General features: G+C 46.2%; 48 protein-coding genes and 1 tRNA gene (1 of these 49 running past the window's edge). 21 read left to right on the top strand and 28 right to left on the bottom strand.

Annotated features, from left to right (window positions below):
- From ABJ081_00245 to ABJ081_00235, 3 genes are all read right to left on the bottom strand, one after another.
- Positions 1-1,489: the 5' portion of a M48 family metalloprotease gene (locus tag ABJ081_00245; protein ID MEP6355096.1), read on the bottom strand. The gene continues 74 nt to the left of window position 1, outside the view; only the first 1,489 of its 1,563 coding nucleotides appear in the window; the start codon lies at positions 1,487-1,489; its stop codon lies off the left edge, out of view.
- Complete coding sequence (locus tag ABJ081_00240; protein MEP6355095.1) at positions 1,486-2,313, bottom strand: hypothetical protein; 828 nt, start codon at positions 2,311-2,313, stop codon at positions 1,486-1,488. Before ABJ081_00240 ends, ABJ081_00245 begins: the two co-directional genes overlap by 4 nt.
- A gap of 125 nt (positions 2,314-2,438) precedes the next feature.
- Positions 2,439-2,515 (bottom strand) — tRNA-Arg (locus ABJ081_00235).
- Positions 2,516-2,794: 279 nt separating this feature from the next.
- Between ABJ081_00235 and ABJ081_00230 the strand changes: the two genes are divergently transcribed.
- On the top strand, positions 2,795-5,329 hold the full coding sequence (locus ABJ081_00230; protein MEP6355094.1) for a DUF3772 domain-containing protein: 2,535 nt from the start codon (positions 2,795-2,797) through the stop codon (positions 5,327-5,329).
- The gene (locus tag ABJ081_00225; GenBank protein MEP6355093.1) at positions 5,330-5,872 is read left to right on the top strand and encodes a CAP domain-containing protein; all 543 of its coding nucleotides are present in this window, start codon (positions 5,330-5,332) and stop codon (positions 5,870-5,872) included.
- Positions 5,873-5,903: 31 nt separating this feature from the next.
- Here ABJ081_00225 and ABJ081_00220 read toward each other — a convergent pair whose 3' ends face one another.
- Both ABJ081_00220 and ABJ081_00215 read right to left on the bottom strand, forming a co-directional pair.
- A complete protein-coding gene (locus ABJ081_00220; GenBank protein ID MEP6355092.1) occupies positions 5,904-7,037 on the bottom strand; it encodes a GNAT family N-acetyltransferase in 1,134 nt (377 codons plus the stop codon).
- 144 nt (positions 7,038-7,181) lie between these two features.
- Positions 7,182-8,990 (bottom strand): long-chain-acyl-CoA synthetase, encoded by a 1,809-nt coding sequence (locus ABJ081_00215; protein MEP6355091.1) that lies wholly within the window; start codon positions 8,988-8,990, stop codon positions 7,182-7,184.
- A gap of 214 nt (positions 8,991-9,204) precedes the next feature.
- On the opposite strand from ABJ081_00215, the gene ABJ081_00210 reads away from it, so the two are divergent.
- Positions 9,205-9,429, top strand: coding sequence for a sulfurtransferase TusA family protein (locus ABJ081_00210; GenBank protein MEP6355090.1), 225 nt, complete (start codon positions 9,205-9,207; stop codon positions 9,427-9,429).
- A 60-nt stretch (positions 9,430-9,489) separates the two neighbouring features.
- Here the strand turns inward: ABJ081_00210 and ABJ081_00205 are convergent, their stop codons facing one another.
- Positions 9,490-10,290 (bottom strand): hypothetical protein, encoded by an 801-nt coding sequence (locus tag ABJ081_00205; GenBank protein MEP6355089.1) that lies wholly within the window; start codon positions 10,288-10,290, stop codon positions 9,490-9,492.
- Between the two features lie 120 nt (positions 10,291-10,410).
- A complete protein-coding gene (gene ispG / locus ABJ081_00200; GenBank protein MEP6355088.1) occupies positions 10,411-11,643 on the bottom strand; it encodes a flavodoxin-dependent (E)-4-hydroxy-3-methylbut-2-enyl-diphosphate synthase in 1,233 nt (410 codons plus the stop codon).
- Positions 11,644-11,835: 192 nt separating this feature from the next.
- Here ispG and ABJ081_00195 point away from each other — a divergent pair, with 192 nt between their 5' ends.
- Positions 11,836-12,618: a 3-hydroxybutyrate dehydrogenase gene (locus tag ABJ081_00195; protein ID MEP6355087.1), complete on the top strand. Its 783-nt coding sequence runs from the start codon at positions 11,836-11,838 to the stop codon at positions 12,616-12,618.
- A 107-nt stretch (positions 12,619-12,725) separates the two neighbouring features.
- On the opposite strand, the gene ABJ081_00190 is transcribed toward ABJ081_00195, so the two are convergent.
- From ABJ081_00190 to ABJ081_00180, 3 genes are all read right to left on the bottom strand, one after another.
- Positions 12,726-13,901 carry an alpha/beta hydrolase gene (locus ABJ081_00190; protein ID MEP6355086.1) on the bottom strand — a complete coding sequence of 392 codons (1,176 nt, stop codon included), beginning with the start codon at positions 13,899-13,901 and terminating at the stop codon, positions 12,726-12,728.
- A 230-nt stretch (positions 13,902-14,131) separates the two neighbouring features.
- The gene (locus ABJ081_00185) at positions 14,132-14,587 is read right to left on the bottom strand and encodes a YaiI/YqxD family protein (protein ID MEP6355085.1); all 456 of its coding nucleotides are present in this window, start codon (positions 14,585-14,587) and stop codon (positions 14,132-14,134) included.
- A gap of 127 nt (positions 14,588-14,714) precedes the next feature.
- Positions 14,715-15,077, bottom strand: a complete 363-nt coding sequence (locus ABJ081_00180) for a VOC family protein (GenBank protein ID MEP6355084.1) — start codon at positions 15,075-15,077, stop codon at positions 14,715-14,717.
- 181 nt (positions 15,078-15,258) lie between these two features.
- On the opposite strand from ABJ081_00180, the gene ABJ081_00175 reads away from it, so the two are divergent.
- On the top strand, positions 15,259-15,669 hold the full coding sequence (locus ABJ081_00175; GenBank protein ID MEP6355083.1) for an MAPEG family protein: 411 nt from the start codon (positions 15,259-15,261) through the stop codon (positions 15,667-15,669).
- 43 nt (positions 15,670-15,712) lie between these two features.
- Here ABJ081_00175 and pyc read toward each other — a convergent pair whose 3' ends face one another.
- The 7 genes from pyc to ABJ081_00140 all read right to left on the bottom strand — a co-directional run bounded on the left by pyc (position 15,713) and on the right by ABJ081_00140 (position 24,915).
- Positions 15,713-19,159 (bottom strand): pyruvate carboxylase, encoded by a 3,447-nt coding sequence (gene pyc / locus ABJ081_00170; GenBank protein ID MEP6355082.1) that lies wholly within the window; start codon positions 19,157-19,159, stop codon positions 15,713-15,715.
- A gap of 202 nt (positions 19,160-19,361) precedes the next feature.
- Complete coding sequence (gene folK, locus ABJ081_00165) at positions 19,362-19,868, bottom strand: 2-amino-4-hydroxy-6-hydroxymethyldihydropteridine diphosphokinase (GenBank protein ID MEP6355081.1); 507 nt, start codon at positions 19,866-19,868, stop codon at positions 19,362-19,364.
- Positions 19,868-20,242 carry a dihydroneopterin aldolase gene (folB, locus tag ABJ081_00160; GenBank protein ID MEP6355080.1) on the bottom strand — a complete coding sequence of 125 codons (375 nt, stop codon included), beginning with the start codon at positions 20,240-20,242 and terminating at the stop codon, positions 19,868-19,870. The genes folK and folB overlap by 1 nt, the downstream gene beginning before the upstream one ends.
- Before the next feature lie 61 nt (positions 20,243-20,303).
- Positions 20,304-21,110 carry a dihydropteroate synthase gene (gene folP / locus ABJ081_00155; protein ID MEP6355079.1) on the bottom strand — a complete coding sequence of 269 codons (807 nt, stop codon included), beginning with the start codon at positions 21,108-21,110 and terminating at the stop codon, positions 20,304-20,306.
- Between the two features lie 2 nt (positions 21,111-21,112).
- Complete coding sequence (lepA, locus tag ABJ081_00150; protein ID MEP6355078.1) at positions 21,113-22,912, bottom strand: translation elongation factor 4; 1,800 nt, start codon at positions 22,910-22,912, stop codon at positions 21,113-21,115.
- A gap of 100 nt (positions 22,913-23,012) precedes the next feature.
- Complete coding sequence (locus tag ABJ081_00145; protein MEP6355077.1) at positions 23,013-24,032, bottom strand: alpha/beta hydrolase-fold protein; 1,020 nt, start codon at positions 24,030-24,032, stop codon at positions 23,013-23,015.
- A gap of 1 nt (position 24,033) precedes the next feature.
- Positions 24,034-24,915 carry a YiiX/YebB-like N1pC/P60 family cysteine hydrolase gene (locus tag ABJ081_00140; GenBank protein MEP6355076.1) on the bottom strand — a complete coding sequence of 294 codons (882 nt, stop codon included), beginning with the start codon at positions 24,913-24,915 and terminating at the stop codon, positions 24,034-24,036.
- Between the two features lie 385 nt (positions 24,916-25,300).
- Here ABJ081_00140 and ABJ081_00135 point away from each other — a divergent pair, with 385 nt between their 5' ends.
- From ABJ081_00135 to ppa, 6 genes are all read left to right on the top strand, one after another.
- Complete coding sequence (locus ABJ081_00135) at positions 25,301-25,957, top strand: 50S ribosomal protein L21 (protein MEP6355075.1); 657 nt, start codon at positions 25,301-25,303, stop codon at positions 25,955-25,957.
- Between the two features lie 28 nt (positions 25,958-25,985).
- A complete protein-coding gene (gene rpmA / locus ABJ081_00130; protein MEP6355074.1) occupies positions 25,986-26,255 on the top strand; it encodes a 50S ribosomal protein L27 in 270 nt (89 codons plus the stop codon).
- 212 nt (positions 26,256-26,467) lie between these two features.
- Positions 26,468-27,766, top strand: a complete 1,299-nt coding sequence (locus ABJ081_00125; protein MEP6355073.1) for a TAXI family TRAP transporter solute-binding subunit — start codon at positions 26,468-26,470, stop codon at positions 27,764-27,766.
- Between the two features lie 182 nt (positions 27,767-27,948).
- Entirely contained in the window at positions 27,949-29,772 is a 1,824-nt protein-coding gene (typA, locus tag ABJ081_00120; protein MEP6355072.1) for a translational GTPase TypA, read from the top strand.
- Positions 29,773-29,877: 105 nt separating this feature from the next.
- Entirely contained in the window at positions 29,878-30,387 is a 510-nt protein-coding gene (locus ABJ081_00115) for a GNAT family N-acetyltransferase (GenBank protein MEP6355071.1), read from the top strand.
- Positions 30,388-30,490: 103 nt separating this feature from the next.
- Positions 30,491-31,015, top strand: coding sequence for an inorganic diphosphatase (gene ppa, locus ABJ081_00110; GenBank protein MEP6355070.1), 525 nt, complete (start codon positions 30,491-30,493; stop codon positions 31,013-31,015).
- A gap of 31 nt (positions 31,016-31,046) precedes the next feature.
- On the opposite strand, the gene ABJ081_00105 is transcribed toward ppa, so the two are convergent.
- From ABJ081_00105 to ABJ081_00085, 5 genes are all read right to left on the bottom strand, one after another.
- Complete coding sequence (locus ABJ081_00105) at positions 31,047-31,343, bottom strand: YggT family protein (GenBank protein MEP6355069.1); 297 nt, start codon at positions 31,341-31,343, stop codon at positions 31,047-31,049.
- 453 nt (positions 31,344-31,796) lie between these two features.
- Positions 31,797-32,504 (bottom strand): glutamine amidotransferase, encoded by a 708-nt coding sequence (locus ABJ081_00100; protein ID MEP6355068.1) that lies wholly within the window; start codon positions 32,502-32,504, stop codon positions 31,797-31,799.
- 20 nt (positions 32,505-32,524) lie between these two features.
- Positions 32,525-32,989 carry a TerB family tellurite resistance protein gene (locus ABJ081_00095; GenBank protein MEP6355067.1) on the bottom strand — a complete coding sequence of 155 codons (465 nt, stop codon included), beginning with the start codon at positions 32,987-32,989 and terminating at the stop codon, positions 32,525-32,527.
- Between the two features lie 134 nt (positions 32,990-33,123).
- The gene (locus tag ABJ081_00090) at positions 33,124-33,591 is read right to left on the bottom strand and encodes a GNAT family N-acetyltransferase (protein MEP6355066.1); all 468 of its coding nucleotides are present in this window, start codon (positions 33,589-33,591) and stop codon (positions 33,124-33,126) included.
- Positions 33,592-33,598: 7 nt separating this feature from the next.
- A complete protein-coding gene (locus ABJ081_00085) occupies positions 33,599-38,401 on the bottom strand; it encodes an NAD-glutamate dehydrogenase (protein ID MEP6355065.1) in 4,803 nt (1,600 codons plus the stop codon).
- A 136-nt stretch (positions 38,402-38,537) separates the two neighbouring features.
- Here ABJ081_00085 and ABJ081_00080 point away from each other — a divergent pair, with 136 nt between their 5' ends.
- Positions 38,538-39,113, top strand: coding sequence for a peroxidase-related enzyme (locus ABJ081_00080; protein ID MEP6355064.1), 576 nt, complete (start codon positions 38,538-38,540; stop codon positions 39,111-39,113).
- A 251-nt stretch (positions 39,114-39,364) separates the two neighbouring features.
- Complete coding sequence (locus ABJ081_00075; protein ID MEP6355063.1) at positions 39,365-40,681, top strand: hypothetical protein; 1,317 nt, start codon at positions 39,365-39,367, stop codon at positions 40,679-40,681.
- A gap of 36 nt (positions 40,682-40,717) precedes the next feature.
- Here ABJ081_00075 and ABJ081_00070 read toward each other — a convergent pair whose 3' ends face one another.
- Positions 40,718-41,995: a DUF3422 domain-containing protein gene (locus tag ABJ081_00070; GenBank protein MEP6355062.1), complete on the bottom strand. Its 1,278-nt coding sequence runs from the start codon at positions 41,993-41,995 to the stop codon at positions 40,718-40,720.
- An 84-nt stretch (positions 41,996-42,079) separates the two neighbouring features.
- Positions 42,080-42,487, bottom strand: coding sequence for a D-Ala-D-Ala carboxypeptidase family metallohydrolase (locus ABJ081_00065; GenBank protein ID MEP6355061.1), 408 nt, complete (start codon positions 42,485-42,487; stop codon positions 42,080-42,082).
- A gap of 253 nt (positions 42,488-42,740) precedes the next feature.
- Here ABJ081_00065 and acs point away from each other — a divergent pair, with 253 nt between their 5' ends.
- Entirely contained in the window at positions 42,741-44,696 is a 1,956-nt protein-coding gene (gene acs, locus ABJ081_00060; GenBank protein MEP6355060.1) for an acetate--CoA ligase, read from the top strand.
- A 79-nt stretch (positions 44,697-44,775) separates the two neighbouring features.
- On the opposite strand, the gene ABJ081_00055 is transcribed toward acs, so the two are convergent.
- Positions 44,776-46,572: a TadE/TadG family type IV pilus assembly protein gene (locus tag ABJ081_00055; protein ID MEP6355059.1), complete on the bottom strand. Its 1,797-nt coding sequence runs from the start codon at positions 46,570-46,572 to the stop codon at positions 44,776-44,778.
- A 319-nt stretch (positions 46,573-46,891) separates the two neighbouring features.
- On the opposite strand from ABJ081_00055, the gene ABJ081_00050 reads away from it, so the two are divergent.
- Positions 46,892-48,307, top strand: coding sequence for a hypothetical protein (locus tag ABJ081_00050; protein ID MEP6355058.1), 1,416 nt, complete (start codon positions 46,892-46,894; stop codon positions 48,305-48,307).
- 112 nt (positions 48,308-48,419) lie between these two features.
- Here the strand turns inward: ABJ081_00050 and ABJ081_00045 are convergent, their stop codons facing one another.
- Positions 48,420-50,033 (bottom strand): choline dehydrogenase, encoded by a 1,614-nt coding sequence (locus ABJ081_00045; protein MEP6355057.1) that lies wholly within the window; start codon positions 50,031-50,033, stop codon positions 48,420-48,422.
- Between the two features lie 127 nt (positions 50,034-50,160).
- Here ABJ081_00045 and ABJ081_00040 point away from each other — a divergent pair, with 127 nt between their 5' ends.
- The 4 genes from ABJ081_00040 to ABJ081_00025 all read left to right on the top strand — a co-directional run bounded on the left by ABJ081_00040 (position 50,161) and on the right by ABJ081_00025 (position 54,301).
- Positions 50,161-51,393 carry a TRAP transporter substrate-binding protein gene (locus tag ABJ081_00040; protein MEP6355056.1) on the top strand — a complete coding sequence of 411 codons (1,233 nt, stop codon included), beginning with the start codon at positions 50,161-50,163 and terminating at the stop codon, positions 51,391-51,393.
- 74 nt (positions 51,394-51,467) lie between these two features.
- The gene (locus tag ABJ081_00035; protein ID MEP6355055.1) at positions 51,468-52,139 is read left to right on the top strand and encodes a TRAP transporter small permease subunit; all 672 of its coding nucleotides are present in this window, start codon (positions 51,468-51,470) and stop codon (positions 52,137-52,139) included.
- Positions 52,136-53,497, top strand: a complete 1,362-nt coding sequence (locus ABJ081_00030; GenBank protein ID MEP6355054.1) for a TRAP transporter large permease — start codon at positions 52,136-52,138, stop codon at positions 53,495-53,497. The genes ABJ081_00035 and ABJ081_00030 overlap by 4 nt, the downstream gene beginning before the upstream one ends.
- A gap of 24 nt (positions 53,498-53,521) precedes the next feature.
- Positions 53,522-54,301: an IclR family transcriptional regulator gene (locus ABJ081_00025; protein MEP6355053.1), complete on the top strand. Its 780-nt coding sequence runs from the start codon at positions 53,522-53,524 to the stop codon at positions 54,299-54,301.
- 56 nt (positions 54,302-54,357) lie between these two features.
- Here ABJ081_00025 and ABJ081_00020 read toward each other — a convergent pair whose 3' ends face one another.
- The gene (locus tag ABJ081_00020) at positions 54,358-54,726 is read right to left on the bottom strand and encodes a septal ring lytic transglycosylase RlpA family protein (protein ID MEP6355052.1); all 369 of its coding nucleotides are present in this window, start codon (positions 54,724-54,726) and stop codon (positions 54,358-54,360) included.
- A 167-nt stretch (positions 54,727-54,893) separates the two neighbouring features.
- Complete coding sequence (locus tag ABJ081_00015; GenBank protein ID MEP6355051.1) at positions 54,894-56,282, bottom strand: aminotransferase class III-fold pyridoxal phosphate-dependent enzyme; 1,389 nt, start codon at positions 56,280-56,282, stop codon at positions 54,894-54,896.
- 180 nt (positions 56,283-56,462) lie between these two features.
- Here ABJ081_00015 and ABJ081_00010 point away from each other — a divergent pair, with 180 nt between their 5' ends.
- Entirely contained in the window at positions 56,463-56,855 is a 393-nt protein-coding gene (locus ABJ081_00010) for a carboxymuconolactone decarboxylase family protein (protein ID MEP6355050.1), read from the top strand.
- Positions 56,856-57,041: 186 nt separating this feature from the next.
- Positions 57,042-57,671, top strand: a 630-nt coding sequence (locus ABJ081_00005; protein MEP6355049.1) for a hypothetical protein, incomplete at its 3' end; no start/stop codon positions are given.

The following is a 57,671-nucleotide window of genomic DNA, read 5'->3' as shown; positions in this document are numbered from 1 at the left end:
TTAAAGCGGTGAAAGCCTGATCCGGATTTGCCACCAATCCTCGCATGCTTCTTGATAAGGTGAAGCTGGTATCACCACGCTTTGTTTTAACGATGCGGATACGCAGCGGTGACAGATTACTTGCTTCTTGCGCGCTTAAACTGCGAAAGCTTGTGACAGTAGAGCTGACGGCACGGTCAAATTTCAGGCTAGGCTTTTTGGTTGCAAAAATCATCCTGTATGTTGAGTTTTGAGAGCGAATGACGGTAATTTTGAAACTCCATTCACCAACTGCCGCCGTTGCTGAAGCTGCTGGCGCGCCATTGATTGTGAAGCTTTTAATAGATTGAGGGTTAAGTCCGACAAGCCAGCCTGCTTGCATATAATCGGATAATGTCAGATTACCGGGTATTTGAACGCCGTCAAAGCGTATGGAGTCACCGTTCTCTGCTCTCGCCAAAACCGCTTCTCTCCTATTGTCTATAATATAGCCAGCAGGTACGGAAAATGTGAACCTCAATTGTGGATGGAAAAAAGAGCGGTCACGAACGAAACCTTCAGAAGGGTCATCGCCAAAAACAGTATTGTTGAGTGCATTTAAATATGTATTGCGATCTCTTTTGCCAAAACCAGGGGCGCCGAATTGTCGGGCGGAAATGCGCGCTTGTTGAATACGCCGCGGTGTTGACGGGTGAGAAGATAAGAAGTCTGGAGCTGCTGTCTTGTTTGTAATAGTCGCTGTCGTGCGATAATTTTGATATTGCGCCATGGTCTCAAGGAATCTTGCAGCAGCATAAGGGTCATAGCCCGCACGGCCTGCATTGCGCACGCCTATAACATCAGCATCGAGTTCTTGCGATTGTGTAAAGGCTGCAAGGCTTAATTGGCCGCGCTGTTGAATGGATTCCAGTGTTGATGAATCGCTAATAACACCTTCTACAGCTTTTGAAATGAGTTCCGCTTTGCGTGCCTGTTTGAGGCGCGCTTGGCCATGTTTGCTTGTGACATGAGCCATCTCATGGGCCAAGACGGCGCCAACTTCTGATGCATCATTTGCGAGCGTGAGAAGCCCGCGGGTCACATATAAAAACCCACCCGGCAAGGCGAAAGCATTCACCGCTGGGGAGTTTAGAATTGTGATCTGGAAGTCTTGCGAAGGTATCTCAGATTTAGCCACAAGTTTTGATACAATGCGCGCAATTTGATTTTCTACGCTTTGATTGGAGTAGACTCCCCCGAAGGTCTCAATAATCCTTTTATCTTCCTCGCGGGCTGCGTTTATCAAAGCTGTGTTGACCCGCCGTTGAGGTTTTGGTGGGATTTTTTTAGTTTCAATAACATTGCCGTTAACTGTCGCTAGCACCGGTTTGTTACTATCAGCACCGCCGCGTACAAGGCCTAGTTCTGCACAACCAGCAATGATGAGTGCGATCAAACATAGTGCGAGCGTTCGGATGGATGAAAATCCATCACGATCTTTGATTGTCTTGCTATAAAATTGATTTATCACTCGTGCAGCATCTCTATTTGTAATGGGTGATCGATTCGCATACTGGGCCCATTGTATATATCTATAAAACCACGCAATTTCAGCCGCTTCCCCATAAGATTAGAAACTGATTTAAAGTGTTTTTGGAGTGATCCTTTGCTATCTCCAGAAATCACAGCTGTAAAATCACTTTTCCATTCATCTCCGAAATTCAAAAATATATTATTCTTTGAACTATGTGTTTTTAATACGACGCCTTCAATAATCGCAAAATCTCCCTCCAACTGCCATAAAACTTTATTGTGTGATGCATAAAGAGGTGCAAGTGGGTGCGTATTCTTGTGTGATGTATTTTGCTTCTCGTGTTGTTGTAACGCTTGTTTGAGATCATCACTATCACAATAGTCCTTACGGGGCTTTTTTTGTGGCTCAGGCATGAAGAGACCTTTGCCCGATTTTATGATGTACGACTGGGACCATTTTTTTGAACCATCTACATTGTTTACAATGATCTGTGCGGGTATCCGGCGATATCTATCCGGTTTTTGGGATGCTAAAAACGTTATCGTTTTACTGGCAAGATGGCTCTTCAAAAATTGGATTGTTTCTTTGGGTATTTGATTATCAGTAGAGGTGCGCGGGAAAAAAATATCTGCGAATTTTAGGTGCCTTCCATCATCGAGAACAACCTCGGCATCTTGGCTAATTGATATGGCTTTAGCTGTTTGGACGCGTGCGTTGTAACAATGATCAATTAAATCGCTGGCGGTTTCTATAATTTCAAGCTCAGTTTGGGCATATGCGTTGGTGGCGATTTGCGCGGGTATAAGAGCGAAAAGAGCCAATAAATTTATGATGGTTTTTGTGGGCCGCGCGATCATAGGGGAAATTTAGCATATTCGATCAGCCTTGTAAGCTTTGCAATTCTATATGCATAACGGGCCAATGGTAGGCGTGAGAAAGCTTGGCGTGGTGATCCCGACGCGATTCGAACGCGTGGCCTTCGGATTAGGAATCCGACGCTCTATCCAGCTGAGCTACGGGACCAGACTATCTGCATATCAAAGGGCTTGTATTGAGGCTAGAGCAAAGTTTACTCACATGTGCTCAATCTACGTGTTCTAGCTATTGGGCTTCGCGAACGAATAAGGTAGTAAGAGAATTATAGCTTCAATGTTGTTTTAGATGAGTTGATCCATTTTTTTGAATTGTACGCCAATGTCATACATGAACTACTTGAAAACATCACTAACCTTTAGCGTTATGTTGGTCTTTTTGGTCTGCGCTTCCTCGTTTGGGTATGCGCAAAACAATCAAGATAGTGCAGTGAAACCACCTAATGTCGATCAGAGGATCGAGGGATGGGCTGCCGAGCTTGATCAGATCATGAGCGCTATTAAACGGGGCAGTATTACGAAGGAAGAGCTGGTCGCTTTCCGTGAACGGGTGACCAATATTCGTGATGCCTCGATTCAGTTTTCTCAAGAATTAGAACCGGAGGTACAGAATTTATCGGTTCGACTTAAAAAATTGACCGAAGCTGAAAATGGCATATTGGTGAGTGATACCACGCCGCCTCCGGCTGAAGATACTGAAAATGCGGTGGAGCAAGGAAAGAGTGAATTATCGCCAGACAATGAAGAGCGAGCTGAAAATGCTACGCCACTTGATGCGCCGAAGAGCGATGATAGAAAGAAGCCGCAGTCTGATGCAGAGAAGGCATTAATAAAAGATATTGCCGAGCTCGGTGGGCAAGTTACCACGCTTAATGCGCAGCTTGGCCGGGCGCAGGTTATTGTTTTGCGCAGTGATGAACTTATTGAAGAAATAACAGAGCTGAGGCGCACAAAGTTTACTGACCGATTGTTAGAACGATTTAAGTCATTGATTTTGCCTTCGTTGTGGATTTCATCAGCCAAGGAAATTGTGCCTTTTACGAGTGGTGTGATTGCCATATTGACGAGCGGGGGTAATCGGGTCTTGTCCGAAGCGCCAACGGCCTTCTTCTCCGCGCTTTTAGGTGCGATAGCTCTTGCTGTCTTGTTGTTAAAGTTTTTCCGTCCTTTGCGACTTTCATCTCCTACTTCAATGAATGACGATGAAGATCGCTCGCATGCTTTTTACGAAAGACGGGGATTTAACGCACTCCAACAAGTTTTGCGAAATGTCATTTTGTTTTCGCTGGTCCCTGCTCTTGTTCTGGTGGTACTCAATCAGGTCGGTGTGCTTTCACCTAGTTTATCCGAGCTTTTATGGGCTGTGCTTGAAACCCTGATTTATTATGCCGTGGCGCGTGGTTTAAGTCAGGCTATTCTGGCACCGAAGTTTCCTGCTTATCGGCTTGTATCGATCAGCGATGAAATGGCTCAATATATCCATCGTATTACGATCATATGCCTGACAATTGCGCTTGTTGGCTTTCTTGTTGTGGATTTTGCACGCACACTTGTCGCCTCGCTAGACTTTATTGGTTTCGTTTATGGAATCATGTCTGTGTCTTTTGCTGGTGTGGCTCTGGGGGGATATTTTTATCGACCTAAAGAGGTTGATATGCCTGAACAGCATTTTACTGATATTTTGATTATCAGATTTCTTGGCGTCTTTGTTTTTGCTGGATTTTTGATTGCTTTGTTAGCGCCGTTCTTGGGATATACCTACCTCGCGGCTTTCTCGGTTGGGCAAGTTATTATTGCGGGTATTATCGCCGCGATCCTCTATATTTGTTTTGCGCTTATCGATAGCTGCCTTGGAACACAGACGCCGACACCTGATGATGGTGGTGTTCCAATCATTCACACCAGTAATGTGAAAGAGCAGCGCTATACTCAGATGATGATGCTCTTGTCAGGGGTAGGTAAAATTCTTCTTACCCTGCTTGGTCTAAGCTTTTTTGCGGCGTCTTGGGGATTTGATACCACTGGCATCTGGGATGACTTGCTCAACCTTTTCCGTGAAATTAAAATTGGCGAGTTTTCGATTTCACCTGCGATCATTGTGACTTCTGTGATCGTATTGGTAATTGGTATTCTAATAACGCGTTCATTCCAATCATGGCTTTCGACGCGATTTTTACCGACCACGCGACTTGATATAGGATTGCGTAATTCGATTGTAACCGGGATGGGGTATCTTGGTTTCATTGGCTCGGTGATGATTGCATTTTCGCAAGCAGGACTGGACTTAAGCAATCTTGCGATTGTTGCTGGTGCTTTGTCACTTGGTATTGGTTTTGGATTGCAGAGCATTGTTAGTAACTTTGTTTCGGGAATCATTCTTCTCGCTGAAAGGCCGATCAAGGCCGGTGACTGGATCATGGTTGGTGGCGAAGAAGGCACGGTGAGAAAAATCAACGTGCGCTCTACAGAGATTGAAACTTTTGATAGAGCAACGGTCATTGTGCCAAATGCGGACTTCATCTCAGGGTCTGTCAAAAACATGATGTACGGCAATAAGATTGGTCGAATTATTATCAATGTTGGTGTGGGTTATGATAGTGACGCCAATGAAGTGCGTGAACATCTGCTGGAGGTAGCAAAAGCACACCCTCTGCTTCTTACTTATCCCGAAGCACAAGTTGTGTTTATGGACTTTGGTGCCAGTTCGCTTGATTTCCAATTGCGCGGGTTTATTGCTGATTGTGGAAACAGTCTTTCAGTGCGCAGCGATCTTCGTTTTGCCATTTTTACCAAGCTTAAAGAAGCGGGCGTTGAGATTCCTTTCCCACAACGTGATTTGCATATTAAAACGACTCAAGGTGATGTGATGCAATATGTTGCTTCTGATGCTGAGCCGACGACGCAAATACAGCGCAAGGACCAGCGTATGAGCGCTGAAATTGAAAATGATGCGGGGGATGATTAAGTGATTAATATAATAAAGATGATGAGCCGCCCAGCTGCTCTGACGACGTTTTTTGGTCTTACTTTATTCTTGTCTGCCTGTGCGGAAAAACCTGCTCCGGTCGTTGAGAATGCACCTCCTGCTTTTTATCGCAATCTTGAATCAGCAGGGTCTATTCTGGATCTGAAAGATGCGGCACGGACCATCTCAACGTACCGTGTCTCTAAGGGATTAAAACCTGTCGTGATAGACACAAACTTGGTAGCTCTTGCGCAAAGTCATGCAAATGCGCAGGCTAAAGCTAAGAAGATTGGGCATTCGATCGGTGGATCATTTAGAAGTCGCATACGGCGATTGGAAAACAAGCGCGGTCACTCCGTTGAAAATCTGAGTGCGGGATATCGTAGTTTTGCTGCGGCTTTTTCGGGATGGACTAATTCAAAAGGGCATAATGCTAATCTTTTGAACAAAAAAGTCACGCGTATGGGCATCGCAAAAGCGGTCAATTCGAAAAGCAAATACAAGGTATTTTGGACGCTGATTATGACCAGTGAACCGCAGTAATTTGGTTTCACGATCTAGAGTGAATATTCTGCTATCGGTTTAATATAGATTTCAATTTTTGCTTTGTTTGCTGCTTTAGCTGTTCTGCGTGCTTTATGGCGTTTGCTTGAGTTGATTGAGCCGGTGTTGAAAAAATAATATTTTGTACGCATACACGCTCGCCCCATATGGCATTGGCTATTTCATTATTTGCAGCGGCACATGAATCAAGCCTGAAAGGTTCGCCGCATCCCATGACTGGGTCGGCAAATCGTGCAAGAAGTTGGGTGCCTGGGGAGCATTCTTTGTAATTGTTATCAAAAGCTGTTTTCCATGAGAAGGTCTCACCATTTATTTGAAATAGGGTAAGGGCGGCCAAAACGGTTTCACCAGCTTTGAGTGTAGCTACCATGGCTGATTGTCGTTGAGCTAGTTTGAGGGCTGCATCACGTGCAAAGTCTGCATGGAGCTTATTGCTTAGCAGCGCGGTATTATTGCCGCCTTTCCAACCCACTTGTTCAAGGCGCATAAAGGCTTCAAATCTTGACGGGATAATTTCTGGGTCGCGGCAAAGGTCTATCTCAAGTTTACCCAAATGAGCGGTGCGCTCGCCCAGCCGTCTAAAACGACGATCCAGTCCTTGGCGTCGTTGTTTTGATAATGTTGCGCGGCGATAGGTTTCGCCCGGTTCGCTGCTTTGTAGGGCTGCGCGATGATGTGTGTCGATGACATGGGTCGCTATAATATCTTTTGATAGCGTGCCCAATTTAGGGAGTTGCTTCAAAGCATAGGCAAGAAGGGGGCTGCCTGTTTCATTCATTATGCCAAGTAGCAGTGATTGAAATGCCGTTTCATCGGCTGCTGCGATCAGAGGTGTTCCCAACGGGATATAATCGTGCGTCCACAGTACGGCAACCTTTGGTCCGACTTTCATCACGCGTTTTAAGGTGAAGGGAGCGAGTGCCGCCAAAGAGCCATCGGGGTTTGTAAGGGTTGCAATTTTTATAGTGCCCGGGGTTGCAAGGGTCATTGCCGGGATACAAAAATGTGGATCCCAAAATGGATTTGGAACATAGGCACGTTCGCTGAGGGCGCGCCAAGCAGCAACAAACTGCGGTGATAATGCTGCTTTATCGTCGATGATTTGGAACATCGGTGCAGCCTGTTGTATGGCGGTTTCTGGCAAGAATTGTGGACCTTTTATCGTAGTTAGCCCAGTATACCGAAAATACTTTTACAAAAGCTTTTATATTCTCAATGAGGTTAAAACAGCTAGAAGTTAGTTTTTTGACCTATTGTGGGTACTCTATAGTGCTTTGAAATATATGTTTTAAAGCCTAAATTCACCATTTTCTATGCGTTGATATAGCTCTTGATTTATGGCGATAAAAGACCCTTCTTTTGGTTTATTGAAGTAAAGCTTGTCATTTATTTTATCAGGATTGAAGCCTTCTTTGACAAGGTCAACTTTGCGTTGTTTAAACGTGCCGGTGGCTTCCATTTCCTCTTGTATGCGGATAAAAAGAGGACGCGCGTAATCAGCTAATTCTGCGTAAATATGTGCATGGAATTTAACCAAATCAAAATCGTCATCAACCACAAGCGATACCATGCCGGCGCGGCCGTCCATGCCCTTGATCTCAACGCCATAGACATTGGCTTCTTTTACCCCGCTAAACACAGTGATGGCTTCTGATACCTCGGAGGTCGCGACATTTTCTCCCTTCCACCGGAAGGTGTCGCCGATCCGGTCGATGAAATAAAAATAACCCATTTCATCTTTGCGGATGAGGTCGCCAGAGCGGAACCATGCATCGCCTTCTTCGAATGCACCTCGAATGATTTTCTTCTCTGTTGCCACCTTGTCTGCATAACCTTCAAAACGCTGTGCAGGTTTTGAAGGATCGTTGAGAATTTGACTGATAGCTTCGCCAATTTCATTCGGTGCGCATTTGACGAGATAGCCGTCTGCGCCGCGCACAGGCATTTCAGTGTCCTGATCGAATTTGACGATCTCGGTGACAAATTTCTTCTCCGCCCATTTAGGCAAACGACCAATGGCGCCTACTTTCTGGTCAAAGTTGAAAAAGACGGTATTGCCTTCGGTTGAGGCATACCATTCCAAAATAAAGGGAATTTTGAAACGAGTTTGGAATTCTTCCCAAATGTCTGGCCTAAGACCATTGCCATCAACAAGGCGTATCTTATGCTTTGCTTCTTTGGGGTGAGGGGGAGAGTTGAGAAGGTAGCGGCACAATTCGCCAATATATTGGAACATAGTGCAATTGTTGTCAGCAATATCATCCCAGAAATGGGTGGCAGAGAATTTGTCACGAATAAAGACAGACCCACCCATGGTGAGCGCTATCCCAATTGCCATAATGCCGCCGGCAGTATGATAGAGCGGCAAGCAGACATACATGCGATCATTGCGGGATGATTCAGTTGCGGCGGCAAATGCATTCATAATTGCCATCACGCGATAATGGATGATGTTGGCAGCTTTTGGCAGGCCTGTTGTGCCACTTGTGTAAATATAAAGAGCCTTATCTCCTGTGGTAAGAGGAACAATCTCGCCACCACTTAAGGGTGCATCAGATATTCCATTCAGTGCTTTATCAAGCCGAGGGAAGCTGCCGTCAGACCCGTAAAGCCACGGGTTTATATCGCCATCAATATGGGATGTTGTGCCTTCATAAGCATCTGCTAGTTCTGCATCGATGATGCATGCTTTTGGTGTGACGATGTTGATGCAATGGGCAAGCGATGCTCCAGTTAGATTTGTGTTCAAAAGCGCGCAAATGCCACCGGCACGAATGATGCCAAGCCATGCAGCAACATATTCTGGCTTGTTGGGCATCAGAAGCGCAACGCAGTCGCCTTTCTTGACGCCTTGGGCTTGTGCCCAGCGCGTGTATTGGTTTGCTCGTGCATTGAGCTGGTTGTAGCTCATGGTGGTGTCTGTGGATATAAGCGCTGGTCGCTCACCATGTTCTGCTGCCAGATCAACCATCATATGCGAAAATGTATAGTTCTTGTTTTTCGCGACTTTTGTCGTACGCTTTAGGGTACGCAGTGCAGCTCTTAGATAGATGAACTCGGTTTTCAGGCGCGATAAAATACCCATTGTCTCTCCCATTTTTCTGGTTTTGCGCTATTTGTCCCCCGCCAAATCGCGCTCAGAAGTATTCTTTTTACTTGATCTGCGTTTGCACCTCGTTGCTTTTCTGTCAAAGCGACAGGCATGTAATTTAAAGATCAGGTCGTATTTTCTATAGTGTTGCAGAGATTTCACCGTTCTGCTAGCGCTAGTTGATGAAAGTTGAACGGATATAATGCAGGAATGATCGCCCGTGAGTGAGACAATTTTGGATGTGAAGGGGTTGAAATGTCCCTTGCCGGTTTTGAAAATTCAAAAAGCAATGAAATCTCTCGCGTCAGGCGATATTCTGGAAGTCCACACCACCGACCCCATGTCTGTTATTGACGTGCCCGCCTATTGCAATGAGAGCGGCAATGGCCTGTTGTCACAGGTGAGCGAAGACGGCGGGCATATATTTAAAATTGAATGCGCTTGATGCTGTGGTATTGGGCGTCTGCTCTATAGGGGCAGTTGCTGCTAGGGGCATTCAGTAAGACTATTTGGCTACGATAGGCTTTGCCTTGGGAACACCGAGGAATGCGCGCAACTCTAACAGACCAATTCCAGCCTGGTTGGCGATTCTCTTATGAAGTTGGGGATTACATCTATCTTCATGATAGCTCTTGCCGTTATCAGCTTTAACTTTATCAAGAAGGCCATGCCATTCGTTATTAGTTTCGTATCCCAAAACCTGCAGCATTTCGTCCATGGTGCTGTAACGCTCGATCTGTGCCTTTACACGGGGAAGGTCATTCTTCCAACGATTAATACTGTCAGTAGAAATCGCTCTTAACCCATTCATCGCGCGTAGGCTTTTTTGTGCCGGGCGGGCGACTTGTTCGAAGGATGAAAAAGCATGCTTCCTCTGCAGAAACGGGATTGTTGCTTCAAGTTCGGCCTGTATCTTGTCCGGATCTGTGACGAGATCTTCATAGTGAACCGTAATGAAACGAGGGTGGTTTGACATTCGATTTAATGCTTTGAAACGGGGCTCAATGATTCCCAAATTTGACCAGAAAGTATCTGGAGCGAGACGGTGGCGACTCACAATAATGTCTCTTGGATCCCGCACCATACATAAGACCCAAAGCTTCGAGAATCTTTTAAGATAGCGTGACACTCGCAACAAATCTCTGGGATTCTTTGAACAGTAACGGGCAACTTTTGGCTTTGGAGAATAGTAAATGTTCAACTCATGTGCAGCCCAACCGTCAAACTCAAAGCAGCACGTCATCAATTCGGCGAGAAGAGTGGTGCCTGTTCGCGGAGAGATACCAACAATATGAACATGCTCCATGGAGTTTCCTTTTTTGATTTACGCTAGTCGGTCTACAATTCTTGTAGGGCAGTTATTATCTCATTCATGACTGTTTAAGTTCACATACGAGCCTGTCCTAATCCAATCATCACCTGCAATTCAAACGCCGTAGCGGGTTTCAATATAGTCGGCGACCATGACTTTGAAATCTTCGGCGATGTTTTCGCCGCGCAGTGTTTTCGCTTTTTCGCCGTCTATGAAAACGGGGGCGGCGGGGGTTTCGCCAGTGCCAGGGAGCGAGATACCGATGTCGGCGTGTTTGCTTTCGCCTGGACCGTTCACGATGCAGCCCATTACGGCGACGTTCAAAGCCTCAACGCCGGGATATTTTTCACGCCATTCTGGCATACTGTCGCGGATGTCGGCTTGGATTTGCTGTGCCAATTCCTGAAAGGTGGTTGATGTTGTGCGACCACAGCCGGGGCAGGCGGCGACGATTGGCACAAATTGACGAAAGCCCATGGTTTGTAAAAGTTCTTGTGATACTTGAACTTCGCGGGTGCGATCGCCGCCTGGTTCAGGGGTGAGCGAGATGCGAATGGTGTCGCCGATGCCTTGTTGCAGCAAAACACCCATAGCGGCAGAAGAGGCGACGATGCCTTTGCTGCCCATGCCAGCTTCAGTGAGACCCAGATGTAGGCAATGGTCTGAGCGTCCGGCAAGGTCGGTGTAGACCGCAATCAAATCTTGTACTTGGCTGACCTTGGCCGACAAGATCATTTTATTGCGCGGCATGCCAAGCTCTTCTGCGCGATCAGCAGACAAGAGAGCGGATTGGATGATGGTTTCATACATCACTTGTGTGGCCGTCATTGGGCTTCCGTTCGCAGCATTGTCATCCATCAGTTTGGTGAGCAATTCTTGATCGAGAGACCCCCAGTTGACTCCGATACGAACCACTTTGTCGTATTTGTTGGCGATTTCAATCATCTCGGCAAATTGTGTGTCGCGTTTGGCTTTAAAGCCAACATTGCCGGGATTGATGCGATATTTGGCGAGTGCCTCGGCGCAGGCAGGAAATTCTTTTAACAGCTTGTGGCCGATATAATGGAAGTCACCGACAAGCGGCACATCGACACCGGCTTCATCAAGTTCTGCCTTGATATAAGGTACAGCGGCCGCGCTCTCATCGCGATCAACAGTAATGCGCACAAGCTCTGATCCGGCAAGGGCTAGGGCCTTAACCTGTTCGACAGTGCTTTTAATATCTGCCGTGTCTGTGTTGGTCATGCTTTGCACAACCACGGGCGCATTGCCGCCAACTTGCACGGAGCCAACTTGGACAGCAACGGATTGGCGACGGGTAAGGGGCTTTGTCAAATAGTCAGTCATTAAATTTGCCTGTTTTAAACCTGCTCGATTTCTGTCCTTTGATTACAGCGTCTTTGCCGTTCATGCAATCAGCTAAATTGGAGGAGATGGAGTGTATGAGCGAATTGATTATTTGTGAATGAATGTGACCTTGCACCTTGTCAGTATGCGTTTATATTGCGGCGCAATATTTTATAACCAAAAGGAAAAGCTATGTCTGCAGGAAAAAATGCGGTTGTTACGGGTTCTAATTCAGGCATTGGTCTTGGAATTGCTGAAGAATTTGCAAAAGCTGGTATCAATGTTGTGTTGAATTCTTTCACCGACAGGGAAGAAGATCATGCGTTGGCCGCTAAAATTGCGAAAGAAACCGGCTCAAAAGTCGTTTATATTAAAGCAGATATGTCGAAGGGCGATGAATGCGCGTCGCTGATTGAAAAAGCTAATGAAGCTTTGGGATCGGTTGATATTCTGGTGAATAATGCTGGCATCCAATATGTGGCACCGATCGATGAATTCCCACCTGAAAAATGGGATGCGATTATTGCGATCAATTTATCTTCCGCGTTTCATACAACCCGCGCAGCATTACCACTCATGAAGACGCAAGGATGGGGGCGTATCATTAATATTGCTTCTGCTCATGGTTTGTCGGCCTCACCTTATAAGTCAGCCTATATTGCTGCAAAGCATGGCATTATCGGCCTTACAAAAACAGTTGGTTTGGAAACAGCAGAAATTGATATTACCTGCAATGCGATTTGTCCTGGCTATGTGATGACGCCACTCATTGAATCTCAAATTCCAGAGCAGATGGAAGCGCATAATATGGGTCGTGAAGAGGTGATTAGAAATGTCATGTTGACCCGTACACCTTCAAAAGCTTTTGCAACAGTTGAGCAAATGGGTGGAACGGCCCTGTTTTTGGCTTCAGATCATGCTGCTCAAATTACCGGAACATCCATTTCCGTTGATGGCGGTTGGACTGCTATGTAAATTTGAGAAATTTCTAATTTATAACCTCATCTACGACAAAACCCCGGATTTTCATCTGGGGTTTTTGTTTGATTGGTGTGTTTATTGGCCAGACTTATTGGCCAGACTTATTGGAATGGATAGCCTTTTGGTAATTCCCAAAAGTTGATCTCAGTATTTTCCAAGGGCCGTTTTGGGTGGCCGGGGGGAGCATTGTATCTAATGGCGATAGCAATATCTGACAAGACGCCTGGATTTTCGCGGAAATAAGCGTGTTTAACCAGACCTTGGACATCTTGAATGTTAACGAAGTGAACATTTTTAACGCGGGAAAAAATCTGTTTGTCGCCCTCGTCCAAGTCGTCAAATGTTAGCCGACCAAAGCGTTGTCCAGATGCGATGCGTTGCGACAGGCCAAGAGCGCCATCGTTTTGATTGAGATATACGGTGATTTGGCCAATTGCCGGACCAAAACGCTCCGCAATCAGTCTTTGTTGAACAACCCCGAAATCGAGGTCGGGTGCTGCTAAAATCAAATTTTGAATTTTTAGGCTTTGTTTTGGGTTCAACCCGCGCGCTCTGTCCTCAATGACGAGTTCTCGCAGCCCTGTGGTGACAACTTCTGTGCCTCGGCTATGGGCGACAATATGGATGCGTTCCAGACCAGGCGTGCTGGAAAGTACTCTGATTGCTTCTTTAAAATGAAAAATTGAAAATTTTACAGCTTCGGTATCTTTGAAATAGCCGGTCAATCCGCGATTTCCTGCCGGCCAGCTATAGAAAACGGGCACGCCCACACGTCCAGTATAGTGCCATACATCGGCAAGCGAAAAAGCGGCGTGTTCGAAGCTATTGTTAAAACCATGAATGAAAAGAACGATATCTTTTCGATTGGTCTTTTGTAGTTCTGTTGAGAGGGTTCCATGGACCTCAGCGGTTTTAGCGTCATATATATTTTGTGATTGGGGGAGTGTTTTTATCTGGCCGTTTTGAACCGAAAAAGGAAGCGGCGTTCTCGGGAACCTGGTCGTTTCAGTCGTTTTGGTGATTTGCAAAGGGATGGATTTTGCTTGTTTAGAAGAGTTGCTTATTTCTACGAGGTTATTCCATGAGAGGCCATTACCATAAGAGACATCAACATGGCCAAAAGCCATGGATGGAGAGCGTTTAGCGTCGTATGAGCCACTATTATTTGGTTGGCGGTCGGTTACATAGAATAATCTTGGTGTGGTTGTCTTTTGAGAAGGGAGAAGCTCGGCTGATGGGTAGCCCGTGCCTTTTGCGAAAAGATTAGGCGATCGCACCAACTCGCGACTACTGCTACAGCTGGCCAGCACTAAGAGCATTACGGCGAATAAACACTTCGCGCAAAGAAGACTGGGTCTAGTTAAATGCTGGTTGAAAACCATATTGATCTCTTACCGTAATTTTGCGCGATATTATAAGCTTTAAGTATTAAAACAAGTTCTTTTAATTTGTATAAATTGAATCCAAAAACACCATTTATTATGCATGCAGTATACTCAAAGCATGTTTATCCAAGCTTTGCTCTTCGGCAGGCGTTTTCCATGGTTTGTAGAAATTGAGAGCGATCATTTCGCGAAAAACTGCGCGGGCCACCGGTGATTTCGCCTATTTCACGAAGGTGCTGATTAAGGGCGCGTGAGGCGAGGGCTTGGCCGATGCCAGCTTCGGTGAATTCTTTGCCTGTGGAGCCAATGACAATTGCCTTGTTATCAAGGCAGCGGCCAGCCAGCGGGATGTCATTTGTCACCACCACATCGTTTTGACCTGCACGCTCGGCAATCCAGTCATCGGCCACATCTGGTCCATCTGGTACAACAACCCTGTTGACCAGCGTGTCTTCAGGCAGCCTCATATAAGCGTTGGCAACATAATAAATTGCCATGTTGTGGCGCTCGGCTACTTTCAAAACTTCATCTTTAACCGGGCAAGCGTCTGCGTCGACATAGATGATCGGGTCACTCATGGGCCTATCCCTTGGACAATAAGAATGCTGCTTTATCTATGAGTATGTGAATAAAACAGCAAGTATTATCAGAGGGCGGATGCTTGTTAAAGGACGCGGTTTGTTAAATCCGCGTCCTTTGAGTCAATTAGCTGAAATCAAAGAAACACAGCTTGTTACCATCGGGGTCTTTGACATAAGCGCCGTAAAAGACATCTGGAATGCGGGGGCCTGGTTCGCCCTCATCTGTTGCACCAAGGGCGATTGCTTTTTTATAAAGAGCGGCAGCGCCTTCTTTTGATCCGCCTGGGAATGCGATCATTGATCCATTGCCGCAGCTTGGGGCTTCTTCGTTATGGGGGGTGCAAACGGCGACCATTGGTTGGTCTGTTGATTTTCCAATCATAGCCAAACGGCCAACATCAACGAGAACTTCAGCATCGAAAAGATCGCAATAAAATTTCTTCGCAGCGTCTAAATCTTTGACACCAATCGTTGTGTATCCAATCATAGTGTTATCCTTTTAAGTCGGTGAGTGAAACTACTTATCAGTAGATAGATATACTTATCAGTAGATAGATAAAAATGATAGGTCTGTCTATGGAATTTTATCAAAAACTTATTTAGCAAGGTAAGATTGCTAAGAGCGGGAAACTGGTTCTAGAATAGATAAAACAGGTGAGGATTAGGTTATGGCAGAATTTGCAATCGTTGGCTTTTATCTTGGCATCAACGCGCTGCTGGTATTGTGGTTAAGTGCGAAGGTGATTGGCGTCAGGCGAGCAGAACAGATTTCAATCGGTGATGGTGGCAATAAAATGTTATCCTATTTTCAGCGTGGGCACGGTAATGCCGTTGAAAATATACCGATATTCTTCCTCATGCTGGGCGTTGCAGCACTGCTCAATACACCACCGATTGCACTGCATGTTTTGGGTGTCTTGTTCACCTTGGGGCGCATTTTGCATGGCTATTGGTTCACGCACCCATCAGACGATATTAAGACGCGCTTTGTGGGTATGCTTCTTACTTTGATTTCTATGGCGGTTCTCGCGCTGGGGCTGATTGCTCATTCAGCGGTGATTATGGCTGGTGGGTATTAAGTGTTGAATTTCCCCGCATGATTGCGGGGAAATTTCGTTTTCATTATTCGCCTTCATAGATGACCAGCAAATCCTTAGCATCGATTTGGTCTCCTGCTTTTACCAGCACTTCCGCTAAGACACCGTCTCGCTCTGCGTGGATGGCGGTTTCCATTTTCATGGCCTCAATAGATAAGAGCACATCGCCAGAGCTGACTTTTTGACCTTCTTTAACAGCAAGCGTGGAGATAACGCCTGGCATTGGGGCGCCGACGTGTAAGGAATTGCCAAGCTCGGATTTTGCCCGTGTTTTGCTGCCGGCGGCACCGTGAGCGCGATCTGGCACTTTGGAATTTCGTGGTTGACCGTTGAGGTCGAAGAAAACTTTTTTATCTCCGTTTTCATCGGTTTCACCAAAAGCTCGGCATGACAGGACCAGTGTCTTGCCTTTTTCAAGATCAAACGTGATGTCTTCTTGTGTTTCCATCCCATAGAAATAAGTGGGCGTTGGGAGCACGGAGGTTGGACCATATGTCTCTTGGGTGCGGGCATATTCCACAAAGACTTTCGGATACATTAAATAGGATGCGAGTTCCTGATCTGATATTTTTCGGCCAATTTCTTCTTCCGCAGTTGCGCGCTCGGCATCAAGGTCAGCGGGTGGCAGAAGCGACCCCGGTACGTCGGTGATTGGCGCTGCTCCTTTGAGAGCTTTTTTCTGAATCGCTTCAGGCCATCCGCCTGGAGGCTGGCCGAGATTGCCGGCTAACATATCGATCACTGATTCAGGGAAGGCAACATCTTTATCGGGGTCCATCACGTCTGCAACGGTGAGTTCTGAAGCAACCATCATCAGCGCCATATCGCCGACAACTTTTGACGATGGTGTCACCTTGACGATATCACCGAACATCTGGTTCACATCCGAATAGGTTTGAGCCACTTCATGCCAGCGGGTTTCAAGACCCAATGAGCGCGCTTGTTCTTTGAGGTTAGTAAACTGACCGCCCGGCATTTCATGCAGATATACCTCGGAGGCTGGGCCTTTTAAGTCGCTTTCAAAAGCAGCATATTGATTGCGAACAGCTTCCCAATAAAATGAAATTTCGCGGATCGCTTTTTCATTTAGTTGTGTAGCGCGTTCATTGCTGTCGAGGGCTGATGCAATGGATCCAAGGCAGGGTTGCGAGGTAAGGCCAGATAATGAATCCATGGCCGTATCCACGGCGTCGACACCAGCATCAATGGCTGCAAGAACGGTGGCCGCTGAAATGCCTGATGTGTCGTGTGTATGGAAGTGTATCGGTAGTTCAGAGACATCGCGAATCGACTTGATCAGCACCTCTACGGCCTTGGGTTTCATAAGACCAGCCATGTCTTTAAGACCGATAATATGGGCCCCCGCCGCATCTAGTTCTTTGGCGAGGTTTTGATAATATTGGATTGTGTATTTGTCGCTTTTACCTGACATCAAGTCGCCAGTATAACAAATTGCGCCTTCGCACAGCTTGCCGGATTCTAAAATCGCATCTATTGAGACGCGCATGTTATCGGCCCAGTTGAGGGAATCGAAAACACGGAACAAATCTACGCCTGCATCGGCAGCTTGTTTGATGAAATATTTCACCGAATTTTCTGGATAGCTTTTATAGCCAACACCGTTTGAACCGCGCACCAGTGCTTGCAGCAAAATATTTGGCACGCGTTCACGAATGAGCGCAAGCCGCTCCCATGGGTCTTCGGTCAAAAAACGCATGGAGACATCAAAAGTCGCTCCACCCCAGCATTCAAGCGAGAAGAGGTTAGGCAAGGCTTTAGCATAAGCATCAGCAATGTTGACAATGTCATGGGTGCGCATGCGGGTTGCCAGCAATGATTGGTGAGCATCGCGCATGGTGGTATCTGTAATCAAGGCGCGCTTTTCAGCACGCATCCATTTAGCAAACCCTTCTGCACCAAGTTCATCCAGCTTTTGTTTGGTGCCAGATTGAATGTCTATGTTGTAAAGGGGGGCGACAGGCTTTGCCATATCCATTTTCGGCTTTGCGCGACCTTTGGCGTCTGGATGGCCGTTTACTGAAACATCGGCAATGTAACGCAGCAGCTTTGTTGCGCGGTCGCGCGGGGTCACTTTATGGAAAAGTTCCGGCGTATTGTCGATGAATTTGGTTGTATAGGTGTCGTTCTTGAAAGCTTCATGGGTGATGATGTTTTCGAGAAAGCTCAAATTGGTTGAAACACCGCGAATACGGAACTCACGCAAGGCGCGATCCATCCGCTTGATTGCTTCATCCGCAGTTGGCGCCCATGCGGTTACTTTTTCTAAAAGTGGATCATAAAAACGGGTAATCACCGCGCCAGAATAAGCGGTGCCGCCATCAAGACGGATACCAAATCCGGTCGCGCCGCGATAAGCGGTGATGCGGCCATAATCAGGAATGAAGTTTTGGTCTGGGTCTTCAGTAGTGATACGACACTGAAGGGCGTGACCATTCATAGTGATGTTTTCTTGTGCCGGCACGCCACTTGCCGGATCGCCAATAGCGAAGCCGTCTAGAATGTGAATTTGCGCTTTGACAATATCAATGCCGGTGATTTCTTCTGTCACCGTATGTTCCACTTGAATGCGTGGGTTTACTTCAATGAAATAGAATTTGTCAGTGTCGGCATCCATCAAAAATTCGACGGTGCCAGCACCAATATAATTTGTATGTTTGCCAAGGGAGATGGCGGCATCCGTCAGCCCTTTGCGTATTTCTTCTGTGACATAGGGAGCAGGCGCGCGCTCGACCACTTTTTGGTTGCGGCGTTGCACCGAACAATCGCGCTCAAATAGATGCACAACATTGCCGTGGGTATCACCCAGCATTTGTACTTCAACGTGACGTGCGCGTTCGACGAGTTTTTCCAGATAGACTTCGTCCTTGCCGAAAGCGGCGCGTGCTTCGCGCTTGGCTTCGGTGACTTCGCGCTCGATCTCGTCTTCACCACGGATAACGCGCATCCCGCGACCACCGCCGCCCCAAGAGGCTTTGAGCATGAGGGGATAGCCGATCTCTTTGGCCATTTTTTTAATTTCGGCAAAGTCATCAGGCAGAGGCTTTGTAGCCGGTACAACTGGCACGCCAACTTTTTCTGCCAGATTGCGGGCTGATACTTTGTTGCCCAGCGAGCGCATAGTGGCGGCTTTTGGACCAATGAATGTTAGTCCAGCTTCTTCGCAGGCATCAACAAACTCAGGGCTTTCAGATAAAAGACCATAGCCCGGGTGGATTGCATCTGCGCCAGATAATTTGGCAACGCGGATGATCTCGTCAATGGACAGATAAGCCTCAATCGGCCCCATGCCTTTGCCAACTTGATAGGCTTCATCTGCTTTGAAGCGATGAAGAGCCAGTTTGTCTTCTTCAGCAAAAATAGCGACGGTCTTGAGGCCAAGTTCATTTGCCCCACGAAAGATACGAATTGCGATTTCTGACCGGTTGGCCACGAGAATTTTCTTAATTGCCATAAGTGCCCCCTTAGGATCTTTTCGGGCGCTCGCCATGTAAATTTGATAAGCGAGCAATTTTTAAATGTCGGTTTAAAGCAATTGTGCGCTTGCGAAAAGAGGGAATGAGGGGAATATATTTTTCTTATAAATTTAATAGGCCTTGTTTTTGCTATTTTTTGCAATATTGAACATTTTATCAGGGCTAAGTTATCTAGATTGCTTATACTATAGGTATCCAGCGCTTTTCCGTCATTTTTGTAATGCTCGCACCTTCATCGGGCAATTGTTCGATCAGTTCGCTCATGGTCTTGCCGTTTAGTGTCATAGTGCCCGCGATTTCTTGCAATGGAACAAGGACAAAAGCCCTCTCAGTGATGCTTTTGTGCGGGATTGTAAGGTCGGGAATATCGACTATTTTGTCGCCATAAAAAAGAATATCGATATCAATCAGCCGTGGCCCCCAGCGAATGGTTTTCTCGCGGCCAATGGCTTTTTCCACACTTTGAGTTGCGCCAAGCAATGGGTTTGGTTGCAGGGATGTATGGCCGCTTGCGCAAATATTGACGAACCAGTCTTGGTCTTCAACACCCCATGGCGGTGTTTTGTAAAACCAGGAAACGGTGTCGATGGTCAGGCCGTCTATCGCGCTCAATCCATCAAGGGCAGCTTTGATATTGGCAATCTTGTCGCCAATATTACTGCCGATTGAAAAGACAACCGGCTCCATCAGCCAAGGTCTTCGCGTGTGCGATTAATTTCTACGCCGAGATGGTCCACGATCTGCGGTACTGGGGCGGAGCGCTTGCGGATAATCACGCGGATTGAGATGATTTCCTGATAGCGGTTTAATATGGTGATTGCTATTTCATGCCCGAATTTTTCAATCAAAGCAAAGGGGCCAGAGTTTGAGACCTCTTCAGCAATTTGGCAAAGGGAGCCATAACAAACGGCGCTTTGATAATCGTCTTTTGCGGCAAAGGAGCGCGTATCCAGTACACATTCGATGTCGATATCGAACTTTTGGCCGAGCGTGTTTTCTTCCGCAAAAACACCGTGGTGAGCGTGGAGTCTGAGATTTGAAACTAGAATTTTATCAAACATCGCGGACATTCCTGAACGTGGAGTGTTACTCGATAACGCTCCTTATTCAATCCTATGGCATCTAAGTGCGCTCAGCGTCAATTGCCATCCATATGTCAATTGCTTCACGGTGGGGCTTGACATCGTGAACTCGGATTGCGTCTACGCCGTCCATGATGCTGCTTAAGTTGGCTGATAATGTTCCAAAGAGGCGTTGGTCTGTTTCAACATTCAATATAGCGCCGATAAATCGTTTTCGCGACAAACCCATCAAAACTGGATAGCCGTGATTTTTCAATCGTTTAAGGTGAGCCAACACAATCAGATTTTGTTTGAAGGTTTTGCCAAACCCAATACCAGGATCAAGGGTTATATTTTCATCACGAATGCCGCTCTTCTTTGCCAAGGCTAGCGATGTGTCAAACCAGCGATCCATATCATTGAGAATATCAATGTTTTCATTGGCTCCATCAAAGCGATTGTGCATAATTATTACTTGGGCATCGGTTTCTGCGGCAACATCGGCCATTTGCTTATCGCGCTGCAATCCCCACACGTCATTAATGATGGACGCACCATTTTCTATCGCAGCTTTGGCAACTTGAGCTTTATAGGTGTCGATGGAAATAGGCTTGGTTAGTTCATTTTGTAATGCGGACAAGACGGGAAGAACACGCGCAAGTTCTTCTTCTGCTGACACAGGCTTTGCGCCGGGGCGCGTGGATTCCGCGCCTATGTCAATAATATCTGCGCCTTCTTCAACACAACGTTTTGCTTGAGTGACGGCGGCATTCACTTCATTGAAAGCTCCGCCATCAGAAAAAGAATCCGGCGTCACATTTAAAATGGCCATGATCTGTGGACGATTTTTGTGACGGGGTCCGGACATGGTCAGTCGTCCATTTTTAGAGCGGCGATAAAGGCTTCTTGTGGAATTTCCACCTTGCCGAATTGGCGCATTTTCTTCTTACCGGCTTTTTGCTTTTCTAAGAGTTTGCGTTTGCGCGAGACATCGCCGCCATAACATTTTGCGGTCACGTCTTTACGAAGTGCGGCGATGGTTTCGCGCGCGATCACCTTGCCGCCGATGGCTGCTTGGATCGGGATTTTGAACATATGGCGCGGGATCAGATCTTTGAGTTTTTCACACATGACGCGACCACGGGGATCGGCCTGAGAACGGTGCACCAGCATAGAAAGCGCATCAACGGGTTCTGAATTGACAAGGATCGACATTTTAACGAGATCACCAGCGCGATAATCGGTGATGTTATAGTCAAAACTGGCATAGCCTTTGGAGATGGATTTTAGCCGGTCATAAAAATCAAACACAACTTCATTGAGCGGCAAATCATAAGTCAGCATCGCGCGGGTACCCACATAGGTCAGCTCAATTTGAATACCTCGCCTTTCCTGACAGATCTTCAAGATGGCACCAAGGTATTCATCTGGTGTCAGGATCGTGGCGCGGATCCATGGCTCGCGAATTTCTTCTATTTTCACCACGTCGGGCATGTCGGCTGGATTGTGCAACTCAATCTCTGTGCCGTCTGTCATGGTCATTTCATAGACCACGCTTGGCGCGGTTGCGATCAGGTCGAGGTTGAACTCGCGTTCGAGGCGTTCTTGAATGATTTCGAGGTGCAAGAGGCCGAGAAAACCACAGCGGTATCCAAAGCCGAGGGCTGCGGATGATTCCATGTCATAGGAAAAGCTTGCATCATTCAGACGCAATTTGCCGACTGCGCCGCGTAGTTCTTCAAAGTCATTGGCGTCAACGGGGAAAAGCCCGCAAAAGACAACTGGTTGGGCTTCGCGGAAGCCTTCGAGCGGGGTGATGTCGGTTTGTTTCGCATCACAAATGGTGTCGCCGACGCGGGTATCTGCCACCTCTTTGATCGACGCTGTAATATAGCCGATTTCGCCCGGATAGAGCATCTCAGTGGTTTCCATTTTAGGCCGGAAGACGCCGATGCGCTCAATGCTATAGGTTGCATCGGTGCCGATCATTTTGATCGCCTGACCCTTTTTTACGGTGCCATCGATGACGCGAATAATCACGACGACGCCCAGATAGATGTCATAATAACTATCAACCAACATCGCTTTAAGCGGTGCATCAAGGTTGCCCTCAGGTGCCGGCAAACGCTCGACGATGGCTTTAAGAACATCTTCAATGCCAATGCCTGTTTTGGCGGAAATCATGACTGCATCTGATGCATCAAGACCAATCACGTCTTCAATCTGGGTTTTGATGCGGTCTGGCTCTGCTGCTGGCAGATCAATTTTATTGAGGACCGAGACAATTTCATGGTCGACATCGATGGCCTGATAAACATTGGCTAGCGTCTGCGCTTCCACACCTTGCGAGGCATCAACTACCAGAAGGGATCCTTCACACGCCGCGAGGGAGCGATTGACCTCATAGGCGAAATCGACGTGGCCCGGCGTGTCGATCAGGTTTAATATATAGGTGCTGCCATCTGAATGGGGATATTCCAACCGCACGGTCTGGGCTTTAATAGTGATGCCGCGCTCGCGCTCGATATCCATATTGTCGAGAACTTGATTGGTCATCTCGCGCTGGGTGAGGGCGCCTGTGACTTGAATAAGCCGGTCGGCGAGCGTGGATTTGCCATGGTCAATATGGGCGACAATGGAGAAATTGCGGATTTTAGAAATATCAGTCATGGCGCTCAGATATCACTGCTTACCAAAAGCGCAAAGAAATATTCCTGTCTGCTGGGAAAAAACATACATTTTTTAGAGCCAAGCCCTGTTGAAAGACCATTTATTGCTTAGACATTGCTTTGATAAGTATAGGAAGGCTTGTTTCATAGCGTGGGCCGATGGTGCCATGGCGGCCTTCAAATTCTTCGTAAGTATGGGCAACTCCCGCCTTGGTTAGACTTTTGCTGACGCGCCGACTGCCATAAAGCATGTTGTATTCATCTTGTCGTCCACAGTCGATATAAACCGCGTGTGCTGATTTAAATGTGTCGGCTTTTTCTTCCATAAATTGGATTGGATCAAAGCTAAGCCATTTCTCCCAGCGTTCCGGTATGAATTCGCAGGTATCCCATGTGACAGGTAGGCGAATGCCATAGGGTTCATTTTCATCATTAGAGGGATCATAGCTTGCGGCCATAGCCAGCATCATAAGCGCTGATATCTGTTCGCCCTTTGGCTTTTCTTGCTGCCAGAACGCCTCTAGAAACTTTGCTATATCATTGTCGTAACCGCTTAAAACGCGCAAGGTTTTGGGTAGATCATTGCGGTAGACAAAATCAAAGCCAACATCGCCAGCGTGACTCGCGGCAGCTGACCATATGTCGGGACGCTTAGCCAGATTATATAGGGCGCCGAAACCGCCTGATGAATGACCGAAAAGCCCACGATTGCCTTTGCCGCCGCAGTCATATTTTTTTTCAATTGCTGGTAATAATTCATCAGCTAAAGCCTCAACCCAATTGCCCATGACAGGTGAATTGACAAATTGTGTGCCGCCGAGGCGATTGAAGCTGTCAACGAAAACCACTACGCAGGGTGGTAAGATGCCTTCATTATATATCCTATCAAGCCGTTCAGGGATGGTCTCGCCGAAAAGGCGCCATGCCGTGAGCGAAGGACCGCTGTTTAAATAAGAGGCAAGGCATATGAGGAGCGGTAAGCCTTTTGTTGCTACACCTTCTGGCTTCCAGACTTCGACAAGCCGTTTAGATGGATCGCCGAGCCAATTTCCCTCGAGGCTTTCAAAATTTAATTCAAATCGATCAAGCGGCGTGGCACTGGTGGCCGTTGGTCTTTGCATATTATGCTTTGGCCTTTACAGGGGTATTTTCTGGAGTTGCGTTGGATTGTGCTGTCATTTTCGGCGGTGATTTCTTTAAAACATCATAGTCCGCTACTTCGCCACTCCATTTCATAGCCTGATAGTTGAAGCCTTTTTCCACTGTTGGTTTGACGACCATAAAGTGTGGAGAAAGATCAAAGTCGCGCGGAGCAAATAGTGAATGGTGTCTGATGTGCAACACCTCTTTATAGCAATAATCATGGCGGCACTCACCTTCATCGGAATTGTAAGCGAAAACCGGTAGAATGGGATAACCAACTGATTGAAAAGCTTGCGCAATTAAGGATGAACAGATGGCGCGGCTGGGATCACCCGATCCTAGCGCAATCATCCGGCGGCGAAACCGGTGTGGTATGGGTATGGGAAAAAAATACCGCAGCATGTCAAAGATATTCGTGTGGTCATATTGCAGACCAAGCTTTGACACCATGAATTGAGTGACAGTATTCCGGTCTTCTTCGGTGAGCCCCACAGGCCGACAAATGCGGGTGTTATAGGTTTCATATTTCGAAAGCGGTGCCGCGATGCAGCCTTGACCCAGATTCACTTCAATCAAACAGGGGCGATCAGCGGGGTCATTAGTTTCGTCGACTGGCACACTGACAGCATCACCCACATACATGGCAGCATGGGACCAAGTTGATTGAGTGAGGTATTTGATGGCCAGCGATACTTTTTGATTGCCTTCAACCAATATGATGTCGCCTGGCTCGAGCACTTGGCGCATGGTTGTCAAATCAGACGGAGTATAAGGCACATAGCCGCTCGCCTTCGCAGCTAGCCTGCCGGCGAGAAGCTTACCAATTCGGTCTAGAATAGTAAGTCTATGTGACTCTGACATGATTGTTTGTTTGTTCTTTCTTGTAAGTATTGGTTTGAGCCTACTTCATATAATGAATAATTCAACTGATTGCACATCACTTCTGTTGATTTTTGGGTGTTCGTGCAACCAAATTTTGTGTAGATATGTAAATAAATGCTCTAAAGTTAGTGCCATATTTTGTGAGTATAAATTTATGTTTTAAACGCTGCTTGCTCTTGTCTTTTTGGTATCTGGAGAGTATGAAGGCGACAGCGTGGGTTTTTCCCGCGTTTTTTCGTGTTGGATTTTGCTCGACGAAAACGAAAGCAAGAAACAATAAAATCTTAGTCGACTGAACAAAAAGCCATACCGCAGCGCTTTCACGCTGATGAGATTATGGGATCAGAACATAAAGGAAAAAATCATGTTCGCAGTCATTAAAACCGGCGGAAAGCAATACAAAGTTGTTGCTGACGATGTGGTTAAAATTGAAAAACTCGAAGGCGATGCGGGCGACTCCGTAACCTTCGGTGACGTCCTTATGGTGGGCGAAGACGGTAATGTTAAAGTGGGCGCGCCCTTTGTTGATGGTGCTACCGTGGTTGGCGAAGTTGTCGATCAGGCACGTGACCGCAAAATTATCATCTTTAAAAAGCGCCGCCGTCAAAATTCACGCCGCAAAAATGGCCACCGTCAATATTTCACAACTGTGAAAATTACGGACATCCTAACGGGTGGTGCCAAACCTGCCGCGAAGAAAAAAGCAGCACCTAAAAAAGAGGCAGCCCCGAAAGCTGCGCCTAAGAAAAAAGCAGCTCCGAAAGCCTCGGCTAAGACTGATGGCGCTGCATTGTTTGCAGCCCCTAAAGGTGCTGCCGATGACTTGAAAGTAATTTCAGGTGTTGGGCCAGTGCTAGAGAAAAAACTCAATGCTCTCGGCATTACGAAGTATGCACAAGTTGCAGCCTTCACAGCTGAAGACATTGCTAAGGTTGATGATGCGCTTTCTTTCAAAGGACGCATTGAACGTGATAACTGGCTTGAGCAAGCAGCAGAGCTTGCAAAAGGCTCCGACGCTTAAGCGTTGCGATTAAGACAGGAGAACTCTAATGGCTCATAAAAAAGCAGGCGGCTCATCCCGTAACGGTCGCGATTCAGCTGGTCGTCGATTAGGAATTAAAAAATTTGGTGGCGAGCTCGTCATCCCAGGCAATATCATTGCCCGTCAACGTGGCACTAAGTGGCACCCAGGCGATAATGTTGGCATGGGTAAAGACCATACAATTTTTGCCAAAGAAACTGGCAATGTTGTTTTCCAGAACAGAGCAAATGGCCGCACATATATTTCTGTAGCTCCATTGATGGAAGCTGCAGAGTAAAGAGCGGTTCTTAAAAATTGCCAAGATATTTAAAGGGGAAAAGACCTTAGTCTTTTCTCCTTTTTCTTTACCCCTATTTCTGTGGGAGACTATGGAGAAAAAGGATTGTTTCTGGTTATGACTGTACAAAGCTTTTATTTGAGGTGTAAATAGTCTGGGCGATACGCTTATGAGGTGTGTCAATATAGTGTGAATACAATGATTATAATGACATGACTGGTTTTTCTATAGGCGCAAAATTCTTATACCTTTTTTTTGCCGTTTTCATCTTGGCTGGGGCGGTCTTTTATTACATCTATTGGCAAGATAACAAGCTAGAGGTGTTGCGCGTGGACGCGGGGCCACGTGAAGGTGAAACTTATCTCTTGATGTCAGAATTTGCCGAGGTGATTGAGCGGAATTCTGATATCTTACGTCTTGAGGTTTATGCCTCGCGGCGATCGGAGAAAACTAATTCTAGCGATTTAATGGCCGATATAGATTTGACCACCGTACAATCGCATACGCCAGCTATTCCTGATACTCAGCTTGTTGTTGGGCTTTATGAGGAAGTTTTCCAGCTTATCACTCGCGCTGATAGTACTGTTTTTTCTGTTAAGGATTTGAACGGCAAACGTCTTGCGCTGCCGCCATATGGTTCATCTGAGTTGGCCTTTTTCTGGGCGATTGGCGATCATTATAATCTCTATGTTCAAAATGTTGATTGGGCATCTATGAGTGAGTCAAAAGCAATTAACTTGTTGTTGCATAACAAAGTGGATGCACTCTTTTTTGTTGGTTCAGAACGCAATCTGGCAACCTTGAAGTTGATAGAGGAGTTTGAACTTAAAAAGGGAGCGCCGAAGTTGCGGATGATTGAAATAGATCAGGTAGCCGCGATGGCTGTGAAAAGACCGTACATCGAAAAATTTGAGCTTGATAAAGGGGTTTTTGATGGAAACCCTTCATTGCCAGATCGAGGGATTACTACTGGCGCGGTGCGTCGTTTGTTGGTTGCAAAAACAAGTGCGAAAGAAAAGCTGATCAGGGAACTAACACGTGTTTTATTTGAAAACCGAGCAGACTTGACGGTGAGGTTTCCCTTAGCGAGCCAAATTGTAGCGCCTGATCTTGCAAGCGGTCTAAAATTGCCCCTACACCCAGGCGCTGAACGCTATTATACGCGTAATGAACCAAGTTTTATTCAGGAGAATGCCGAACCTTTAGCGCTTTTGGTCACTGTAATTGCGATGTTGACCTCTGGCCTTTTAACTCTGAAAAGTCGAGGGAATGCCCGTAAGAAAAATCAAGCTGATGAATTGAATTATGACGTACTTTCTATCGGCAAAGAAATAAGCGAGGCGAGGGGGCAGAAAAAGTTGCTAGAATGTCAAATGCGCATGCAAGACCTGCTTGATAAAGCCGTTGTTGCACTTGATGTTGATGATGTCAGTGACGCTGGTTTCCAATCTTTCGCCTTTTTGTGGAAGACCGTGTCAGCTGATTTGGAAGAAAAACTCGCTAAAAAATAAACTGACGCGCTATTAAAGCCCATCAAATCTACTATTGAATGAGATTAAGGTCATTAATTAACGAGGTTTGTTGCGGTGCACTTGCCGAGGCGCGCTGCCCATGATATGGCCACCTCAATCTAGATTAGTTGAGCGGTTCGCGTTTATGTGCCGTTCCGCATTACCTCCCAAAGGCTGATACAATGTCCCTTCGTAATATCGCGATCATCGCGCACGTTGACCATGGAAAAACCACGCTAATTGATGTGTTGCTTAAAAATACGGGCGTCTATCGTGACAATGAGCGGGTTGAAGAGCGAGCAATGGATTCCAACGATCTGGAGCGCGAGCGCGGCATTACCATTTTGGCGAAAGTGACTTCCATTGATTGGAAAGACACACGCATCAATATCGTTGATACGCCAGGGCACGCCGATTTTGGCGGTGAAGTTGAACGTATCTTGCACATGGTGGATGGCGTTGTGCTTCTTGTGGATGCGGCTGAAGGTCCGATGCCACAAACAAAATTTGTGCTTTCAAAAGCGTTGAAACTTGGTTTGAAGCCGATTGTTGTGATCAATAAAATCGACAAGCCAGATGGCCGCCCTGACGAAGTGCTTGATGAAGTGTTTGATCTGTTCGCGAATCTTGATGCCAATGAAGAGCAGCTTGATTTTCATGTGCTTTATGGATCTGCAAAACAAGGTTGGATGGCCGACGATGCAAGTGGTCCGATGGACAGCGTCACACCCCTATTGGATAAAGTGATTGAGCATGTGCCCGAGCCAACCACGGAAGAAGGTCCTTTCCGTATGTTGGCGACCACGATTGAAGCCAATAACTTTTTGGGTCGTATTTTGACGGGTCGTATTGTTTCGGGTTCGGTGAAACCTAACCAAGCGATTAAAGCGCTGAACCGCGATGGGGAAGTTGTTGAAAACGGTCGCGTAACACAGGTTCTTTCTTTCCGTGGTCTGGCGCGTGAGCCAGACGCAGAAGGCGGCATTGCAGGTGATATCGTCTCTATTGCTGGCCTTACTAAGGCAACGGTTGCTGATACATTGTGTGACGTCTCTGTGGATACCCCGATTGAAGCCCAGCCAATTGACCCGCCAACGCTTTCTATGACTTTCCGCATCAATGATGGCCCATTAGCCGGTAAAGAGGGTGATAAGGTGCAAAGCCGTATTATCCGCGAACGCTTGATGAAAGAAGCGGAAGGTAATGTTGCGATTAAGGTAACAGAAGGCAACGACAATGATTCCTTCGAAGTTGCTGGGCGCGGTGAATTGCTTCTAGCTATTTTGATCGAAACCATGCGCCGCGAAGGCTTTGAACTGACCGTTGGTCGTCCTCGTGTGCTGTTGCAGCGTGATGAAAATGATCAACTTATCGAACCTATAGAAGAAGTTATCATCGATGTTGATGAAGAGTTTTCGGGTAATGTTGTGCAAAAACTGCAAGAGCGCCGAGCTGATCTTGTCGAGATGAAACCATCCGGTGTTGGTCGCACACGCCTTGTATTTCATGCACCAACACGCGGATTGATCGGTTATCAGCCAGAACTTCTGTCTGACACACGCGGGACTGCGATCTTCAACCGTGTTTTCCATGAGTTCGCGCCCTATAAAGGTGATATCGAAATGCGCAAGACCGGCGTTTTGATTTCTAACGCTCAAGGCACATCCGTTCCTTATGCGCTGTTCCATCTGGAAGATCGTGGCCCAATGATGATTGGTGCTGGTGTGCCGGTTTATGAGGGCATGATTATCGGGGAACATACCCGTGGGAATGACCTTGAAGTGAATGTCTTGAAAGGCAAGCAGCTTTCCAATGTGCGTTCATCAGGCAAAGATGAAGCGGTGAAATTGACAACACCTATGAAAATGACACTAGAGAGTGCGCTTTCATACATCTCGGATGATGAACTTGTGGAAGTGACGCCAGAATCTATTCGCTTGCGTAAAGCCTATCTTGATCCACATGAGCGTAAACGGGCTTCAAAGGCTAAAGCGCTTGAAGCATAGTGCCCCTTTGAAGGGTTGAAGTTTTCAACACTGAGGTTATAGAAATTTCACTTTATGGTTGCTTAGCTCTTTCGAAGAGAGAGTAGCTGGGCTACCCTTTTGTCTATGGAACTTGTAACGATAGATATCCATAGGGCTCAACAGAGCGAAGCGGCAGAGGTGGCAGATGTGCATCTGGCTTCTTGGCAAGCAGCTTATCGTGGCATTATTCCTCATACAGTACTTGAACAAATGATCGCACGACGTGGTGATAACTGGTGGCAAAAAGCCATCAATCGCGGCACTCATGTGATTGTGATTAATTTCAATGGCCTGATTGTTGGTTATGCGACTGTTGGACTAAACAGAGCGCGCACGTTGTCCTATGATGGCGAGATATATGAGCTTTACCTTTTGCCCGAATATCAAGGTATTGGCCTTGGTCGACAGCTGTTTGAAAATGCCCAAAACGTCCTTTCGCATTACGGTTTGAAAAGCAATGTGCTTTGGGTGCTTGAAGAAAATGAACAAGCTTGTCGTTTTTATGAACGTATGAATGGACGTATCGTTAAGCGTACTTCAGAAATATTTGGCGATAAAAGCCTTCAAAAACTGGCCTATGCTTGGGGAGCTTAAGTGCTATTTCATAGCATGATATTCTTTTGGAGCATTGCATCCCTCGCGCTCCTCGCTTATGGCTATCCGTGTTTTTCTTGTTCCTTTTATAAAAGAGACTTTTATGCGTTTAGATGCCGTTCCTATTGGCGACAACCCGCCCCACGAAGTCAATGTTTTGATTGAAGTGCCAGTCGGTGGTGAACCAGTTAAATACGAGATGGACAAAAATGCTGGCACGATGTTCGTTGACCGATTTTTATATACGCCAATGCGTTATCCTGGGAATTACGGTTTTATTCCGCATACGTTATCAGATGATGGTGACCCGATTGACGTGCTCGTGCCAAACCAACGGCCCATCATACCCGGTGCAATCATGGCGTGCCGTCCCATTGGCGTTTTGACAATGGAAGATGAGGCAGGCATGGATGAGAAAATTATCGCCGTGCCGACATCAAAATTAACGCAGCGCTATGATAACGTCAAAAACTGTACTGACTTACCTGATATCACCTTGAAACAAATCAGCCATTTTTTCGAGCATTACAAAGATCTCGAAAGCTCAAAGTGGGTGAAAGTTCATGGATGGGGCGATGCAGAAAAAGCGCGTTCTATGATTGTTGAAGCTATAAATCGCGCGAAATAAGGCGCATCTTTTCGGCTTTGGGTAATCGCTATTAAAATCCAAGCACTGCTGGCGCTACTGTCGTTTTGATGAATGTCTGCAGGAAAAACAGAATAACAAGCAAAATGAGCGGTGAAATATCCATGCCGCCGAAGGCTGGTACAAACCGGCGGATGGGTCGTAACAGTGGCTCGGTGAGTTGATAAAGCGCATTGCCAATCATTGAAATGAATTGGTTGCTTGGGTTTATGATATTGAACGCAAAAAGCCATGAGAAAATAGCACTTGCGACCACAAGAAACCAAATAATGCTAAAGATGAAGTCGATTGTGGCAAAAACAGCGAACATGCGCGGTATCCATTTTACTGATTTATAGGATTACAAATAATCCCTTTCCACTGCCGACATAGAGAGGCAGGGGCTAAAATGCAAGTGTTACAACAAAGCAAGGTTACTATAGCGCGATTTGAGGGTGTAGTACTTTGAATAAGAAAACGGGCAAATGAGGACCCAGAGAAGTCTTCATTTGCCCGCTACTCTTAAAACTAATGCTGAAAGACTCGAGACCAACATTCAGCTCATGTAATATCGCTCAATCATATTGCTAAGTTCTGAACGACATTTTCTACCAGATGTGGTGCTCTGAGGTTTGTGATTTCAATATATAGAAATTATTTAGTCGATATTTACTGAAAATAAGGGCTTGTTTGACGAAGTCTTGCAAAATGAGAGAGCTTGGTCTGGAAGAACCTAAAAATAAATTTGTCAGAATGGATATAATTAAGAATTGGGCTAAAAAATTTAATGTTTGTGGGCGGCATTAAGCCAGTTATCCAGAAACTTATCCAGCCATGAACGGATGGCGGCATCGTAGATCAATCGGCCCTCAAGATGCAGAGCACGGGTTTGTGCACCGGGTAATTTGGTGCGTTCAACTCCCGTTACCAGCCAGCGATATAACATCGCGAAAGTAAGCTCTGTATGGAACTGAACACCAAAGGCATTTTCACCGACAGAAATGGCCTGATTTTCGAACATCTCGCTGCGCATGAGAAGGCGAGCGCTTGAAGGCACTGAGAAGCCTTCCCGATGCCATTGATACATAAAATCGGGTGCTGCAGGCATAATCTGACCATCGGTGTTTTCTCGCAGATCTTGAAGGGGGTAATAACCCACCTCTGCCATACCTTCTTTGTGCCCAAAGACGTCGCCTCCAAGGTGTTTGACGAGCATTTGGGCACCAAGGCAGATGCCTAGAAAAGGAGTCTTGTCACGCAGAGGTACGCCGCACCAGTCAATTTCCTTCTTCACAAAATCATCAGTGTCATTGGCACTCATAGGTCCGCCGAAAATGATCGCCCCGTGATGATCATCCATTGTTTCAGGCAAAGGTTCGCCAAAGCGCGGGCGGCGTATATCGAGGGTGTAGCCTTTTTTAATCAGCATTTGACCCACTCGACCAGGAGAAGAGGATGCTTGGTGTAGAATGATGAGAATATTTTTAGACATTGTTTGTCTGATATAAAGACCTAGTTGCTTGCGGTAAGTTTTGCTTCAACTTTTTGGCGCAACATCACGCGTCGTCGCGTCTCGACACCTAGCAATTCAGCTACGCGCCAAACAACATTGTCTTCTAGTTCATGAATGACGCCATCAGCCAAGACGACATCCCATAGCATCTCCACTATTTTTTCACGGCCTTCTTGGTCAAGCTCACGCTTTAGCACGCTGGTGAATGCATAAAAATCAACGGAAGAGTTGTCTGCTTGTTCGCCTCCCGTCATGAGTTCTTTTAACTCATCCTCGCTCACGTTATATTGTTTTATGAGCGAATTTTTTATTGCTTCACGCTCAGAGTCGCGCGTGACGCCATCTGAATGCATTGCGTGGGTCAGTAACGCTGCAGTGGCAAGACGATGATCATTTTCGTCAAACTTGATTTCATCATCCACTTGGGAAACCTTGGTGAAGAAGCTTTTTAGTGCATCAAACATGTCGGTGCCTTGTCGCGCTTATTGTTGACTATGATATTAAAACGCATCTCGATGTTCTGCAATCGGACAGAGTAATAAAAGCGATGAGTGTGATAATAATGAATAGATTGAATGTTGAATTAGCTGAGTAAATCTTATTTAGTCTGCTTTAACAATGTGTTGGCATAGCGGATCTCTGACCCTTCAATCACTGATGCCCCAACGATTTTTTCGTAATAATCGACAGGCCCAGCCCAGCCGATGACAGCATAGACATGACCTTTGGCTTTCATCGCATCAAGTGTTGCAAAAAGCAGAGCGCTGCCAATGCCTTTGCCCCTTTGTGCGCTATCCACCCCTGTAGGCCCGAACAGTCCTATGGCTGTGGCATCATAACAGGCAAAGCCGAGGGGAGTTCTATCTTCCACGGCGATAAGGGAGCCAACAGGCGAAGCATGAGCGCCGCGTTCAAATTCGTCAGCCCAGCCGCGCGAGAAGTTTTTTTCTATCCAATCTCGCATGATGCTTATTTCAGCTGCCATCACTGGGCGCACGATAATGCCTTTGGCCAGATTAGGGCGCTTGTTAGGCAACTCGTAGAGTTTGACCAAAAGGTCCGGCATTGTTGTTCTACTTTCTGGTCAGTTCTTCAATGAGATTGGCGGCAACGGAGACTTTTGCAACGCTAAGCTTATCACCTTCCAAAATATCACTAAGCAGATGGCTCGTGTCGTCGATCATTGCTTTATTGGCTTTATACCAAAGCTGAGCCGCTTTCGCCCCTTTGTGTTTTGCTAGTACCTTTTTTGTCATATTGCTATGGGCACGTGTAAGTTGTGCGCGACCTCGACTTAGTGCCAGACCATCATAATAATCAGCGGTTTCAACATTTCTAGCGAGAGCGTCGATTTCGTTGATTTGGAACATGCCATCAAGATCGAAATAGACGGCGGCTACTTCTGCCAATGGTCGTTTGGTGGTGGAGCTAATTTTGATGATATTGGGCACCAGATCAAGAATAGGTAGCAATGCAAAATCACGAGCTATATCGGCTGGAACGCCATCAGCCAGGTAGTCTGCCTCGCGCTTTTCCACATGGCGCTTCATATAGTCAGACAGCAGTGAGACAAGTTTTGGATTTAACGCCTTAATGCCTTTTTCAAGGGCTGCTACTTCTGGTTCTATCCCTTTTTTGAAGGTGATATTCTTCAAGGCCCAAATTGTTTGGTGCGCCAAAAGCTGTTTTAAGACAGCATAGAGTTTAAGTTGTGTCTCGCCTTTGATTTTTGTGTCGAGCGCATCAAGACGGGCATTGAGTGTCCGCATCTGAAATGCTTCACGCACCACAACATAGGCGCGGGCTATATCGGGTGTCTTGGCGTTTGTTTGTCCTTGAACAATTTCTAGATAGGTTGCACCGCCTCGATTTATCATCGCGTTACAAATCAGCGTTGCGATAATTTCGCGGCGCAGCTTATGGCTTTCAATTTCGACTGCAAATTTCTTCTGCATTTGCGGTGGGAAATAATTGAAGAGTTCACTTTCCAGATAGGGGTCATCAGGCACTTTACTGTCGATTAAATCATCAAACAGGGTGATTTTGGCATAGGCCAGAACAACCCCTATTTCTGCGCGGGTAAGAAGGTCTCCAGTTTGGCGACGTTCATCTAACTGGCTATCGGTTGGTAAATCCTCGACCACACGGTTTAGCAATCCGCGCTCTTCAAGGTGTTGCATGAAACGTGTTTGATTGTCGAAGTCTGCGATGCCTGCAAGTTGCGTGAGGGAGATGGATAGGGTTTGTAGATAATTGTTGCGAAGAACGAGTTCTGCAACATCATCGGTCATGGCTTCAAGTAGCTTGTTGCGCTGAGGGATGGTGAGCTTGCCTGCCCGGGTCGCAGCCCCAAGCGCGATTTTGATATTCACTTCCACATCGGAAGAATTCACGCCGGCAGAGTTGTCAATGGCATCAGAATTAGAACGCCCGCCCAGTTTATTATAGGCGATGCGTGCGCGCTGGGTCATGCCGAGGTTGGCCCCTTCACCCATTACTTTAGCACGCAGTTCGGCGGCCTCTATCCGGATTGGATCATTGGCACGGTCACCCGCATCTGCATTGGTTTCTTGCGGTCCGCGAATATAGGTGCCTATACCGCCAAACCAGAACAGCTCCACTTCCATTTTGATGATGGCACGCATCAATTCAAAAGGGGACATGGTGGCGTCACTGACACCCAGAAGAGTTTGAATTTCTGGGGTTAGATCGATCGATTTCGAGGAGCGCGAGAAAATGCCGCCGCCTTTTGAAATCAGCTTTTTGTTATAGTCTTGCCAGCTTGAACGGCTCTTATTGAATAGCCTTTTGCGCTCTTTGAACGTTTTGGCCGGATCAGGGTCTGGATCTATGAAGATGTCGCGATGGTCGAAGGCGGCCACAAGCTTAGTTGCCTTTGATAAAAGCATCCCATTGCCAAACACATCACCCGACATGTCACCGACACCAGCAGCGGTGAAGGGTTCTGTCTGGATGTCTTTATCCATTTCGCGGAAATGACGTTTCACGGCTTCCCAAGCGCCGCGCGCTGTGATGCCCATTTTCTTGTGGTCATAGCCAGCTGACCCGCCCGATGCAAAAGCATCATCAAGCCAGAAATCATAGTCTTGGCTGATGCCATTGGCGGTATCGGAGAAGGTGGCTGTTCCTTTGTCAGCCGCCACCACCAGATAGGGGTCGTCTTCTTCATGGCGAACCACATTGTCGGGATGAATAACTTTTGGGCCATCCAGATTATCGGTGAGTTCCAGCAGATTGGCGATGAAGATTTTATAGGCACTAGTGCCCTCGGCAATGTACTCATCGCGACTCATGGTGGGGGTTAGTTTTTTCGGCACAAAGCCACCCTTTGATCCCACCGGTACGATCACGGCATTTTTTACTTGCTGGGCTTTGACAAGGCCAAGGACTTCGGTTCGGAAATCTTCAGGTCTGTCCGACCAGCGTAGGCCGCCACGGGCAACCTTGCCATAGCGTAGGTGCAACCCTTCGACGCGTGGACTGGTCATGAATATCTCGCGGTAAGGGCGAGGCTCGGGAAGACCTTCAATCTCGCGGGGTGCAAGTTTCAAAGAGACTTCCGGTATAGGATTGCCTTCATCGTCACGTTTAAAAAAATTGGTGCGCAGGCTGCCCATGATAATATTTCGGAAGTGGCGAATAATCTGGTCTTCATCAAGACTTGATACGCCTTCAAGGGCCGCGTCTATGCGACGAATGATGGTGTTTTGAGCTTTGTCGCGGCCTTTGGTTGCAGGATCAAAGCGGGCATGAAACAGCGCGGCAAGATCCGTTGTGATCAACACGTTATTGTTCAGTGCCTTCCACATGTAGTTCTGATTATAGGTGATGCCAATTTGCTGGAGATAGCGCGAAATGGTGCGCAGCACAGCGATGTCGCGCCAGTTTAAACCAGCATTGACCGCGAGAGCATTATAACCGTCATTGCCGGTTTTATCCTGCCAAATAGCAAGCAGCGCATCTTCAAGGCGTTCTTTGCATTCAGATAAATCGAGCTCTTCTCCCGTGCTGGTCTCTAGTGTCATATCATGGAGATAACAGGTGGGATTATCGGCGGGCTCAATTTTATAGGTTCGTTCGCTTATAACGCGAAAGCCCATGAACTCCAGCATCGGCACGCGGGTCGACAATTCAATAGGCGCCTCAAGATGAAAGAGCTTCAGGCCAACACATGGTTTTTTCATGTTGGCGTGATGATAAAACTCGGCCTCTATGAGCTCAGGCGCATTGAGTCGTTCAACCGCGACAATATCATGCAGCGCACTGATTGGTGGATATGCCTCGCGATATGCGGCAGAGAAAGCTGAGGTGTAAACGCTAGAGCTTGTGCTTATGTCTGTGCCTAAGAGGGCGTCTTGAAGACCGTCTTCCCATGTCTCAGTAATTGCACTTACGGCTAGCTCCAGATCAGCTTGTGCGATAACAGGTCGTTTGCCTTTGTTCCGTCTGATGATGAAATGTACGCGGGCTAAAAGGCCTTCTGGAAAGCCTGGATAATAAACAGAGACAGCACCATCAAAGACCTCGGCTAAATAATCTCCAATGCGTATTCGCACATCTGTATTATAGCGGTCGCGCGGCACAAAAACTATGACCGATACATAGCGATCAAATTTATCCCAGCGTGGTAAAACACGGACCTTTTTGCGACCATCAAGGGCGAGGATGGAGAGTGAGAAATCTTCGAGAAGGTCATAGCTGATCTGGAAAAGTTCATCGCGAGGATAGGATTCAAGCACATTCCATAAGGCTTTACCTGCGTGACTGTTTTTATCAAAGCCTGCAGCCAGCATCACCCTGTGGGCTTTATGGCGTACATAAGGAATTGCATTGATGGAACAGGCATACGCCATTGAGGTGAAGAGACCAACAAGACGTATTTCACCTGAAACCTTGCCATTGTCATCATATAATTTGATGCCAATATAATCCATGTGAATGCGTCGGTGAATTTGCGACTTTACATTGGCTTTGGAAATGATCAGCGGATCAGGGCTTGTGATGAACTCGCGGATTTCTGGGGTGATTTCAACCAGTTCTTCGCCGCGTTTTAATATATGCATATTGGGATCACGCAAAATGCCCATGCCGCTGCCCTTAACCGGCTGTATAAACCGATCGGCTTTGCTGTCATAACGATATTCACGAACACCAAGGAATGTGAAGTTGTTCTCCATTAACCAGCTAAGAAACTGTATAGCTTCAGCCAGCTCATTAACGGCGATTGGTGGTGGGTTTTCTTTGTAAATTGTGATGGTCTTTTGCATATTCCCCATCATCTTTGGCCAGTCTTTTACGACGCCGCGCACATCATTTAATAACTTGTTGAGTTTTGTTTTTAGTGCGCGCTGCTCTGCTGGTGAGATGGCGTTGATGTGGATATGCATGACACTTTCACGAGTGCCTTGCGCTTTATCACTGGTTTTGAAAAGTGCTGGGGGCCCATTCAACTTGCCTCCTTTATCGCGATCGACAGATAAAACCGGATGAGCGATTAAGATAATTTCATGGCCAAGCTCTCGCAGCTCTGGGACAATCGAGTCGATGAGAAAAGGCATATCGTCATTGATAATATCAATGGTGGTGATAGATTTTTTTGTGCCGTCAGAGTTGGTCGAAATAGCTTCATAAGTATTGAAATTGATGAGCGGGCGACCGGGTTTTCTGATGCTAAGAGTTTGATAGATTGCTGTTGCAAATTTTGCGATTGAGTCTGCGTCATAACGCGCCAAATCTTCAGCCAGGCCAAGGGCGAAAAGCTTCTTTGCAAATTGCCCTATTGTTTTATTTTTTTTGGAAAATTTCGATTGAACTTTTCGGAGTAATTGCTGTCTAATTTTCTCATAATCGATCATCAGGTTAATATCTCCTCGTTTAGCGGTCTTCTTGTTTTATTGAACAAGATGTTTTTGACGCTGATTCTGAAGTGTGGTCACACATTGGAAACAATGCAACACTGTTTACATGAACGTGCAGAACAAAGAGGAAATTATGACCATAAAATTTGAATCACCAACGGCGCTTAATCTTCCGATTATTGAACCTTTGAGTGAGGAAACGCAAAAATACTTTGCTTTATGTGAAGAGAAATTGGGCATGATACCCAATGTCTTGAAGGCCTATGCTTTTGATGAGGTGAAGCTGCGCGCTTTTACTGATGTTTATAATGATTTGATGCTTGGGCCATCTGGTCTATCAAAGCTGGAACGGGAAATGATTGCGGTTGTGGTGTCATCGATCAACCATTGTTTCTATTGCTTGAGCGCGCATGGGGCTGCTGTGCGACAGCTTTCAGGCGACCCTAAAATGGGTGAGTTGATGGTGATGAATTATCGCGCGGCTGATTTGACGCTTCGTGAGCGGACAATCTTGGATTTTGCGGCTTTTTTGACTGAGCATCCGTCCAAAATGGGTGAAGAGGATCGTGACGCGCTGCGTGAGGTGGGTCTCAGTGATCGTGATATCTGGGACGCGGCCTCCGTCGTTGGTTTTTTCAATATGACAAACCGAGTGGCCAGCGCCACTGAAATGGTGCCAAATGACGAGTATCACGCGATGGCTCGATAAGTGCACGATGAATGAAAAAATGAAAAAAATATATCTTTGTCCCATTTTTGATAGTAAGCCATATTTTTAAGTCATCAAAAGTTTGTTAATTGTGTATTCAGTGCAGCTTTGGCAATTATGATATTAATGTAGAATTCTGCCTTAGAGGTTACATGAATACCCAAACGATCATTCTCATTTGCGTTACCAGCGCTATTGCCCTTTTTAGTCTGTATCTTAGTCCTCGAGCACGCAATGTCGGGTCATTTTTTATGGGGCACGATGACGCCAATCAACCGCCGGGGCTGTTGGCACTCACATTCTCTCAGGTCACCACATGGATTTTTGCCCGTTCTATAATGAATGCGGCAATCCTTGGGTTTTTCTACGGTATTGGCGGTGCGCTTGCTTATGCCGCTTATTATCTATCTTTCCTAACGGGCGCATGGATCATCCAGAGCCTTAGATTTCGCCATGGCTATAGCAGTGTGCAGGCCTTCTTATCTGACCGGTTCGGTATCGCGGGCACAACGAGTTATAATTTCGTGGTTGGTGTTCGTTTGCTTTCCGAGATTTTTGCTAATCTTTTGGTGATAGGCCTTCTTTTTGGCGCGGATGGAACGCTTGCTTATACTGTATCTATCCTACTTGTTGGTGCTGTGGCGCTTGGGTATTCGTTACTCGGTGGGTTGAACGCTTCTATCAAAACCGACCTTTTCCAAATGGCATTTTTCTTGGCGGTTTTGGGCGTCTTATTGGCGATGGTTTTTGCGACTGGTAGCTTTGATATGAGTGCCATCATGGCCTCAACACCTGAGCGCGATAATCCGGGCTGGGTGCTTTTGGCGGTAGCCCTGCTTCAAGTATGGAGTTATCCAATGCATGATCCTGTCATGATGGATCGCGGATTTATAGCAGATCGGAAAACCACGATCGCGAGTTTTTATCATGCAGGTTGGATTTCTGTTCTTTGTATTTTGGCTTTTGGTTTAATCGGTGTTTGGGCGGGCTTAGAAAAGGTTGGTGATGAAGGTTTTCTTGCTGTATTGCCTCGCCTGATTGGTGAATGGCCAATGGTTTTGTTCAATATTGCGCTTGTTATCTCGTGTATGTCGACGCTCGACTCTACATTTTCGAGCACGGCAAAATTGACCATTGTCGACATGAAACTTGGCGAGCAAACGGTTAAGAATGGGCGTCTTGCTATGACGGCGTTTTTAATTGGCGGTTTGTTGATGGTGTTCTATGGATCGAAGGATTTATTTTCTGCGGTAGCCGTGTCTGGAACAGCGTCGATGTTTCTTGCGCCTGTGATTTTCTTTTCATTATGGATGGGGCGCACCGATGTACCGGTGTGGAGTTATCTGGTCGCATTTTTCACAGCTATGCTTGCAGCTGCACTCTATTTTACCGAGTCTTCGGGGTACTCAAATTGGGTCGGTCCGTTGACCGGTGTTGAGCATAAATATGCGAAACTTCTGGTGCTATCTGCCGGTGCTTTGTTGATTGGTTGCGGTGCCTTTGTGATTGGGATGGCAACAACTTCAAAACGCGGGACGGGAAGAGACAAGACAATGAGCGCTTCTTAGCGCCCCGAAGTTGTTTCTTAGCGCCTATGAATAGCGTTAATCGTGATGCCCTTTTTGAATGCGCCGGATAGCAAACCAGACAAGGGCAGCGATAACGGGAACCGATAAAGCGACTAACATGTTTGTCGACAAGCCTAATGGGGCGGCAACGCCTTTGAAGATATAATATAAAAGGCTGACGGCATAATAACTGATGGCGACCACAGAGAGGCCTTCAACGGTTTGTTGCAACCGGTATTGCATTTCTGATCGTTCATTCAGTGCTTTTAATAGCCCTTGATTTTGGGCTTGAAGATCGAGATCAAGCTGTGTCCTTAAAAGATCTGAAGCGCGGGTAATTTTCTCGGCTAGAGCATTTTGACGTTGTTCAATCGCGTCGCAGGTTTGGATGGCGGGTGTTGTTCGTTTGAGTAGGAATGTTTTTAAGGTCACATAATCAAGATGATCTTCTTCGCCGATTGCTTCCAATCTTTTTTCAACAATACCATGGTAGGCACGGCTTGCGGCAAAGCGAAATTGACTGTCAATTGTCAAGGTTTCAAGGTCCATAGCAATGCGATAGAGTTGATTGAGTATATTTTGGTTTTCTTGCGTTGTTTTCTTTGTGTTGAGTTCAGTGAATATCTCGCCTAACTCTTTTTCCAAGCTATTGACTATTGGTCCTGCCCGCTGGGCCTCAGGCAGACCAAGAAGCGCAACTGCACGGTAGGTTTCGATCTCACTTAACCGGCGCACCAATGCGCCACAGATGATGGCCCGCATACCCATATCGATGATTAAAAATCGTGTCAGGCCGAATTCGTCTTGACGGAAATCACTCGCTACTTGGGCTTTGCCGTTCATACATTTTGAAACACATAAAGAGTTTGGATTAAAATCGTGAAGGTCCAGCGTGCCCGTATCATCTGCGTCGCCATCTTTTTCACCGAATTTTCGAATATCAATGCGCACAGCATTGATGAGCAATCCCATAACAGGTGCCGGTCCACCGAACACGGAAAAGGGATCGGATTCTGGTATGTGTTTGCTGTCTCCTATCCAGGTTAATGTCACAAACTCCGTGTGTGCTTCAAAGATAAGCTGAGCTGATCCATCACTCCACAGATGCCTTCGCTCGCCGTCATCCGGTTTTTTTAGATTGCGGGCGTTACACCAGTTATTCAACGTGGCGATTGCATCGATTTCTGGTGTGATCCAAAATACATATTTTAATATGGTGCTTGGCGAGCGGACAGGCTCAAACGGGCGGGTATGGATTTCATCCAGCACTTGTTGTCTAAATTGGTGTTGAGGGAGTTTTGTCTGGCTTCGCATGTTCTACCTTTTGTTATTTGTAACAAATAACATGATAGATAAGAAGTTATGCGACTTTATATCTAGATTCAGTGTTTTTATACACTACCAAGTACGGCGTGGGCCTGTGTCAATGTGGTAGTGGTTGATATAGGAGCTGTAACCGCCCACACTTTTGTGGTTTTTCAGGAATTTTTTAATTTTTGCGGGTTTGCCCTTCACAGTAAAATCAACAGCCTGACAACGTAAATGATATGAATTTTTTGCTCCGCCCTTGCGACGGTTCTCTGCGACTTCGCGTTTGGTGGAATTCACCGTCACTTTTCCAAATTTACGCGAGGTATGATTGATAACGCGTTTTAACCGCAAAGGAACACATGATTTTGTGTCGTTGTAATGTACGTCCTTTTTGCCCGCAAGCAACAGATTGACGACAGGCACTTTTGCGCAGCCAGCGAGAAAAATCGCTGTGACAAGCATAAGGCCGATTGATTTAAACGCGCGAAAACTCATAATGATTGGCCGCAAAACTTCAAGAAAACGAAGCCTCTCATATGGGGCTTAAATAGTTAAAATTTGTGTGATTTTGTTAAGGTTTATACCGGATTTGGTTTTGTTGATTAAGAGTTGGTAAACATGCAGCATACGAGCCCTCGTTGCTTTCTTTCTATCATAGTCTAATGGACGCATCGATTTTGTGGGATTATGGTCAGCTTGAATTAAAAGGGATCGCGCAACAAATTGGCGTGATATCGAGGAGGAATTTATGTCTGAAGTTATTTATCCGGTCAGCGATGAGTTGGCTGCCAGTGCTCATGTTAATAAAGAGCGCTATGAGGCGATGTATGCCGAAAGTGTCAATAATCCTGATGCTTTTTGGGGCGAGCATGGCAAGCGCTTGGATTGGATCAAGCCTTTTACAAAGGTGAAAAATACGAATTTTGACTATCCTGATGTGTCTATTAAATGGTTTGAAGATGGCACCTTGAATGTCTCGGCCAATTGTATCGACCGTCATTTGGCAACGCGTGGCAATCAGACAGCCATCATCTGGGAAGGCGATGACCCAGCGGATGATGCGCATATCACCTATAACGAGCTTCATGAACATGTGTGCCGCTTATCCAATGCGATGAAGGCTCAAGGGGTTAAAAAAGGCGACCGTGTTACGCTTTATATGCCGATGATTCCTGAAGCGGCTTATGCGATGCTTGCGTGTACGCGCATTGGTGCTGTGCATTCTATTGTTTTTGGCGGGTTCTCGCCAGATGCTTTGGCTGATCGGCTTGTCGGCTGTGAATCGACCGTCATCATTACCGCCGACGAGGGACTTCGTGGTGGCAAATCTATTCCGTTGAAGCAGAATGTTGATGATGCAATTTCGATTGCAGGAAAAGAAGGCCACAAAGTTGATACTGTTTTTGTTGTCGAGCGGACCAAAGGTGCCGTCAACTGGGAAGCAGGTCGTGATGTTTGGTACCATGAAGTAACGGCTGCGGCTTCAACAGAGTGTCCGCCAGAAGAAATGAACGCGGAAGATCCGCTTTTCATTCTTTATACCTCAGGATCAACGGGCAAACCAAAAGGGGTTTTGCATACTACAGGCGGCTATCTCGTCTGGGCCGCGATGACCCATGAATATGTGTTTGATTATAAAGATGGTGATATTTATTGGTGCACGGCCGATGTGGGCTGGGTGACGGGTCACTCTTACATCGTTTATGGACCGCTTGCGAACGGTGCCGTCACTTTGATGTTTGAAGGTGTGCCTAATTATCCGACTAATGCGCGGTTTTGGGAGGTTTGTGACAAACATCAGGTCAATCAGTTCTACACAGCGCCGACCGCGATCCGTGCCTTGATGCAGGGCGGCGATGAACCTGTTAAATCCACATCGCGGTCTTCTTTGCGGATTTTGGGTTCTGTCGGTGAGCCGATTAATCCAGAAGCGTGGGAATGGTATTATAAAGTGGTCGGTGATGAGCGCTGTCCGATTGTCGATACATTCTGGCAAACGGAAACAGGTGGCCATATGATTACACCATTGCCCGGCGCGACCGATTTGAAGCCAGGTTCTGCTACCTTCCCGTTTTTCGGGGTTCAGCTTGAGTTGGTTGATAATGAAGGAGCCTCTCTAGAAGGGGCGGTGTCAGGTAATTTGTGTGTCACGGATTCATGGCCAGGTCAGATGCGCACGGTTTATGGTGATCATGAGCGTTTTGTGCAGACATATTTCTCAACCTATAAAGGTAAGTATTTCACCGGTGACGGCTGCAAGCGCGATGAGGATGGCTATTATTGGATTACTGGTCGTGTGGATGATGTGATCAATGTGTCAGGCCACCGCATGGGAACCGCTGAAGTTGAAAGTGCTCTTGTGGCGCATGCGGCTGTGTCAGAGAGTGCCGTTGTTGGTTATCCGCATGATATCAAAGGGCAGGGCATCTATTGCTATGTCACTTTGATGGCAGGTGTTGAGTCAAGCGATGACTTGAAAAAAGAGCTGCGCAATCATGTGCGCTCAGAGATCGGACCTATTGCCTCACCGGATGCGATCCAATTTGCGCCAGGTTTGCCAAAGACACGTTCAGGCAAAATCATGCGGCGTATTTTGCGTAAAATTGCTGAGGATGATTTTGGAAGTCTTGGCGATACATCAACGCTGGCTGATCCGTCGGTCGTGGATGACCTGATTGAGAACAGGCAGAATAAAACGAGTTGATATTTCTGTTTTTCGCTTAGTGAAAATAAAATCCCCCTGCGATCATAGATCACAGGGGGATTTTTTGTTTATCTTGATTTTACTCCGTCAGAAGAACTTGTGCATCTTGTCTTGCAATTGAGGAGAAAGCAGCCTCTAGATTTGTCGGCGTTGCAAGAATTGAATAGTCAGGAACGATGGCGTTCGGCTCGCTTGCGCAATGATCGAGCATATCAACCGATTCTTGAATATTTGAATTTCCAGAATTTAAATCGAGGCCTATTGTGTAGACTTCAATTCCTCTATTTTTTGCAAGCTGGCAAAGCTTTAATGTTCGCAGATTCAATATATCGGTTGCTCGATTACGTGTTGTGCCATTATTGACGGTCAAGCTTGAATCTAGTGTCTCACTTGCATCCCCATAGGCTGAGCGAGTTTCAGGCAAAGTGTTGCTGCCGATGCCATTGCGGCCATCTGTGAGTAGGATAATGACTTTTCTCACAGGGTCAGCTGATGTTAGAGAAGCCGGCACGTCAGCTGGTAGTGCTGGTAGTGCTGGGTCGTCCCAAAATGAACGCCATGCCGGGTCAAGCATTCGCAAAGCCCAAAGCATGCCAAGGCTCGTATCTGTGTGAGCCGATACATCATCGTCTGGATCTAGCCCAGCGATCGTAGCGGACAGAATGTTATTTGAACCAGATGCAAGGCTTTTCAAATAACTCATTTCTTGACGAATGCAGCCAAGATTTGGATTTCTTGTTGATGAGTCTTGAGTTTCGGTATCATTGCCAAATGGCAGCCAGTTGTTCACTAGCCCGTTTGTACCCCAGCCCGGCGGTTGATAGAAGACTCTAAACTTGTCATCGTCTGTATCAGGAGTTCTCAAGACGCTTAGTGGTGCTGCTAGATTGGCGCTGGCATCCGTATCCGCATAATCAGCCATGTTTTGATTTGGATCAATATCGAAAGTCGCATCAACATCACGGGCCATAACACAACCACGCCATGATAAATCCGGATAATCTGACGGATTGATGTTTGGGGAGCCTTGTGTCGGGCCATTAAAAGTAGTGGCGTCCAATTCGGCTAGCGTGGTGTTGCTGTCATATCCGCTATACCCTTGTGTATTGAAGTTGAAGGTAGAAAGAGCACGTAAAACGTTTTCACGCCGAGTACTCGCGGAAAATTCAAGATTATTAGGGTCGTCTGCATTATTATTCAGAGGTGTTATCAATCCGCTAGTTTGAGGTCTGTCGAGTCCAAATACTGCGCTTCGTCTTTGTGGTCCAATGTTGACCGTCGTTTGCCATGGCACAACTCCGATATATGCCTCACTTCCAAACTGAAGGCTGTTTGCTAGAACGTTGCCAAATGTTTGCAAACCGTCTTCTAATGCATCTTGCCTACCGTTGCTTCGCATCGAGCCAGATTGGTCTATTGCCAGAACATATTCTACCTGAACAATACCAAGTTGTGCTGTTGCGTCTGCGCGAAGATCAATTGTTTGGAAGCCTAGAACTTTCGTCAATGTGGTTTCTATATTTCCTGTCACTGTTCCGATAAGTTGTCTTGTGGTCGGATTATAATTAAATTGAGGAGGAGGGCTAATTGTTGCTCCTTGAGATGTTTGATAATTGATGTTGAAAGCTTCTAAAGCGGCTTGTTCAATTTCATCGTCGGTCAGCAGATTTTGGCTTTGTGCTGCGCCTGAAAGAACCGCAGCATCAACGGCTTTTTGAATGCGATTTTGCTCGTTAATAGCGAGGGTGTAGTCTATACCAGCGCCGGCCGTGAAGATCGTGATAACAGCCAAAAGTCCAAAGAGTATAGCAAATGATCCTCTATCATCTTTGGCAAAACTGTTGATTTTTTTCTTATGCAAGATGGGTTTAAACATTTATCAATCTCATTTTTTGATTTAGCTCGGCTATATTTAGTTGCAATATATTATATTTAGTTTGTAGAATTCCATATGAACTCTATGTAATAGTTTATAGAATATTAATTCTATATTATGGTTAATGATAAGTAAAATATATATGAATATTTATAATATTTAATGAATAAAATAGATAACTAGTAAAAAGCAATTCAATTGAAATTTATATTAGAGCATGTTTTATTGTATTCATGTTGATGCTTTTTTTGGAGACTCTCTAATGTCTAATCTTTTTAAATCATACCTCAAAAGCTTTATTGGAAATCGGAGCGGGAATATGGCTATTCTTGCTGCGGCGTCAGTGCCGTTTTTTACGGCCGCCATTGGGGGCGCTGTTGATTATTCCATATATAGAGAGGCGCGTCAGGCCACAACACAGGCATTGGATAGCGCAAGCTTAGCAGTTGCTGGTGGAATTTCACGTGGTGAGATTGAACCTCACGAGGTTGAGGCGCGAGCCTTGGAATTCTTTACACTTAATATGAGCAGCTACGGTGTTGAGGCCGATGGCACTGGTGGTACTCTTGATGTGAGCAATTTTGCTGTCCAAGTGGATCCGGATACTTCGAGTATCAGCACTACAGTTGATCTTAACGTTCCAACTCTTTTTGCTGGGCTGTATGGTTTACGTCATTTTAATGCGCCGCTTGATTCTACAGCCGCTTTCTCTGGAGCTCCAGGAGCGACTGAAAATATTGAATTTTCCTTTGTATTGGATGTGACCGGTTCAATGGGTAGTCGACTGCCAGGTGAGACTGATACAAGACTTGAAGCATTGCAGGAATCGATGCTCAATAGTTTGAATATTCTTTTGCCAGCAGGTTTGGACGGGAGACCGGGTCTCAATGATGATCGCGTGCGCGTTGGCTTGGTGCCTTATGCGACGTCTGTTAATATTGGCGAGGATTATCATACAAAGGCTGTTGGTATTAATTCAACAAGCGACCGCTTTGCCCGCAATGAATGTGTGACCGAGCGTGAAGGCGTTAATGCGTATAGCGATGTTGCTCCTTCAGAAGGTAATTCTAATACGAACAGACGCTACGAAACAGACGGCATTTTATTGCTAGAAACACCTAGCGACCGAGGTGGCGGTGACATTCAAGGCTTTAGAACCGATCCTTGCCCACTAACACCTTTGCGTCCTTTGACAAATAATCGTGATGATCTGATTGCTGATATCAATAGCTTGATTGCTGATGGTGCAACTGGCGGTCATATGGGTATCAATTGGGGCTTCAATCTTTTGTCTGAGAATTGGCAAGATTTTTGGGCAGAAGAGTCAAAGCCGGCTAATTATGGTGACACGGATGTTCGTAAAGTTCTTGTTATTATGACCGATGGTGAGTTTAATGCAGCTTTCCAGGATGCTGATATCATCAGAAATGGCAGAAATAGAACGTCGTTTATCACTGCTGCAACACAACGAAGAACACAATCGAGAAGAGCCGCATTGGAGTTTTGTGACTTAGCTAAAGAAAGAGATCACAATATTCAGGTTTATACGATTGCCTTCGGCACAGGAAATACTGCGAACCAAATGCTTGAAGATTGTGCGACAGAAGTGCCGGCTGGAACGGAATATGTAGTAGGCGAAGGCCCCTTCTATTACTCGGCGTCATCAAATGCAAACCTTGCTACTGCATTCCAAGATATTATTGCAAGAGAACTTCAAATACTTTTGGTCAACTAAAAAAGCCAAGCAAGACCGATAATTCTAGCGCCCCTTCACAGTGTGGAGGGGCGCTTTTTTTGGAATATGAACGGGGCTAATTGTTTTGAATATCGAGGCGATTGATTATAAGTCAGACGCTTTTTTGATCCTCAAGTATAAGTTCACTCGCTTTTTCGCCAATCATGATTGCTGGTGCATTGGTGTTGCCGGATACAATTTCTGGCATGATTGAACAATCTGCTACACGCAAACCTTGAATACCATGCACGCGCAGGCGCGCGTCAACGACTGCGGCACTATCAGAACCCATTTTGCAGGTTCCTGTAGGATGATAGATGGACGCCGTGTTGTTGCGCACCCAATCTAATGTCGCATCATAGTCATTGATGTCGAGATCAGAATGGGGCCGGAATTCTTCAGAAATTTTAGAATCAAGCGGCGCGTGTTTTGCAATTTTTCTCGCAATATTGACGCCCGCAACGGCTGTTCGGCAATCAGTTTCCGTTGAAAGGTAATTGGGAATAATTTTCGGATAGGCTTTAGGGTCAGATGATTTGAGGCGGATTTCTCCTCGGCTTTCAGGGCGCAGCTGACAAACTGACATTGTGAAGGCGGAGAACTTATCAGCTCCTTTCCCTGGGTTTTCAGCAGACAGCGGCTGGACATGGAATTGAATATCAGGGGTCTCTAATTCTGGTCGTGTTTTCATGAAACCCGTGGCAAGGCTGGCCGCCATTGTCATTGGTCCTGCGCGAAACATCAAATATTTCAACCCGATTTTTGCTTTTCCAAACAATGAGTTGATCTCGTCATTCAATGTAGGCTCGTTGCATTTATAAACCAGACGAGCTTGTAGGTGGTCTTGCATGTTTTTACCTACACCGCTGAGGTCATGCTCAACCTTGATGCCATGCTCTTTTAATTGCTTGGCTTCTCCCACGCCAGACAGCATTAGAAGCTGAGGGGAATTAATAGAGCCGCCGGACAGGATAATCTCACGATTAGCCTGGACCCTATGCAGCTTGCCGCTTTTATCTTTATAGGTGACAGCGGTGGCGCGCTTGTTTTCGATCACGATTTTTTCTACTTGCGCATTGGTGATTATTTGCAGGTTATCTCTGCTTTTAACAGGATTAAGATAGGCAACAGCAGCGCTGCAACGGCGGCCATTTCGGCTCGTCAATTGAAAAAAGCCAACACCTTCTTGATCGGCACCATTGTAATCTGGATTGTATTTGTACCCTGCCGCTTGTGCTGCGGCGACCCATGAATCTACAATAGGCCGCTGGATACGCATGTTTGAAACAGACAAGGGACCTTTGTTCCCGTGGTATTCATCTGCGCCGCGCTCGTTGTTCTCACTGCGTTTAAACAAAGGTAAAACATTATCCCAACCCCAGCCTTTGTTGCCCATCTGTTGCCAGCGGTCGTAATCTTGAGCTTGGCCGCGAACATATAGAAGGCCGTTTAATGATGATGAGCCACCCAAAACCTTTCCGCGCGGCCATTCGATTGAACGCCCGTTTAAGCCGGGGTCTGGTTCGGTTTTATAACACCAGTCGATAGAAGGATCGTGTATGGTTTTGAAATATCCCACTGGTATATGGATCCAAGGGTTCCAATCTCTTGGGCCCGCCTCAAGCAGAATTACTCTATTTCTCGGATTGGCACTTAACCTGTTAGCCAAAACACAGCCGGCAGACCCTGCGCCAACGATAATATAGTCCGCTTCTAGAGTGTGCATATGGAACTTTCTCCGTGGGGTTATGCCCATGTCGTTATGAATGCTTGCAAGTAATAGATTAATGTGCTTTTTTTGAGACTTCAAGTCTCATTATGGAGGCTTATGAAAAATATAACGGGAGGAAAGCATGTCAGTCCTAGACAAGTTCGGTGCGATTTCGCGTCGCGATCTATTTAAACTAACCAGTCAATACGGTATTACGTCTACACTTTTAGCTGCGGGCACACTTGGTGGTGCTGTTAGCCTATCTTCAATCGCGAATGCGGTGGAGACTACTTACAACAAACGTTACAAAAACAAACCAAAGCACACTTTGAAATTCGGTGCTGCTGGATTCAATCAGCGTAACCTTCTTATCGAACGCGCTGGTTGTCTTGAGTTTGCTCGTGACTTGGAAGAGCGCACTGAGGGTGAGATTGCTGTTGAATTTATTGGCGACAATGCCATTTGTGGTCAGCTTTCTTGCGTTGAAAAAACACAACTCGGCGTTGTGGATATGTATGCAGCTTCTACGCAGAATTCTGCGGGCGGTGCACCTTATCTCAATGTTCTTGATTATGCTTACATGTTCCCAAGTCGTGCTGCGCAGTATCATTTCCTTTATCACCCAGAAAGTCAGCGAATTCTTCGTGACCCGCTTGAAAAGCGTCACGGTTTGAAATTCCTGTTCTCACATGCAGAACTTCGCGGCATTCAGCTGGGTCAAAGCTTTGCAGATAAACCGACAGTCACAAAACTTGAAGAATTATTCGGTACGAAAAACCGCGTGACAGGTACACAGCTTGGCCGTATTGCTATGACAGCGATGAACCTCAACCCGGTTCCAGTTGCTTGGTCTGAAACACTTGATGGCCTGAAGCAGGGTCTTATCGATGGTGCTGAAACATGGGCTTCTGCGGTTGCTTATGCGAATATGTCACCGGTTGTATCTCAGTGTGTGGATCTTAAATTTTTCTGCGGTACTGAGCATACGTCTATGTCTGCGAAAGTGTTTGATTCAATGGAAGCACACCTTCAAGATGCTATTATGGAATCATCTTACCTCGCACAGGTTCACGTTCAGGCTGCAAACGAAGCTGCTCTCGTGAATACGGTTGGTTTCTCAACACCACAGCTTGATGGCACGATCTTTAAAGAGAATGATGTGCGTTTGGCAACACTGGGTGATGATCAGATCCAACTTGCTAAAGATATGTGTTCTGTCGATTCTCAACCAAAATTGTGGGAACAGTGGCGTGAGCGCCTTAACGGCTGGGCCGGCGGCATTGATACCTATACGGATATCGCAAAAGCTGCTCGTGAGATTCCTGAAAATACATTGGCAGAAAATGTTGAACCACGTCGTTGGTGGCGCGGTTAATATACTATACTATAATCGAAGCGGCTGTTTTCAGCCGCTTCGAAGCGCTTGTTATGTCTGGGTGGGAGAATTTAATGGGAACGCTATTGGCTGAAGCTGGTGCGATTATTACGGCTTTTTTTTCTAATGATTCATTTATAATGCTCGATGCAGCGCGCAAACCTGGGGCATGGCTCGTTGGTTTTTTTGCGACACTGACTGGCGCGTTTTTGGTACTGACGTTATATCGAAAAGTGCCTTTTCTTGAGCGCCATTTCGAACGTTCAGTGATGGTGTATTCTTATCTTTTAATCGCTGGGATTATCTTTGTTGAAGTGTTCCGGCGTTTTCTTCTTAATGAGCAGGCACCGTGGTCTACGACCCTGCCTCCATTCTTATTTCTTATTATGACGTGGTTCGGTTGTGCTTATAACGTCAAGTTGCGCACCCATTTGGCCTTCACTGAATTTAGAACAAATATGCCAAGAAAAGCTCAAATCGCGTGTCTTTGTTTGGATGCGTTGTTATGGTTTGGCTTTTGTTGGATTGTTATTGTTACGTCCACGCGGATCACTATGAATGCTGCGGCTAATTTCCAAATTCTTCTTGGGACTGACAATGTATTGCAGTGGTGGTTTCTTACTTCGGTGCCAATTGCTTTCATGCTACTAGCTGGACGGGTTTTGAAGAACCTTCTCGATGATTTTGATAATTACAAGAGTGGTGCGCCACTTATCGAGCGTGCTGTGATCGGGGGTGACGCATGAGCGATAGCACAATAATAACTCTTGTTTCACTGGGTGTTACTGTCTTCTTTATGTTGGGTGTGCCCGTCTTTTTGGTGATCGGTTACTGGGTTATATGCGCTAGTTTTGTCATCGGTTTTCCGCTTGATAACATTGGTTCTGCTTTGTCCAATGTGTTCAGTAAAGGTTTTGCTCTTTTAGCAATGCCGCTCTTCATTTTGACAGGTGACTTGATTAACCGTTCAGGCATTGCGCGACGATTGTCTGATTTTGCTTATTCCTGTCTCGGCTGGCTTCGTGGGGGGCTGGCGATGGCCGCGATTGGGGCCTGCGGTCTTTTTGCTGCGATCTCTGGGTCCAATTCCGCAACAACTGCAACAATCGGCTCTATGCTTCATCCTGAAATGGTGAAGGGGGGCTATGATGAGCGCTTTTCTGCGGCGACAGCTGCAGCAGGCGGTACTGTTGGTATTATCATCCCGCCATCCATTATCTTCATCGTCTATGGCTTCTTAATGAACTTGCCGATTTCGGATCTTTTCATTGCTGGGATCATTCCTGGTATCTTGATGGTGGTCGCCATGCAGTTTGTTTGCTGGATTGTTTGCCGCATCAACGGTTGGGGTCATTTGATTGATTTTGATGTTGTACGGGTTTTGAAAACGGGCTTCGGTGCTTGGCTCGGTTTCTTTGCCATCGGCTTGGTTCTCTGGGGGATTTATACAGGTAAATTTTCACCGACCGAAGCTGCTGGCGTGACTGTTGGGTTTTGTATCATTGTAGGGCTTATTTGCTTGCCGTTATACAAGCTGCTTAGCTCTGGTGATAAAAGCCGGTCTATCGCTGATAAAAGCTTTGGCGAGATGTTTGTTGTAGAAGGCTTTAAATTCACAGAGATACCGAGCATTACAATGCGTTCAGCTCAAATTACAGGTATTCTGGCTCCCTTGATTGCCGTTTCTGTTGTTATGCAACAGATTATGTCATTGCTGGGTGCTCAAGAGACAATCGGTAATTTTGTTACAAGCATGGGTGGTTATTATGCGGTCTTGTTTACAGCCATGGGCATTGTGTTTGTCGCTGGTATGATTTTAGAAAGCCTTCCGGTTACTATTATTCTGGCCCCTATTCTTGCGCCAATTGCGCATTCTGTCGGTGTTGATCCAATCCATTTCTCAGTAATCTTTTTGGTTGGTGCTTCAATTGGGTTTATTACGCCGCCTTATGGTTTGAATCTCTATGTTGCCAGTGGTGTAACTGGGGTTCCGTATTTCCGACTGTTGAAGTTTAGTGTGATTTATCTTGTTGCGCTGCTAATTGTCTGGATAACTGTTGCGTTGACACCTGAGCTTGCTACAATCTTGTTGCCTAAACATTGATTTAAAAAAAGGTAATGAGAAGCTGTGAGTGTTGCAGAATTAGATCGTAAGACAGAGACAATTCCGACTAATTTGAGATTGTTGTTAGTGTTAGAAGTAGTGTCTCGGGCTGGTGTTCCTGTTACGCCTACTGACGTTAATGCGGAAATTGGGCTTCCCAAACCAACAATACACAGGCTCTTTGCAACTTTAGAGGCAGAGGGCTTTTTGCAGCGCGAATTGGATGGTCGCACCTATACCGTTGGTCGGCGATGCCGTAAAATGTCGATGAATATTATGTCGTCCATGCGGATGAGAACGGCGCGGGTGGCTATTTTGACAAGGCTTGCTGATCAGATAGGCGAGACCTGCAACATAGCTGTGCCTGAGCGACAGGCGATGATTTATCTTGATCGTATTGAAACAAAATGGCCACTGCGGATTCAATTGCCGATTGGAACGCAGGTGCCGTTTTATTGCACCGCCAGCGGTAAGATGTATTTGTCGACTTTTCAAGATAGCCACTTGAAACGTTATCTGTTGGCATCACGGTTTGATGCGCGCACAGATAGAACAATCACGGATCCTGCACGCATCAAAGATGAAGCACAAATCACCCGTGAGCGCGGGCATGCTGAAGATGACGAAGAATTTATGGATGGCATGATAGCGATAGCAGTGCCGATTAAAGATGATCTGGGGCGGCTGATTTCAACATTGTCATTTCATGCGCCAACCCAACGACTTTCGATTGAAAGCTCGCGTGAGCATTTGCCGCATTTACGCCAAGCTGCATCAGAACTCTCTGATCTCGTCGCAAGTTGAGTCATCCCTCTCGTCGAGACGGTTATTTTCTGATCAATTGATGTAAGGCTTTGATTTTATTTGCGGCGTTTTGTTTTACCAACAACCTCGATCTTCACTTTTGTCAGGCCGGTCTTTTTGCTGAGGCCAATCTTATTTGCGGCACCCAAAGATAGATCGATGATACGGCCTTTAACAAAGGGGCCACGATCATTAATGCGTACGGTCACTTTCTTGCCATTGCTGAGCCGCGTTACACGAACCAATGTGCCGAAAGGCAGGGTGCGATGGGCTGCGGTTAGCTCATGTTTACGGAATTGTTCGCCATTGGCTGTTTTTTGATCTTGCCAATAAAATGATGCAATGCCGATCGTGGATTTTGCGAACGCCGTATTTGCCCCAATCGTGAGCATGAGGGCAACGAGTGCTAAAGTGATTTTTCTCAATGGGCTGTCCTTTTAAATAATTACTATTTAATAGAGCCCTCCATATAACGATCAATATGATGATTATATGGCTTATGCATGATCGCAATAAGGCTATTTGATGGGATTTGACCTTTTCAAGAAGCAAAAAATGCAGGCATTCTCAAGCTTCAATCTATGGGTGGAATCTATGCGGCAGTAACCCGTGTGATGGCGCCATCAATACTTTCAATAATCTCATCGAGATCATCCTTTGTACAGATAAGGGCAGGGCTGAGGCACAAGGTATTGTTGAAGCCATTTAAAGAGCGGTTCGTTGCGCCGATAATCACAGCATCATGCTTGAAGCACTCCGCGATAATTGCCATTGAGACGCTCTCATGGACAGGCTCCTTGGTTTCGCGATCAGCAACCAGTTCAGCGCCGCAGAATAAGCCTTTACCGCGCACATCACCAATGATGGAATGTTTAGCTTTAAGACCTTCCAGTTTATTCATAAGATAATCGCCCATCGCTACAGTGTTTTCTAAAAGCTTCTCATCTTCAAGAATACGCATATTTTCAAGGGCAGCAGCGGGGCCAGCTGTACAGCCGCCAAATGTCGAAATATCACGGAAGTAACTCATTGGGTCGTCGGGATCCGCTTTAAACATCTCGAAGACTTCTTCCGTTGTGACGGTACAAGAAATCGCAGCATAGCCAGAGGCCAGACCTTTTGCCATGGTCACCATATCTGGTTTGATGCCGTAATGCTGATGACCGAACCATGTGCCGGTGCGGCCCATGCCACAAACAACTTCGTCTATGTGGAGCAATATATCGTATTTTTGGCAAATTTCCTGAACCCGTTGCCAATAACCTTCAGGTGGCGTAATTACGCCGCCGCCTGCCGTGATTGGTTCAAGACATAAAGCGCCTACGGTATCAGCACCCTCGCGCAGAATTACCTCTTCGATAGCGTTTGCTGCGCGGATACCATAGTCGTCCACGTCGCCCCATTGAGAGCGATATTCAAGACAGTGCGGCACCTCAATGAAGCCGGGCGTGAAGGGGCCAAATTGTGCTTTACGTTCGTCTTGTCCACAAGCTGAAAGATTGGCGATTGTCGTGCCATGATAGTCGCGGTGCCGATAGAGAATTTTGTGTTTCTTCCCGCCGTATTTATTGTGAGCAATTTGGCGAACAATTTTGAAGCATTTTTCGTTAGCTTCCGATCCGGAGTTTGAATAATAAACTCGGCTCATGCCCGGCATTTTTTCGATCAAACGCTCAGCAAATAAAGCACCAGGGATGGAGCCCATGGAGCCTGCAAAATAATTCATTTTAACAAGTTGATCACGCACTGCATTTGCAATGGTCTCGCGGCCATAGCCAACATTCACTGTCCAAACACCGCCCGATACTGCATCCAGGTGCTCGCGGCCTGCCTGGTTCCAAACCCGCATGCCTTTGCCCTCAACAATAATTAAAGGATCAACATCATCAAACTTTTTATGCTGCGTCAGATGATGCCAAACATTGGCCTTATCAGCTTTGACAACATGGCTTATATCATTTTGATTCAATTGCTGATTCATATCAGGTTCCTTTTGGTAAGGCGCGTCAAAATATTGGATACACTTTATCGGATATAATCTACGCTGAATAGCGCCTCTATGATACCAAAATTTGATAGGCTAGACCCTAGATGGATAAAAGTTCCTAATGCCTATTTTCATGTGAAGAACACTCTAAATAATATGGGATGACGAGCTGATATGGATACTATATTTGACGAAGATCTTTTTCTAAAAGGATTGGAAAAGCGCAAGCAAACACTCGGTGCGGACTATGTGGAAAATAATCTGGCAGCTGCTGATGATTTTACACGCCCCTTTCAAGAGGCAATGACGGCATGGTGTTGGGGTTTTGGATGGGGTGATGATGTCATTGATGCTAAAACGCGCTCAATGATGAATCTTTCCATGATCGGCGCGCTTGGCAAAATGCAGGAATGGGAACTGCATTGCAAAGGCGCGCTTAACAATGGCGTTTCCAAAGAAGAGATCCGTGCCATCATTCACGTCATAGGAATTTATTGCGGCGTGCCACAATCACTTGAATGTTTCCGCGCCGCCCGTAAAGTTTTAGATGAGGCTGGTCTTCTCTAGTCGCATATCCATCTGAAGGTATGAAGATTCACAATCTGAGTGCGTGTGGTTTGGGCATTTAATGAATTGGGAATTGGGTAACTAATCTGATAATGACTGCTGGAAATGCTTGGTAGTATGTCTGGTGATTATTGCGTGCTGATGTTACTTAATTTCGTCTAATTGTTTGAAGTAGGAGAGAGGCATTTGCCAAAGGTTGTGCTGTGTCGGCCACGGGGTGGCTTAAATGACACTTTATGTCAGATAGAACGCTGTTGGAGCTATTGTCTCGAATACAATCGAAAGCTTATTCTTGATTCTTATAATTCTGGTTTAGTTGACGATTTTTCCAATTATTTTGAACCACGAGATGATGCTATTATTTATAAAGCGCCTGATTGGCTCAAAAATATCGCATCGTTCTTATTGCCAAAAAAAATGAAAAGAAAAGAACGTATTGACATTTGGTTGTTTCTACAGGGGAGATATTATTTTGCTGTCTGGAATGAAAGGCGGCTTAAATTCGTCAGCAAATACACACTGAGAAAAATAAACTTCAGTATAAGGCGAAGGCATAGAAGGTGGCTTTTGATCCATGAAGATTCTGGTGGTGGCGAGAGATCTAGCGAATGTCTAAAGCGGCTTAAATTCACTAAAAAAGTGTCCGTTGAAATTATCAATCGTCTTAGTAAGATTGAAAAACCCTACTCAGCTGTCCATATCAGAAACACTGACTACCAAACGGATTATGTCCGTTTTTTTGAAGATATTGCCCCTAAAGTAAAGGGTAAAAATCTGCTTGTTTGTTCTGATGATCATGCCTGTATTGAGTATGCT

The sequence above is a fragment of the Hyphomicrobiales bacterium genome (genome assembly GCA_039989895.1).
GTDB lineage: Bacteria > Pseudomonadota > Alphaproteobacteria > Rhizobiales > JACESI01 > JACESI01.
The sequence above is the reverse complement of the archived record's forward strand: the minus strand, read 5'-3'. Positions and strand labels throughout refer to the sequence as shown.

Coding starts and splice junctions, on each gene's coding strand:
- ABJ081_00215 (MEP6355091.1), bottom strand. CDS start 8,990: ATGGGAGAGACAATGGGTATTTTATCGCGCCTGAAAACCGAGTTCATC.
- ABJ081_00205 (MEP6355089.1), bottom strand. CDS start 10,290: ATGGAGCATGTTCATATTGTTGGTATCTCTCCGCGAACAGGCACCACT.
- ispG (MEP6355088.1), bottom strand. CDS start 11,643: ATGACTGACTATTTGACAAAGCCCCTTACCCGTCGCCAATCCGTTGCT.
- ABJ081_00195 (MEP6355087.1), top strand. CDS start 11,836: ATGTCTGCAGGAAAAAATGCGGTTGTTACGGGTTCTAATTCAGGCATT.
- ABJ081_00185 (MEP6355085.1), bottom strand. CDS start 14,587: ATGAGTGACCCGATCATCTATGTCGACGCAGACGCTTGCCCGGTTAAA.
- ABJ081_00180 (MEP6355084.1), bottom strand. CDS start 15,077: ATGATTGGATACACAACGATTGGTGTCAAAGATTTAGACGCTGCGAAG.
- ABJ081_00175 (MEP6355083.1), top strand. CDS start 15,259: ATGGCAGAATTTGCAATCGTTGGCTTTTATCTTGGCATCAACGCGCTG.
- pyc (MEP6355082.1), bottom strand. CDS start 19,159: ATGGCAATTAAGAAAATTCTCGTGGCCAACCGGTCAGAAATCGCAATT.
- folK (MEP6355081.1), bottom strand. CDS start 19,868: ATGGAGCCGGTTGTCTTTTCAATCGGCAGTAATATTGGCGACAAGATT.
- folB (MEP6355080.1), bottom strand. CDS start 20,242: ATGTTTGATAAAATTCTAGTTTCAAATCTCAGACTCCACGCTCACCAC.
- folP (MEP6355079.1), bottom strand. CDS start 21,110: ATGTCCGGACCCCGTCACAAAAATCGTCCACAGATCATGGCCATTTTA.
- lepA (MEP6355078.1), bottom strand. CDS start 22,912: ATGACTGATATTTCTAAAATCCGCAATTTCTCCATTGTCGCCCATATT.
- ABJ081_00145 (MEP6355077.1), bottom strand. CDS start 24,032: ATGCAAAGACCAACGGCCACCAGTGCCACGCCGCTTGATCGATTTGAA.
- ABJ081_00140 (MEP6355076.1), bottom strand. CDS start 24,915: ATGTCAGAGTCACATAGACTTACTATTCTAGACCGAATTGGTAAGCTT.
- ABJ081_00135 (MEP6355075.1), top strand. CDS start 25,301: ATGTTCGCAGTCATTAAAACCGGCGGAAAGCAATACAAAGTTGTTGCT.
- rpmA (MEP6355074.1), top strand. CDS start 25,986: ATGGCTCATAAAAAAGCAGGCGGCTCATCCCGTAACGGTCGCGATTCA.
- ABJ081_00125 (MEP6355073.1), top strand. CDS start 26,468: ATGACTGGTTTTTCTATAGGCGCAAAATTCTTATACCTTTTTTTTGCC.
- typA (MEP6355072.1), top strand. CDS start 27,949: ATGTCCCTTCGTAATATCGCGATCATCGCGCACGTTGACCATGGAAAA.
- ABJ081_00115 (MEP6355071.1), top strand. CDS start 29,878: ATGGAACTTGTAACGATAGATATCCATAGGGCTCAACAGAGCGAAGCG.
- ppa (MEP6355070.1), top strand. CDS start 30,491: ATGCGTTTAGATGCCGTTCCTATTGGCGACAACCCGCCCCACGAAGTC.
- ABJ081_00105 (MEP6355069.1), bottom strand. CDS start 31,343: ATGTTCGCTGTTTTTGCCACAATCGACTTCATCTTTAGCATTATTTGG.
- ABJ081_00100 (MEP6355068.1), bottom strand. CDS start 32,504: ATGTCTAAAAATATTCTCATCATTCTACACCAAGCATCCTCTTCTCCT.
- ABJ081_00095 (MEP6355067.1), bottom strand. CDS start 32,989: ATGTTTGATGCACTAAAAAGCTTCTTCACCAAGGTTTCCCAAGTGGAT.
- ABJ081_00090 (MEP6355066.1), bottom strand. CDS start 33,591: ATGCCGGACCTTTTGGTCAAACTCTACGAGTTGCCTAACAAGCGCCCT.
- ABJ081_00085 (MEP6355065.1), bottom strand. CDS start 38,401: ATGATCGATTATGAGAAAATTAGACAGCAATTACTCCGAAAAGTTCAA.
- ABJ081_00080 (MEP6355064.1), top strand. CDS start 38,538: ATGACCATAAAATTTGAATCACCAACGGCGCTTAATCTTCCGATTATT.
- ABJ081_00075 (MEP6355063.1), top strand. CDS start 39,365: ATGGGGCACGATGACGCCAATCAACCGCCGGGGCTGTTGGCACTCACA.
- ABJ081_00070 (MEP6355062.1), bottom strand. CDS start 41,995: ATGCGAAGCCAGACAAAACTCCCTCAACACCAATTTAGACAACAAGTG.
- ABJ081_00065 (MEP6355061.1), bottom strand. CDS start 42,487: ATGAGTTTTCGCGCGTTTAAATCAATCGGCCTTATGCTTGTCACAGCG.
- acs (MEP6355060.1), top strand. CDS start 42,741: ATGTCTGAAGTTATTTATCCGGTCAGCGATGAGTTGGCTGCCAGTGCT.
- ABJ081_00055 (MEP6355059.1), bottom strand. CDS start 46,572: ATGTTTAAACCCATCTTGCATAAGAAAAAAATCAACAGTTTTGCCAAA.
- ABJ081_00050 (MEP6355058.1), top strand. CDS start 46,892: ATGGCTATTCTTGCTGCGGCGTCAGTGCCGTTTTTTACGGCCGCCATT.
- ABJ081_00045 (MEP6355057.1), bottom strand. CDS start 50,033: ATGCACACTCTAGAAGCGGACTATATTATCGTTGGCGCAGGGTCTGCC.
- ABJ081_00040 (MEP6355056.1), top strand. CDS start 50,161: ATGTCAGTCCTAGACAAGTTCGGTGCGATTTCGCGTCGCGATCTATTT.
- ABJ081_00035 (MEP6355055.1), top strand. CDS start 51,468: ATGGGAACGCTATTGGCTGAAGCTGGTGCGATTATTACGGCTTTTTTT.
- ABJ081_00030 (MEP6355054.1), top strand. CDS start 52,136: ATGAGCGATAGCACAATAATAACTCTTGTTTCACTGGGTGTTACTGTC.
- ABJ081_00015 (MEP6355051.1), bottom strand. CDS start 56,282: ATGAATCAGCAATTGAATCAAAATGATATAAGCCATGTTGTCAAAGCT.
- ABJ081_00010 (MEP6355050.1), top strand. CDS start 56,463: ATGGATACTATATTTGACGAAGATCTTTTTCTAAAAGGATTGGAAAAG.